51 protein-coding genes and 1 other annotated feature (1 of these 52 only partly in view) are annotated in these 57671 nt (G+C 50.2%); of the genes, 45 read left to right on the top strand and 6 right to left on the bottom strand.

Annotated elements, in window-relative coordinates:
• The 11 genes from DWY84_RS11430 to leuS all read left to right on the top strand — a co-directional run.
• Positions 1-666, top strand: the 3' portion of a protein-coding gene (locus tag DWY84_RS11430; protein ID WP_118533392.1) for an SIS domain-containing protein. 441 nt of this gene lie to the left of the window's left edge; 666 of the gene's 1107 nt are visible here — the last part of the coding sequence; the start codon falls outside the window, past its left edge; it ends in the stop codon at positions 664-666.
• Positions 663-1076, top strand: coding sequence for a PTS sugar transporter subunit IIA (locus DWY84_RS11425; protein ID WP_118533390.1), 414 nt, complete (start codon positions 663-665; stop codon positions 1074-1076). Before DWY84_RS11430 ends, DWY84_RS11425 begins: the two co-directional genes overlap by 4 nt.
• A gap of 36 nt (positions 1077-1112) precedes the next feature.
• Positions 1113-1610: a PTS sugar transporter subunit IIB gene (locus tag DWY84_RS11420; protein ID WP_118533388.1), complete on the top strand. Its 498-nt coding sequence runs from the start codon at positions 1113-1115 to the stop codon at positions 1608-1610.
• Between the two features lie 12 nt (positions 1611-1622).
• Complete coding sequence (locus DWY84_RS11415; RefSeq protein ID WP_118533386.1) at positions 1623-2390, top strand: PTS sugar transporter subunit IIC; 768 nt, start codon at positions 1623-1625, stop codon at positions 2388-2390.
• Positions 2391-2392: 2 nt separating this feature from the next.
• Positions 2393-3211, top strand: coding sequence for a PTS system mannose/fructose/sorbose family transporter subunit IID (locus DWY84_RS11410; protein ID WP_118533384.1), 819 nt, complete (start codon positions 2393-2395; stop codon positions 3209-3211).
• A gap of 34 nt (positions 3212-3245) precedes the next feature.
• Positions 3246-3968 (top strand): putative N-acetylmannosamine-6-phosphate 2-epimerase, encoded by a 723-nt coding sequence (locus tag DWY84_RS11405; RefSeq protein ID WP_118533382.1) that lies wholly within the window; start codon positions 3246-3248, stop codon positions 3966-3968.
• Between the two features lie 34 nt (positions 3969-4002).
• On the top strand, positions 4003-5088 hold the full coding sequence (locus tag DWY84_RS11400; protein ID WP_118533380.1) for an SIS domain-containing protein: 1086 nt from the start codon (positions 4003-4005) through the stop codon (positions 5086-5088).
• A gap of 183 nt (positions 5089-5271) precedes the next feature.
• Positions 5272-6612 (top strand): type I glutamate--ammonia ligase, encoded by a 1341-nt coding sequence (gene glnA, locus DWY84_RS11395; protein WP_118533378.1) that lies wholly within the window; start codon positions 5272-5274, stop codon positions 6610-6612.
• A 50-nt stretch (positions 6613-6662) separates the two neighbouring features.
• A complete protein-coding gene (locus tag DWY84_RS11390; RefSeq protein WP_118533376.1) occupies positions 6663-7205 on the top strand; it encodes an ANTAR domain-containing protein in 543 nt (180 codons plus the stop codon).
• 67 nt (positions 7206-7272) lie between these two features.
• Positions 7273-8094 (top strand): diaminopimelate epimerase, encoded by an 822-nt coding sequence (dapF, locus tag DWY84_RS11385; protein WP_118533374.1) that lies wholly within the window; start codon positions 7273-7275, stop codon positions 8092-8094.
• A 69-nt stretch (positions 8095-8163) separates the two neighbouring features.
• Positions 8164-8404, top strand: a binding site (T-box leader).
• Positions 8405-8468: 64 nt separating this feature from the next.
• Positions 8469-10880 carry a leucine--tRNA ligase gene (gene leuS / locus DWY84_RS11375; RefSeq protein WP_118533371.1) on the top strand — a complete coding sequence of 804 codons (2412 nt, stop codon included), beginning with the start codon at positions 8469-8471 and terminating at the stop codon, positions 10878-10880.
• Positions 10881-10937: 57 nt separating this feature from the next.
• On the opposite strand, the gene DWY84_RS11370 is transcribed toward leuS, so the two are convergent.
• Together DWY84_RS11370 and DWY84_RS11365 are read right to left on the bottom strand one after the other, a co-directional pair.
• Positions 10938-11225 (bottom strand): hypothetical protein, encoded by a 288-nt coding sequence (locus tag DWY84_RS11370; protein ID WP_118533370.1) that lies wholly within the window; start codon positions 11223-11225, stop codon positions 10938-10940.
• Complete coding sequence (locus tag DWY84_RS11365) at positions 11222-11551, bottom strand: hypothetical protein (protein WP_118533369.1); 330 nt, start codon at positions 11549-11551, stop codon at positions 11222-11224. The genes DWY84_RS11370 and DWY84_RS11365 overlap by 4 nt, the downstream gene beginning before the upstream one ends.
• Positions 11552-11703: 152 nt before the next feature.
• Between DWY84_RS11365 and DWY84_RS17430 the strand changes: the two genes are divergently transcribed.
• Positions 11704-11853, top strand: coding sequence for a hypothetical protein (locus DWY84_RS17430; RefSeq protein WP_178716873.1), 150 nt, complete (start codon positions 11704-11706; stop codon positions 11851-11853).
• 64 nt (positions 11854-11917) lie between these two features.
• Here the strand turns inward: DWY84_RS17430 and DWY84_RS11360 are convergent, their stop codons facing one another.
• Together DWY84_RS11360 and DWY84_RS11355 are read right to left on the bottom strand one after the other, a co-directional pair.
• Positions 11918-12148 (bottom strand): hypothetical protein, encoded by a 231-nt coding sequence (locus tag DWY84_RS11360; RefSeq protein ID WP_118533368.1) that lies wholly within the window; start codon positions 12146-12148, stop codon positions 11918-11920.
• A gap of 67 nt (positions 12149-12215) precedes the next feature.
• Positions 12216-12452: a polya polymerase gene (locus DWY84_RS11355; protein WP_118533367.1), complete on the bottom strand. Its 237-nt coding sequence runs from the start codon at positions 12450-12452 to the stop codon at positions 12216-12218.
• Between the two features lie 299 nt (positions 12453-12751).
• Between DWY84_RS11355 and DWY84_RS11350 the strand changes: the two genes are divergently transcribed.
• Entirely contained in the window at positions 12752-14698 is a 1947-nt protein-coding gene (locus DWY84_RS11350; protein ID WP_118533366.1) for a VanW family protein, read from the top strand.
• Positions 14699-15015: 317 nt separating this feature from the next.
• The gene (nifJ, locus tag DWY84_RS11345; protein ID WP_118533364.1) at positions 15016-18555 is read left to right on the top strand and encodes a pyruvate:ferredoxin (flavodoxin) oxidoreductase; all 3540 of its coding nucleotides are present in this window, start codon (positions 15016-15018) and stop codon (positions 18553-18555) included.
• Positions 18556-18783: 228 nt separating this feature from the next.
• Here the strand turns inward: nifJ and DWY84_RS11340 are convergent, their stop codons facing one another.
• The gene (locus tag DWY84_RS11340) at positions 18784-19293 is read right to left on the bottom strand and encodes a small multi-drug export protein (protein ID WP_118533362.1); all 510 of its coding nucleotides are present in this window, start codon (positions 19291-19293) and stop codon (positions 18784-18786) included.
• A 303-nt stretch (positions 19294-19596) separates the two neighbouring features.
• Here DWY84_RS11340 and DWY84_RS11335 point away from each other — a divergent pair, with 303 nt between their 5' ends.
• Positions 19597-21492 (top strand): LTA synthase family protein, encoded by a 1896-nt coding sequence (locus tag DWY84_RS11335; RefSeq protein ID WP_118533360.1) that lies wholly within the window; start codon positions 19597-19599, stop codon positions 21490-21492.
• Between the two features lie 40 nt (positions 21493-21532).
• Entirely contained in the window at positions 21533-23122 is a 1590-nt protein-coding gene (cls, locus tag DWY84_RS11330; protein ID WP_118533358.1) for a cardiolipin synthase, read from the top strand.
• A 3-nt stretch (positions 23123-23125) separates the two neighbouring features.
• Here cls and citC read toward each other — a convergent pair whose 3' ends face one another.
• Entirely contained in the window at positions 23126-24202 is a 1077-nt protein-coding gene (gene citC / locus DWY84_RS11325) for a [citrate (pro-3S)-lyase] ligase (RefSeq protein ID WP_118533356.1), read from the bottom strand.
• Between the two features lie 128 nt (positions 24203-24330).
• Here citC and DWY84_RS11320 point away from each other — a divergent pair, with 128 nt between their 5' ends.
• The 29 genes from DWY84_RS11320 to DWY84_RS11180 all read left to right on the top strand — a co-directional run.
• The gene (locus tag DWY84_RS11320) at positions 24331-24990 is read left to right on the top strand and encodes an ATP-dependent Clp protease proteolytic subunit (RefSeq protein ID WP_118533354.1); all 660 of its coding nucleotides are present in this window, start codon (positions 24331-24333) and stop codon (positions 24988-24990) included.
• Positions 24991-25096: 106 nt separating this feature from the next.
• Positions 25097-28108: a DNA translocase FtsK 4TM domain-containing protein gene (locus DWY84_RS11315; protein ID WP_347560792.1), complete on the top strand. Its 3012-nt coding sequence runs from the start codon at positions 25097-25099 to the stop codon at positions 28106-28108.
• Positions 28109-28142: 34 nt separating this feature from the next.
• Complete coding sequence (locus DWY84_RS11310; RefSeq protein ID WP_118533352.1) at positions 28143-29813, top strand: formate--tetrahydrofolate ligase; 1671 nt, start codon at positions 28143-28145, stop codon at positions 29811-29813.
• 130 nt (positions 29814-29943) lie between these two features.
• On the top strand, positions 29944-31401 hold the full coding sequence (locus DWY84_RS11305; RefSeq protein ID WP_118533350.1) for a UDP-N-acetylmuramoyl-L-alanyl-D-glutamate--2,6-diaminopimelate ligase: 1458 nt from the start codon (positions 29944-29946) through the stop codon (positions 31399-31401).
• Between the two features lie 94 nt (positions 31402-31495).
• The gene (gene murF, locus DWY84_RS11300; RefSeq protein WP_118533348.1) at positions 31496-32872 is read left to right on the top strand and encodes a UDP-N-acetylmuramoyl-tripeptide--D-alanyl-D-alanine ligase; all 1377 of its coding nucleotides are present in this window, start codon (positions 31496-31498) and stop codon (positions 32870-32872) included.
• 24 nt (positions 32873-32896) lie between these two features.
• On the top strand, positions 32897-34993 hold the full coding sequence (gene priA, locus DWY84_RS11295) for a primosomal protein N' (RefSeq protein WP_118533346.1): 2097 nt from the start codon (positions 32897-32899) through the stop codon (positions 34991-34993).
• Positions 34994-35019: 26 nt separating this feature from the next.
• A complete protein-coding gene (gene def, locus DWY84_RS11290) occupies positions 35020-35499 on the top strand; it encodes a peptide deformylase (RefSeq protein ID WP_118533344.1) in 480 nt (159 codons plus the stop codon).
• A 4-nt stretch (positions 35500-35503) separates the two neighbouring features.
• Positions 35504-36445: a methionyl-tRNA formyltransferase gene (gene fmt / locus DWY84_RS11285; RefSeq protein ID WP_118533342.1), complete on the top strand. Its 942-nt coding sequence runs from the start codon at positions 35504-35506 to the stop codon at positions 36443-36445.
• 2 nt (positions 36446-36447) lie between these two features.
• Complete coding sequence (locus DWY84_RS11280; RefSeq protein ID WP_118533340.1) at positions 36448-37170, top strand: zinc metallopeptidase; 723 nt, start codon at positions 36448-36450, stop codon at positions 37168-37170.
• Complete coding sequence (gene rsmB / locus DWY84_RS11275) at positions 37163-38503, top strand: 16S rRNA (cytosine(967)-C(5))-methyltransferase RsmB (RefSeq protein ID WP_118533338.1); 1341 nt, start codon at positions 37163-37165, stop codon at positions 38501-38503. Before DWY84_RS11280 ends, rsmB begins: the two co-directional genes overlap by 8 nt.
• Positions 38504-38514: 11 nt before the next feature.
• Entirely contained in the window at positions 38515-39567 is a 1053-nt protein-coding gene (gene rlmN, locus DWY84_RS11270) for a 23S rRNA (adenine(2503)-C(2))-methyltransferase RlmN (RefSeq protein WP_118533336.1), read from the top strand.
• 2 nt (positions 39568-39569) lie between these two features.
• Positions 39570-40313, top strand: a complete 744-nt coding sequence (locus DWY84_RS11265; RefSeq protein WP_118533334.1) for a Stp1/IreP family PP2C-type Ser/Thr phosphatase — start codon at positions 39570-39572, stop codon at positions 40311-40313.
• The gene (pknB, locus tag DWY84_RS11260) at positions 40310-42520 is read left to right on the top strand and encodes a Stk1 family PASTA domain-containing Ser/Thr kinase (RefSeq protein WP_118533332.1); all 2211 of its coding nucleotides are present in this window, start codon (positions 40310-40312) and stop codon (positions 42518-42520) included. Before DWY84_RS11265 ends, pknB begins: the two co-directional genes overlap by 4 nt.
• A 13-nt stretch (positions 42521-42533) precedes the next feature.
• Positions 42534-43415: a ribosome small subunit-dependent GTPase A gene (gene rsgA / locus DWY84_RS11255; RefSeq protein WP_118533330.1), complete on the top strand. Its 882-nt coding sequence runs from the start codon at positions 42534-42536 to the stop codon at positions 43413-43415.
• Between the two features lie 26 nt (positions 43416-43441).
• Complete coding sequence (gene rpe / locus DWY84_RS11250; RefSeq protein WP_118533328.1) at positions 43442-44107, top strand: ribulose-phosphate 3-epimerase; 666 nt, start codon at positions 43442-43444, stop codon at positions 44105-44107.
• A complete protein-coding gene (locus DWY84_RS11245; protein WP_118533326.1) occupies positions 44104-44760 on the top strand; it encodes a thiamine diphosphokinase in 657 nt (218 codons plus the stop codon). Before rpe ends, DWY84_RS11245 begins: the two co-directional genes overlap by 4 nt.
• Positions 44761-44898: 138 nt before the next feature.
• Complete coding sequence (locus DWY84_RS11240) at positions 44899-45495, top strand: ECF transporter S component (protein WP_118533324.1); 597 nt, start codon at positions 44899-44901, stop codon at positions 45493-45495.
• Between the two features lie 146 nt (positions 45496-45641).
• The gene (locus tag DWY84_RS11235; protein WP_118533322.1) at positions 45642-46742 is read left to right on the top strand and encodes a BMP family ABC transporter substrate-binding protein; all 1101 of its coding nucleotides are present in this window, start codon (positions 45642-45644) and stop codon (positions 46740-46742) included.
• A 229-nt stretch (positions 46743-46971) separates the two neighbouring features.
• Positions 46972-47691 carry a Crp/Fnr family transcriptional regulator gene (locus DWY84_RS11230; protein ID WP_178716867.1) on the top strand — a complete coding sequence of 240 codons (720 nt, stop codon included), beginning with the start codon at positions 46972-46974 and terminating at the stop codon, positions 47689-47691.
• A gap of 3 nt (positions 47692-47694) precedes the next feature.
• The gene (gene udp, locus DWY84_RS11225) at positions 47695-48471 is read left to right on the top strand and encodes a uridine phosphorylase (protein ID WP_118533318.1); all 777 of its coding nucleotides are present in this window, start codon (positions 47695-47697) and stop codon (positions 48469-48471) included.
• A gap of 51 nt (positions 48472-48522) precedes the next feature.
• The gene (locus DWY84_RS11220; protein WP_347560793.1) at positions 48523-50052 is read left to right on the top strand and encodes a YjjI family glycine radical enzyme; all 1530 of its coding nucleotides are present in this window, start codon (positions 48523-48525) and stop codon (positions 50050-50052) included.
• Entirely contained in the window at positions 50053-50895 is an 843-nt protein-coding gene (locus DWY84_RS11215) for a YjjW family glycine radical enzyme activase (RefSeq protein ID WP_118533314.1), read from the top strand.
• 46 nt (positions 50896-50941) lie between these two features.
• Positions 50942-52471: an ABC transporter ATP-binding protein gene (locus tag DWY84_RS11210; protein ID WP_118533312.1), complete on the top strand. Its 1530-nt coding sequence runs from the start codon at positions 50942-50944 to the stop codon at positions 52469-52471.
• Positions 52464-53531, top strand: coding sequence for an ABC transporter permease (locus DWY84_RS11205; protein WP_118533310.1), 1068 nt, complete (start codon positions 52464-52466; stop codon positions 53529-53531). Before DWY84_RS11210 ends, DWY84_RS11205 begins: the two co-directional genes overlap by 8 nt.
• Position 53532: 1 nt before the next feature.
• Entirely contained in the window at positions 53533-54468 is a 936-nt protein-coding gene (locus DWY84_RS11200) for an ABC transporter permease (RefSeq protein WP_118533308.1), read from the top strand.
• A 107-nt stretch (positions 54469-54575) separates the two neighbouring features.
• On the top strand, positions 54576-55286 hold the full coding sequence (gene deoD, locus DWY84_RS11195) for a purine-nucleoside phosphorylase (RefSeq protein WP_118533306.1): 711 nt from the start codon (positions 54576-54578) through the stop codon (positions 55284-55286).
• 35 nt (positions 55287-55321) lie between these two features.
• Positions 55322-55987: a deoxyribose-phosphate aldolase gene (gene deoC, locus DWY84_RS11190; RefSeq protein WP_118533304.1), complete on the top strand. Its 666-nt coding sequence runs from the start codon at positions 55322-55324 to the stop codon at positions 55985-55987.
• A 59-nt stretch (positions 55988-56046) separates the two neighbouring features.
• Positions 56047-56475: a cytidine deaminase gene (locus DWY84_RS11185; protein ID WP_347560791.1), complete on the top strand. Its 429-nt coding sequence runs from the start codon at positions 56047-56049 to the stop codon at positions 56473-56475.
• 10 nt (positions 56476-56485) lie between these two features.
• Positions 56486-57671 (top strand): phosphopentomutase (locus DWY84_RS11180; RefSeq protein WP_118533402.1); only part of this gene is annotated, 1186 nt, incomplete at its 3' end.

Below are 57671 nucleotides of genomic sequence, written 5' to 3'. Positions count from 1 at the left end.
AAGGAAGAAATTCCGGTTGAGACGAGAGGATATAGTGTAACCTTGCTTCAAGGGTATCTGACAGCATTGGAAGTTGCGCATTCCAGAAAAAAACTGGATGATACAGATTTCAAACTGCGGATCACAAGAACAGCAGAATTTCTGGAACATTATCCGGAAATTATGGAGCAGACAGAGAAATGGTATTTGGCAAATCAGAAAGAGCTTCTTAACATGAGAAAGAGCTGTGTTGCCGCCTATGGCCTGAATTACTGTACGGCCATTGAGGCAGAACTGAAGCTGTTTGAGACGTTTAAACATCCAGTACGTGGATATGAAATGGAAGAAATGATCCATGGTCCACAGATGGCATTTGATGAAGATACTTATGTTTTTCTTGTCGCCTCCGAAGAAAAAGAATTGGAGCGGGTACCACGGTTCATTCAATTTTTTGAGGAGAATCACATTACAGAACATGTTTTTGTAATCACTGCGAATGAGATGAAACTGAAAGAAAAAGATTTATGCTTTTATGCACCGATTCCGGCAGAATTAAGCCCACTTGTTTTTACGCTTCCGTTTCAGATTATGGCTGCGAGAAATTGTATTGCAGTGGGTATTGATACAGCAAAACGTCCAAAGAATAGAAAAGCATTTGCGCATATTTATATGGAGGAACAGTCATGAACCAGTTCATTATTGCAACACATGCAACACTGGCAGGAGGATTTGCGGATGTTGTGAGGTTTTTTAAATCAGATTTGGAGAATGTTCAGTTTATTAATGCTTATGTGGAGTCGCAGGAATTTGAAAAAGAGTTTCGGACTGCACTGGAAAAGGTGAAGGGCGAGAATGTAATTGTTCTTAGCGATATCATGGGAGGAAGTGTCAATCAGGTGGCAACAAGGCTGATGCAGGAATTTTCTTATCAGCTGATTACAGGGATAAATCTTCCGCTTCTGATTGAACTGACCTTTATGCCAGATGGAATAACTGCGGAGCAGATTCGGAACAGCATTGCCAATGCAAGAGAACAGATTGTATATGTCAATGATTTTGTCCGGCAGGAAGAAGCAGGCAGTGAAGAGGAATTGTAATGAGACAAATAAGATAAAAAGCAGGAGGGAATGCGTATGATTATTATGGTAAGGGCAGATGATAGGCTGATTCATGGAATGGTGGCAGTGTCCTGGACATCCCATTTGCAGCCTCAGACGATTCTGGTGGCCAACAATGTGGCTGCGAAAGATTCCTTTAAAGCCATGACGATGAAAATGGCAAAGCCGGCGGGGGTGAATCTTGTAATCAAATCTCTGGATGACTCTGTCAAGGCACTGAATAATCCAATCAATGACAAAAAGAAAATTTTTCTTGTAACGGAAACGGTCAAAGATGCGGCTTATATTTATGAACGCACTGCTGGTTTCGGACATCTGAATGTCGGAACGGCAGGAGTAAACAAAAAGGAGGGAGAAACTTACATAGCAACGTTACCCCAGGTGTTTATGACGGAGGAGGAATTCCAGTTTGCCAAAAAGATGGCAGACAGAGGGGTGGAGATTTTTGCACAGATTACTCCGACCAGGGAACGGATGGAATTTAAAGACATTGAGAAAATTTTCGGCAAGTAGGAGGGGCATGTTATGATTCAGGGATTTTTGGTAGCATTGGTAGCAGCACTTGTGTATATGGAATCCAGAATTGGAGGCCAGCATATGCTGGACCGTCCGATCATCATTGGACCACTGGTTGGTGTGATTCTTGGAGATCCGGTGACAGGCCTTATGGTAGGTGGCTCACTGGAACTGGTGTGGATGGGTCTTGTTGGTATTGGAACATCCACACCACCGGATGTAGTAGTTGGTTCCGCATTGGCTACGGCATTGGCCATCAAGACAGGAGCAACTTATGAAACGACACTGGCGCTGGCTATTCCGATTTCTCTTCTGGCTCAGGTCGGAGCAATCGGTGTCTGCATTCTGAATACTGCTTTTGCACATCGTGCAGATGCATGCGCGGAGAAAGGTGATTACCGTGGAGTAGAAATTTCAAACTGGATGGGATCTGCACTGTATTTTATTTTTAAATTTTCCATGGTATTCATCGGGTTTATGATTGGCTCCGATCTGATCACAAAGCTGGTAAGCAATATCCCGGAGATTATTCAGAAAGGTCTTGGGCAGTCGGGCAACCTGCTTCCGGCACTTGGTGTTGCAATGCTGATTCAGATGACATGGGATAAAAAGTTTGGAGCGTTTCTGTTCCTTGGGTTTGCCCTTGCTGCATTCTTAAATGTAAGTACCATTGGTGCTGCAATATTTGGTGTGGTATTCGCAGTCTTATACTTTATGCTGTCTGGCAATATGGGACATACAGCAACTGTAAATTCAGATGAAAGTGAGGAGTTATAGGCATGGGGGAAGAAAAGAAATTAAGTTCAAAAACATTAAAAAAGGTATTTAACCGTCATTATCAGCTTCTTGGATGCTTTAACTATGAACGTCAGATGTCGACTGGATATGCATGGACCATGATGCCAGCTTTGAAAGAACTTTACAAAGATAATCCGGAAGAAATGAAGTCAGCAGTCAAACGCCATTTGGAATTTTACAATTGCGCGACCACTCCAAGCCCGTTCATCATCGGCATTTCCTGCGCAATGGAAGAGCAAAATGCCAGTGCGGAACCGGGGGAATATGATCCGTCATCCATTACATCGGTTAAGGCTGCTTTGATGGGACCGCTGGCTGGTATCGGTGACAGTTTCTTCTGGGGAACGTTTCGCGTGATTGGTGCCGGTATTGCAGCTCCGCTGGCTGTAGCCGGAAACTTTATTGGACCTCTTTTGTATTTTCTGATTAATGTGATACCATCTGAAGTTGTCCGCCGTTTTGGTTTTAAGATTGGCTACGAGGGAGGTAGCACATTCCTGACTCAGATTTCAGAGGATGGAACTCTGCAGAAATTGACGGAATCAGCCAGAATTATGGGACTTGTTGTGATCGGAGCCATGATTCCGGCCATGGTAAAATGTGACATTGCCACTGTGCTGAACATCAATGGGGCTGAGATTGTCCTGCAGGATATGATTGATCAGGTATGTCCGAAACTTCTTCCAATGCTGTTGGTATTTATTTGCTATAAGCTTTTAAAGAAACGTGTATCTGGAACTGTGATTATGATCGGTCTGCTGCTCTTTGGCATCATTGCTGTAGCTCTTGGAATTTTATGATACTATTAAATTTTTGGAAAGACAGGTGTGAAAAATGGAAAAGAAAGAATTGATTGACAGTTTAAAAGATGGACTGATTGTTTCCTGCCAGGCTGTACCGAGTGAACCACATTATATGCCTGGGATCACAACCATGCATGCGGAATGCGCAAAATGGGCTGGTGCAGTTGGTCTTCGTGTGAATTCTCCGGATGATATCCGGGCCATCAAGGCGAAGGTAGACCTGCCAATTATTGGCATCTGGAAAATTGACCGCAATATCAAGGATGTGTATCTGACTCCAAGTCTGGAAGCTGCGCAGGCAGTATGGGATGCAGGTGCTGAGATTATTGCGATTCAGGCAACGAATCATTACCGGGATGATGGAAAATTGGCTTACGAGACCATCAGGGAAGTGAAAGAACATATTCCGGATGCCCTGATCTTTGCAGATGTTGCTACTGCAGAAGATGCTCGGATTGCAGCTTCTTATGGAGCGGATTTTGTTGCTCCTACATTATATGGATATACAAAAGCTGGATGCTTTGACAAACTGGAAATTAAGGACGCGCCGGATTATATCCTGTTAAGGGATATTGTAGATGCGGTGAAAGGAACTGATACAAAGGTAATTATGGAAGGAAAGGTATCAACACCGGAGATTGCAGTTCAATGCCTGTATATGGGAGCTCATGCTGTTGTTGTTGGAAATGCAATTACCAGACCACATATTACAGCAAAGAGATTTGCGCGGGCACTTGCCAGATTTCATGAATAGACAGCAGAGAATAGTAGAATAAGGGGAGTATAAAATGGAATATAGAGAATGGGACATGTATGATTATATTCTGGAGTCAAAAGCAGCAGTGAGAAATATTGTAGAAAATCAGGATACAATTTTTGAACAGGCTTTGAATTACTGTAAAGAAAAAAAATTTGAGCAGATTTATATTCTGGGATCTGGAACCAGTTATCACGCATCTGTAGCTGCAAAGAAAATTGTAGAAGACAAACTCGGCGTAAAAGTAATCAATATGTATCCGATGGAGTTTGTTGATAATGAACAGGTTTTTAATCCGAATACTCTGGTGATTGGTGTGTCTCATGCAGGAAGAAGCAGCAGCACAATACGGGCCCTGGACAAGGCGCGTGAACTTGGCTTTCTGACCATAGCTATGACGGCCGAGAGGGAGCGGCCGATTACGGAGCATGCAGATTGTTGTGTTTATATTGAAATCGGAGATGAATTTGCAGGACCAAAGACAAAGGGATATATTGGTTCTATCGCAACCATCGCAATGCTGGGATTGAAACTTGCAGTACAGAATGAGAAAATTGAGGAGAAAGAAAAGCAGGATCTGGAAAAACGGATGCTGGATACTTCCGATCAGATCCCGGATATCGCAGAGTGTGCATGGGCCTGGTACCGAGAGAATGCAGAGAATTTGAAAAAATGCCGGCGCTTGATTGTGCTTGGATATGAATCCTGCATGAGTGCAATGCTGGAAGGAACCTTAAAGATTCTGGAGGCAGTCCGCTACAGCGTAGTTGGCTATGAAATGGAAGAATTTATGCACGGAGTATATCATTCTATTGACCAGGATACGTATCTTCTGTATCTGGGATGTCCGGGAAAACATTACCAGCGGATGGTCAATATGATGAAGTATTTTGGGGAAAGAGACCACGCTCATAATTATATGGTGACTTCGGAAAAAGAGCAGGAGAGCAAAGAAAATTTTGTTTATCCGTTCCAGAATGATCCGTATTTTGCATCTATGGAGTATGTTGTCCCATTGCAGGTAATTGCACGCAAGCTTTCCCTGGATCTTGGAATTGACTGCAATATTTCCAGTGATCCGAATTTCCATAAAAAAATGGGAAGTTATACCTACTAAGTAAAAATGATATCGTGAAACGTATTTGTCATCAGTTGACAAAAAATGATGAAACTGCTATCATCAGTAACATGATGAAACAAGGGCGTTTCAGGAAAGCTGCGCGAGGAGCTTTCTTGACGCTCTTGTTTTTTTATTATAATATGAATGATATATCTCATTACAGTATGGAAGGAGATTGACATGAGCAGATATACGAAAAAAGATATCATCCGTATGACGGAGGAAGAGGATGTGGAGTTTATCCGTCTTCAGTTTACGGATATTTTTGGAATGCTGAAAAATGTGGCGATCACAGCAGGACAGCTGGAAAAGGCATTAAATAACCGCTGCATGTTTGACGGTTCCGCAATTGAAGGATTTGTGCGCATTGAGGAATCCGATATGTACCTGTATCCGGACCTGGATACTTTTGCAATTTTTCCATGGAGACCGCAGCAGGGCAAGGTGGCACGCCTGATGTGTGACGTATACCATCCAAACGGCGAGCCGTTTGAAGGCGATCCGCGTTATGTGTTAAAGAAGGTTCTGAAAGAGGCTGCGGATATGGGCTATGAGTTCCACGTGGGACCGGAGTGCGAGTTCTTTTTATTCCATACAGATGAGGAAGGCCGTCCGACCACCAATACCCACGAGAATGCCAGCTACTTTGATGTGGGTCCCATCGACCTGGCTGAAAATGTGCGCCGCGATATCGTTCTGAATCTGGAGGATATGGACATTGAGGTGGAGGCATCCCACCACGAATTATCTCCGGCCCAGCATGAAATCGATCTGGAGTACACGGAGGGACTGGCTGCGGCAGACAACATTATGACCTTCAAGATGGCTGTAAAGACCATCGCAAAGCGCCATGGTCTTCACGCAACCTTCATGCCGAAGCCGAAGGCGGGCATGAACGGCTCCGGCATGCACATCAACATGTCTCTGGCTGATGCCCGTGGAAAAAATCTGTTCGTAGATGACAATGACAATCTTGGTCTGAGTAAGGTGGCGTATCAGTTTATGGCAGGGATCCTGGCACATATCCGGGAGATCACCCTGCTCACCAATCCTCTGGTCAACTCCTATAAGCGCCTGGTTCCTGGGTATGATGCGCCGGTCTGTGTGGCATGGTCTGCCCATGCAAACCGCAGCGCACTGATCCGTATCCCGAGTTCCCGCGGGGAAGACAGCACCCGCATCGAACTGCGCTGCCCGGATTCCGCAGTAAACCCGTATCTGGCACTGGCAGCCTGCCTGGCAGCAGGTCTGGACGGCATTAAAAAAGAAATGACACCTCCGGCCAGTGTGGACTGCAATGTATTTGCCATGACAGATGAAGAAATCCGCACTCTGGGGATTGAACAGCTTCCTCAGACCATGGGTGAGGCCCTGGAAGCTTTTGAGGGCAGCACATTCGCAAGAGAGGTGCTCGGAGATCATATTTACACGAAGTATCTGGAAGCAAAGAGTGCAGAGTGGAAGAAGTTTCGCGCGGAAGTAACGGACTGGGAAGTGCAGGAATACCTGTATAAGTTCTAGCGGAGCAGTTTTCAGAAGTTCCCTGATATCAAAACCCGGAGGTGAGCGTTTTGGCAAATATTATTGTGGCATTTTCTAAGCCGGAAGACGCAAAAAGCATAAAAAACATATTGATGAAAAACGGGTTTGAGGTGGTCGCTGTCTGTACATCCGGAGCACAGGTTCTTTCCCAGATGGAAGATTTAAATGGAGGGATCGTAGTGTGTGGCTATCGTCTGACAGATATGCTGTACTCGGAACTGAGGGAATGCATGAGCGCGGAGAATGCCATGCTGATGATCGCGTCTCCAAATAAGTGGTCTGCGGACGCACCACAGGATGTGGTGTGCCTGCCCATGCCATTAAAGGTACATGATCTGGTGGGAACCCTGGAGATGATCGTGCAGGCCCAGGCGAGAAGAAAAAAGAAGCTGCGCCAGCAGCCGAAGCAGAGAAATGAGAAGGAGCGCGCTGTTATTGATCAGGCCAAGGCACTTCTCATGGAGCGCAACAGCATGACGGAGGAGGAAGCACACCGGTACATACAGAAATGCAGCATGGACAGCGGAACCAATATGTATGAGACAGCCCAGATGGTCATCAGTCTGATGTAGGGTGAAGGTATCATGGAATAAATCAGAAATACAGGTAACGAAAACAAATATAGAAATGGAGCGGTTTATGAAATTTACAAAAATGCAGGGAATCGGAAACGATTACGTCTATGTCAATTGTTTTGAGGAACATGTGGAGGATCCGGCGCACGTAGCGCAGCTTGTGAGTGAGCGTCATTTTGGAATCGGGTCAGACGGCCTGATCCTCATCTGCCCGTCCGAGGTGGCAGACTGCCGCATGCGGATGTTCAATGAGGATGGAAGTGAGGGCAGCATGTGCGGCAACGGTATCCGCTGCGTGGGAAAATATGCTTACGATCATGGTATTGTTGACAAGCCGCAGATTTCGGTTGAAACTCTTGGCGGCATCAAATATCTGGATATGAGGATAGCAAACGGAAAAGTGAAAACCGTAAAAGTCGATATGGGCATTCCACAGCTGACCAGTGAGCTGCCGGAGAAAATCCAGGTGGATGGAAAAAAACTTGAGTTTACCGGAATTGATGTTGGAAACCCGCATGCCGTTTATTATGTGGATGATGTAGACAGTCTGGATCTGGAAAAAATCGGTCCGGCTTTCGAGATGCACGAGCGCTTTCCGGACCGCGTCAACAGCGAGTTTATCCGGGTTATTGACCGCAGACACCTGCAGATGCGTGTGTGGGAGCGGGGCAGCGGCGAGACCTGGGCCTGCGGGACCGGTGCAACGGCCAGTGCTGTGGCCAGCATGATGCTGGGCCTGGTGGAAAACACCGTGGAGGTGCAGCTGATCGGAGGAAATCTGGAGATTACCTGGGACCGTGAGAGCGGGCATGTCTATATGACCGGTCCGGCTGTGGAGGTTTTTACCGGTGAGATCGACCTGACACAGTATGAAGAGAAAAATTGAATCTAAAATCCACCCCTTGACACGGATTTCCAATTATGCTAGATTAAAAAGCAGTGGTAATATACAATCTTAAATGCGATGAAAAGAGAAAGTATGCGTGATGAGGTTTTCAGAGAGCTGTCGGATGGTGCGAGGCAGCAACAGCGTGCGCAGAAACTGGTCTTGGAGCAGCCCGCCGAACACATTTTTAAAGCAGTAAGTAGGCCGGGACGGATATCCACCGTTATCGGAATCAAGCGCATGCGAAAGCATGAAGCAGAGTGGTACCGCGTAAGGAGCAAGAAGCGAAAGAATATCCTGCGTCTCTGACAATATCAGGGATGCAGGTTTTTTTATTCCTTTTATTCCTTAAATTGCAATCAGGAGGAAGAATCATGGCAAGTTACAACCACAGCGCCATTGAAAAGAAATGGCGTGAAAACTGGGAGAAAAACCCGATCAATGTCAATGATGGCAAAAAGCCGAAATACTACTGCCTGGATATGTTCCCGTATCCGTCCGGCAGCGGACTTCATGTAGGTCACTGGAGAGGCTACGTTATCTCTGATGTATGGAGCCGTTACCAGATGTTAAAGGGTCATTATGTGATCCACCCGATGGGCTGGGATGCGTTCGGCCTTCCGGCAGAGAACTACGCAATCAAGATGGGTGTTCATCCGGCAAAATCCACCGCCGAGAACATCAAAAACATCAAGCGTCAGATCAACGAGATCGCAGCCATCTATGACTGGGATATGGAAGTAAATACTACCGATCCGGAGTTCTACAAATGGACCCAGTGGATCTTTGTACAGATGTTCAAGAAAGGCCTGGCTTACGAGAAGGAGTTCCCGATCAACTGGTGTCCGTCCTGTAAGACCGGTCTGGCCAACGAGGAAGTTGTAAACGGCTGCTGCGAGCGCTGCGGTTCCCCGGTTACCAAGAAAAACCTGCGTCAGTGGATGTTAAAGATCACCGCCTATGCGGACCGCCTGTTAAACGACCTGGACAAACTGGACTGGCCGGAGAAGGTTAAGAAAATGCAGAGCGAGTGGATCGGAAAATCCTACGGTGCTGAGGTTGATTTCCAGGTTGAGGGAAGAGACGAGAAGATCACCGTTTATACCACCCGTCCGGATACCCTGCACGGCGCAACCTTCATGGTACTGGCTCCGGAGCATGCCCTGGCAAAGAGTCTGGCTACCGATGAGACCAGAGAGGCTGTTGAGAAATACATCTTTGATTCCTCCATGCGTTCCAATGTAGACCGTATGCAGGATAAGGAGAAGACCGGCGTCTTCACCGGAAGCTACGCTATCAACCCGTTAAACGGCGCAAAGGTTCCGATCTGGCTGTCTGATTATGTACTGGCAGATTACGGTACCGGCGCAATCATGTGTGTACCGGCCCACGATGACCGTGACTTTGAGTTCGCAAAGAAATTTAATATCCCGATCATCCAGGTTATCGCAAAGGATGGCAAGGAGATCGAGAACATGACCGAGGCTTATACGGAGGCTTCCGGTACCATGATCAACTCCGGTGAGTGGAATGGCATGGAGTCTTCTGTATTAAAGAAAGAGGCTCCGGCTATGATCGAGAAGATGGGCTTCGGCAAGAAGACCGTCAACTACAAGCTGCGTGACTGGGTATTCTCCAGACAGCGTTACTGGGGCGAGCCGATCCCGATCGTTCACTGCCCGAAGTGCGGCAACGTAGCAGTTCCGGAGGAAGAACTTCCATTAAGACTTCCGGAGGTTGAGAGCTACCAGCCGACCGGTACCGGTGAGTCACCGCTTGCTGCTATTGATGAGTGGGTAAACTGCAAGTGCCCGCAGTGCGGCGGCCCGGCTAAGAGAGAGACCAACACCATGCCGCAGTGGGCAGGTTCTTCCTGGTACTTCCTGCGTTACGTGGACAACCACAACGACAAGGAACTGGTTTCGAGAGAGAAAGCGGACAAGTATCTGCCGGTTGATATGTACATCGGCGGCGTAGAGCATGCAGTCCTGCATCTTCTGTACTCCCGTTTCTACACCAAGTTCCTGCACGACATCGGAGTGGTAGATTTCGATGAGCCGTTCAAGAAGCTGTTCAACCAGGGTATGATCAATGGTAAGAACGGCATCAAGATGAGTAAGTCCAAAGGAAACGTTGTTTCCCCGGATGATCTTGTAAGAGATTACGGCTGTGACGCTCTGAGAATGTACGAGCTGTTCGTAGGACCGCCGGAACTGGACGCAGAGTGGGATGACCGCGGTATCGAGGGCGTTTCCCGTTTCTTAAGCCGTTTCTGGAACCTGGTTCAGGACAGCAAGGACAAAGACATCGCAGAGACCAAAGAGATGGTTCGTCTGCGCCACAAGCTGGTATTCGACATCGAGCAGCGTTTTAACCAGTTCAGCTTAAATACTGTAGTATCCGGCTTCATGGAGTACAACAACAAGCTTATCGAGCTGGCTAAGAAGACCGGCGGCGTCGATAAAGAGACCTTAAAGACCTTTACCATTCTGCTTGCTCCGTTTGCGCCGCATATCGGTGAGGAAATCTGGCAGCAGCTTGGCGGCACCGACAGCGTATTCCACACTCAGTGGCCGGAGTGCGATGAGGAAGCTATGAAGGATGACGAGGTTCAGATCGGCGTTCAGGTCAACGGTAAGGCAAGAGGCGTTGTGACCATTCCGGCTGACGCTTCCAAAGATGTTGCCATTGCGGCAGCAAAAGAAGCTGTAGCAGACAAGATCACCGGAACCATCGTAAAAGAGATTTATGTACCGGGCAAGATCATCAACATTGTCTGCAAATAAGGTTATATATGATCTGCATGAACCGGCATGACCGGCGTACAGATATAAAACTGGCTGTCAGGAAGACCTGACAGCCAGTTTTTTTGCGAGAAAATGCAGCATTTCAATTTTCTTTTTTTCATCGGGCGGCATGCCGGAGGTGATGATGGAAATCAGAAGCGTGGTTTCCTGGTCGGTGAAGGAAATATTGCTTTTCCGGGCATCAGCCTGAAGGGAGAGCAGAGCAGGGAACAGTTCTGCTTTCGACTGGGAGGAAATCTGCGCCGCAATCTTTTCTATGTATTGGAGTTTGACCGGATCCATTGCGGCCAGTCTGGGGTCGTTTTTCCATTCGCCTGGGTTCATAATACCTCCTTGATGATCTGAAAGTTTTCCAGCATCTCAATCATTTCCCGCTCCTTCGGGCCTGCGTAGGGTTTGATGATCTGCAGAAGCTGCATGGGGGAAGCTGGTTTTGGCGTGGAGGGGGAGAGCCCCATGGCGGAGACTTCCTCTCCGTCAAAGAGAGACTGGGCACGCTGCAGTTCCTGGATTTTTACCAGGAGAGAGAACACGCGCTGCTGGGAAACCGGGAGATAGGGAATCGCGGCCTTCAGCATCTGAAGCTTCGGGTCAGCAGTCAGATAATCAAAATCCGTCAGCCTGAACTGATTTTCATTCTTTTCATTCATGGACGGGATCCTTGTTCTTTTTGAAACAGTATATGCGTGGGCAGCTCATATCATGCCGCAGGCAGTCTGCATAGTATAAAGTGTAAGACAAAATACCGTTTGAGCGGCTGATCAGCAGCCGGAAGCCAAAACGGTGACAGGAGCGCAGTAGAATGAAAACAAGACTGGTCATAGATGGAAACGCAGTATATGAGATTGATGAAGAATGCGAGGCGTGCCAGAATGGAGGGCCATATTGCCCGGAGAGAAGAAAACGGATTGAAAAAATGGATAAGAACGAATCGAAGGAAATAGAATCCTGAGAATAGATGGGATAGATAGAAAAACTCCCCCTCGTTCCATGAGGGGGAGTTCCCAAAAATCTGTTTAGCAGAAGCTGCCGCATCCGCCATTGCCGCCGCAGCAGCATAACAGCAGAATGATCCAGATCCAGTTACAGCCGTTATTATGTTCACATCCGCATCCGGAACCGAAACCACATCCGCCGTTACCGCCGCAGCAGCACAGAATGAGAATCAGCCAGATGATGTTACAGCCGTTTCCTCCTGAATTGCAGTCACATCCGCATCCACAGTTTGTAGCAGCCAGATCGCTCATATGAAAAGCCTCCGAAAAGATATTTACAATCCATCATATGAGCGGCGGCCTGTCAGTGTTTCCTTTTTTATTCGCCCTGATACATATATTTGATCAGACGCTCGATATCTTCTTTATCCTGGGCCACGATATCCAGCTCCTTAATGTAACCGTTGGAGAACATGGTTGCCATGGAAAGGTACTGGGACAGCTTGGATTTTAAGTTGATGCGGTCACCTTCCGGAGATACCAGTTCAACCGATCCCTTGCACTGATCGATAATCTTAAAAAATGATTCTACGTCGTTAATGTTCTGAATTTTCATTTAGGGTCCCTCCCTTGTTCGATGTTTGCTTGGTTATCTTTTTGACAAGCAAAAGTATAACAAAAAATTAACAATCATGCAATTGCCAGAACTTCCAAAAATGTACAGAAGAAAATACAAAAACAGTACAGAAATACAAGAGGCAGGATGTCGAAAAAGAAAAAATACCGTCAAAAAATATAATAAAAAAATCCTTGTATTTTCTAAAAATTAGTGGTTCTTTTTTCGAACGGATATGTTATACTGTCTTAGTGCGTTATGAGCGTAGAGATTATTATAGAAGAAACACAGGTGAAATCATGAATCAGTATGAGAATGGCAGAAATTCCGGGACGGGACGCTCCAGGGCCAGGAGCACATCTTATTCCGGCAGTGGAAGAAGTACTTCTGCTGGCAGACAGACGAAAACAGCGGCCGGAAGTGGAAGAAGCAGCGCCTCCTCTTCCAGGAGCACTTCTACAAGAAGTACCTCCGGAAGAACCAGCGCAGGAAGCAGTACAAGGCGTTCTACAGGGAGCAGCGCCAGAACTTCTTCTTCCAGGTCTGGAAGTTATTATTATGAAACAAGACGTCCTTCCTCCGGCAGACATGGTGGAAGACGCGGGGGTCCGGATTTCAGGAAGATCGCGATTGGCGGAGTGATCCTGGTTCTGGCAATTTTCTGTGTTGCTTTTCTTATGAAGAAAGTAACCGGTTCCAAAACAACGAATACGGAGCCGGAAACAGAGATTACCGTTCCTGAGACAGAACTGGAAAAAGAAGTTGCGGTAGACGGCATCAACATCACTGGCATGTCCAGGGAAGAGGCTAAGGCGGCCATCCTCAAGGATTTTCCGTGGGGCATGAAGGTCACCTGGCAGGATCAGAGCTATGACGTGAATGATCTGATGGCAGAAAAGGTGGATTCCCTGCTTCAGGAAATTTACACCGGCGAGCCAAAGGAAAGCTACACCCTGGATACTACCGGCCTGGAAGACGCAGCCGCTAAGGAAGCGGAAACTGTGGCAGGCCTCTGGAACAAGAAGGCAAAGAATGGTTCTATTTCCGAGTACGATGCTTCTTCTGACAAGTTCTTATTCAAGGGAGCAGAAAACGGACTGGCTGTAGATCAGGACCAGTTAAAGGCTGATATTCTCGCAGCCCTGAGCTGCAAGGACTTCACTGCTACGATTGCGGCTACTGTAAATGAAGTAGAGCCGGAGTTCTCCGAGGCAGTCGCAAGAGAAAAATACAAGACCATCGGAACCTTTACTACCAATACCACTTCCAATCAGAAGCGTAATACCAACATCAAGCTGGCTACTCAGGCCATCAATGGCATTGTGCTTCAGCCGGGTGAGGAATTTTCCTTTAACAACCGGGTGGGAGAGCGTACGGAGGCGAAGGGGTATCAGGGCGCTGCAGCGTATAACAACGGTGAAGTCGTGCAGGAGATCGGCGGCGGTGTCTGCCAGGTTTCTTCTACTATGTATAATGCGGTAGTCAAGGCAGGCTTAAAGACCACTATGCGCCGCTCCCATACCTTTGAACCGTCTTATGTAACACCGGGAACCGACGCGACGGTAAGCTGGGGCGGTCCGGACTACAAATTTGTGAACAATTCCAGTGCGGCCATTGGTATCCGCGCAAGCTATTACAATCAGACCTGTACCGTATCCATTTACGGAATTCCGCTTCTGGATGAAGGCGTGACTCATTCCTTAAAATCCACAAAGCTCAGCGAGACGGACCCGCCGGCACCGACCTATGAGGAGGATCCGACTCTGGCACCTGGTACTGAGAAGGTAAAGAGCAACGGAAGCAAGGGCAGCAAGTGGGAAACCCGCCTGATCGTTGCCAAGAATGGTGAGGTGGTAAGCCAGGATGTGGATCACAGCGTTACTTATAAGGGACATACCCCTGTTATCTTAAGAAACAGTACCGGAACCACTGCGGCAGGAACTACCATGGAAGGAGATAGTTCTGTTGCATCCTCCGCAGAACTGACAGGAGAAACTACGGTAGCTGAGAACCACAAGACAAGTGAGTCTGCGACTACGGCAGCTTCTCATGGCGCGGCAGCTGATAAGACCACGGCAGCAGACAAGACCACAGCGGCAGAGACGACTGCAGCGGCAGCTACAACAGCTTCCCAGCAGCCTGTTTCCCATCCGACCGCTGCAGATTCCGGCAACAGCGCAGGCAATGCATCGACTGCTGAAAACAGCGGAAACGCGCCTACCATCGCGCCAAATCCGGGTGTCTGAAATCGAAATCAGGTTTATTGAGAAAATGTAAATTATTTCACAAAACAGGAGTGCTTTTCGCAGGCGCTCCTGTTTCTTTTTCTGACAAAAGCAGCACAAATAAGCGCTTGCTAACTTACATTTTGTGCGGATTGTATGCAAAATAATACGCAGATTTTCTGTTTTCGTGTTTGCAAAACGATAAAAAGTTGCTATAATAAACACAGGTCAGTCTCCTTATGCGGGGAGACTTCACTTTCCGGCGCAATTTTTGCCTGGAAACTTCCTGGCTTTTTGCCAGGTTAAAAGCATATTCACATTTGTAGGAGGATAATCAAATGGCAAGAAAAATGAAAACCATGGATGGTAATCAGGCCGCTGCTCATGCTTCATATGCATTTACTGAAGTTGCTGCTATGTACCCGATTACTCCGTCTTCCGTAATGCCTGAGCATACGGATGAGTGGGCTACTGAAGGCAGAAAGAACATCTTCGGCCGCACAGTACAGATCACTGAGATGCAGTCCGAGGCTGGTGCAGCTGGTGCTGTTCACGGTTCTCTGGTAGCAGGCGCTCTGACCACTACCTATACCGCTTCCCAGGGTCTTCTTCTGATGATCCCGGATCTGTACAAAATCGCTGGTGAGCAGTTACCGGGCGTTATCGATGTATCTGCACGTGCAGTATCTTCTCACGCTCTGAACATCTTCGGTGATCATTCCGACGTTTATGCATGCCGTCAGACCGGCTGCGCTATGCTGTGTGAGTCCAGCGTACAGGAAGTTATGGATTTAACTCCGGTTGCTCATCTGTCTGCAATCAAGGGTAAAGTTCCGTTCATCAACTTCTTCGATGGATTCCGTACCTCTCACGAGATCCAGAAGATCGAGGAGTGGGATTACGATGATCTGGCTGAGATGGCTGACTGGGATGCAATTGCAGAGTATCGTGCAAAAGCATTAAACCCGAACAACCCGTCCCAGAAAGGTTCTGCACAGAACCCGGATATCTTCTTCCAGGCTCGTGAGGCATGTAACTCTTACTACGATGCTCTTCCGAGCGTTGTACAGATGTACATGGACAAAGTTAATGCTAAGATCGGTACCGACTACAAACTGTTTAACTACTACGGTGCTGAGGATGCTGAGCAGGTTATCATTGCTATGGGTTCCGTTAACGATACCATCGAGGAGACCATCGACTACATGAGAAAGACCACCGGCGCTAAAGTTGGTGTTGTAAAAGTTCGTCTGTACAGACCGTTCTGCGCAGAGGCTCTGATCGATACTATCCCGGATACCGTTAAGAAGATCACTGTTCTTGACAGAACCAAAGAGCCGGGTTCCTTAGGCGAGCCGTTATACCTGGATGTTGTTGCAGCATTAAAGGGCAGCAAGTTCGACCAGGCTGAGATCTTCTCCGGCCGTTATGGTCTTGGTTCCAAAGATACCACTCCGTCTCAGATCGTTGCTATCTATGAGAACAGCACCATCAAGAGATTTACCACCGGTATCGTAGATGATGTTACCAACCTGTCCCTGCCGGTAGGTGCTCCGCTTGTTACCACTCCGGAAGGAACCACTAACTGTAAGTTCTGGGGTCTTGGTGCAGATGGTACCGTAGGTGCTAACAAGAACTCCATCAAGATCATCGGCGATAACACCGATATGTACGCTCAGGCTTACTTCGATTATGACTCCAAGAAATCCGGCGGTGTTACCATGTCTCACCTTCGTTTCGGTCATAAGAAGATCAAATCCACCTACCTGATCCATCAGGCAAACTTCGTAGCATGCCACAACCCGGCATACGTTCGTAAGTACAACATGGTTCAGGAGCTGGTTGACGGCGGTACTTTCCTGTTAAACTGCCCGTGGACTCACGAGGAGCTGGACAAGCACCTTCCGGGTCAGATGAAGAAATTCATCGCTGATCACAACATCAACTTCTACACCATCGACGGTGTTAAGATCGGTATCGAGACCGGCATGGGCCCGACCCGTATCAACACCATCTTACAGTCCGCATTCTTCAAACTGACCGGTATCATTCCGGAGGAGAAAGCAATCGACCTGATGAAGGCTGCTGCTCAGAAGACCTACGGCCGTAAGGGTGAGGACGTTGTTAAGAAGAACTGGGCTGCTATCGATGCTGGTGCAACCGGCGTTGTTAAGGTAGAGGTTCCGGAGAGCTGGAAGAACTGCGAGGATGAGGGACTTGATTACAAGACCGTTTCCGGCGACAGAAAAGACGTTGTTGATTTCGTTAACAACATCCAGACCAAAGTCAGCGCTCAGGAAGGTAACAACTTACCGGTATCTGCATTCAAAGAGTATGTAGATGGTAATACCCCGTCCGGTTCTGCAGCATTCGAGAAACGTGGTATCGCTGTAGACGTTCCGGTTTGGAATTCCGAGAACTGTATCCAGTGTAACTTCTGTTCTTATGTCTGCCCGCACGCTGCAATCCGTCCGGTTGCTATGACCGAGGAAGAGGCTGCTAAGGTTGAGGGCGCTACCTTACCGTTAACCGGTATGCCGCAGTACAAGTTCACCATCGCTGTATCTGCACTTGACTGTACCGGTTGTGGTTCTTGTGCAAACGTATGTCCTGGCAAGAAGGGCGAGAAGGCTCTTACCATGGATAAGCTTGACAAGCACCTTGACGAGCAGAAGACCTTTGATTACGCAGTAACCCTGCCGATCAAAGAGGATGTTGTTGCTAAATTCAAAGAGACCACCGTTAAGGGTTCCCAGTTCAAACAGCCGTTACTTGAGTTCTCCGGCGCATGTGCTGGATGTGGTGAGACTCCGTACGCTAAGCTGATCACCCAGCTGTTCGGTGACAGAATGTACATCTCCAACGCAACCGGATGTTCTTCTATCTGGGGTAACTCTTCACCGTCTACTCCTTACACCGTAAACGCTAAAGGCCAGGGTCCGGCATGGGATAACTCTCTGTTCGAGGATGCTGCAGAGTTTGGTTACGGTATGTTACTGGCTCAGAACGCAATCCGTGATGAGTTAAAGGAGAAGGTAGAGCAGGTTGCAGCAAACGAGAACGCTTCTGACGAAGTGAAGGCTGCATGCAAAGAGTACTTAGATACCTTCACCGTAGGTGCTACCAATGGTACTGCTACCGATAAGTTAGTTGCAGCTCTGGAAGGCATTGACTGCCCGACCTGCAAGTACATCGTAGCAAACAAGAACTACCTGGCTAAGAAGTCCCAGTGGGTATTCGGTGGTGACGGATGGGCTTACGATATCGGCTTCGGCGGCGTAGACCATATCCTTGCTTCCGGTAAGGACATCAACGTTATGGTATTCGATACCGAGGTTTACTCCAACACCGGCGGTCAGTCCTCCAAGGCTACCAAGACTGGTGCTGTAGCTCAGTTCGCAGCTGGCGGTAAAGAGACTAAGAAGAAAGATCTTGCAAGCATCGCAATGTCTTACGGCTATGTATACGTAGCTCAGATCTCCATGGGTGCTGATTACGCTCAGACTGTTAAGGCTATCGCTGAGGCAGAGGCATATCCGGGTCCGTCCCTGATCATGGCTTACGCTCCGTGTATCAACCATGGTATCAAGAAGGGCATGAGCAAAGCTCAGACCGAGGAGAAGCTGGCAGTTGAGACCGGTTACTGGAACAACTTCCGTTACAACCCGGCTGCTGAGAAGAAGTTCAGCCTGGACAGCAAGGCTCCGAACATGGAAGGCTATCAGGACTTCCTGAAGGGCGAGGTTCGTTACGCATCTCTGGCTATGAAGAATCCGGAGAGAGCAGCTACCCTGTTCGCTAGAAACGAGGCAGAGGCTAAGGAGCGTTACGAGTACCTGACCAAGCTGGTTAAGCTGTACGGTGACGACAACGAGTAATCGTTCGTGAGAAATTCAATATAAATCGTTCATAGCTGTCCCGGTCCGCCGGGCAGCATGAGCGGGTCAGTTCCGGATGGAATGACTTGTGCTGTAGCGGAAAAAAAGCTCCCGAACCTGCTTTCGCAGGCCGGGAGCTTTTTTGTACAGATGGAATCGGGAAACGCCAGTCGAAAAATACAGGGGACCGGAGCATTTTTCAACTGGCGTTTCCAGCAACTGTATCATTTAGGCGAAAATTGCACCAAGCAGTCCGTAGGATAAAAGAGACATGATCACGGTAGCCATGATAATTCCAATGAGGATGGCGCCGATGGCTTTGCCGAATTTCATGTGAAGCAGGGCGGCCACCAGGGAGCCGGTCCAGGCGCCGGTGCCTGGAAGCGGGATGCCTACAAAAAGAACCAGGCCCCAGAATCCGAATTTTTCAATCTGTCCTTTGTTTTTATCGGCTTTTTGCCGGATCCAGACAGCAAACTTTCCAAGTCCGGGAATGCGTTCCATGACATTCAGGATTTTTTCAATGAGCAGCAGGATGAATGGAATCGGGAGCAGGTTTCCGATCACGCAGATGGGAATGGCCCGCAGGATCGGAACATTTAAGAGGGCGGGGGATGCAGCGAGCAGTCCGCCTCGCAGCTCCAGGATCGGGATCATGGAGATGATAAAGATGATCACTTCGCCGGATACTTTTCCCCCAAGCAGGGAAGCAAGTCCCTGTACAAGAGTATCAGTCATAACATATCCTCACTTTTCTGTATGAAATTGTGTGAATTTGCCGGAAATATCAGGAAATATCCTGCACTAGCGCCGGCCAAAAAGTCACATACGGTTTATTATAGGAGAAAGTACAGAAAAATTCAATTGCTTCCGCAGATTCGTTTATAAAAAATACTATGTTGATTTTCCCCAGAATATGCTAAAATGTAACGAGTGCAAGAGAGCCAGAAGCATGCTTGCATGCTTATGGCGAACGACGAGGCAATCGAGTGACGAAGTCACGAGAACGAGTGCAAGAGAGAAAGGACAGGCAGATAAGCTATGAAGCGGTTGTGGAAGATACTGGGGATTCTGTTGGGAACGGCACTGCTGCTCAATGTGGTAACAGAGATTCTGAATCGAAAATCCTTTGTGGGAACGGTTCGTTTTATGATTCATGCGCCGATGGTATTCTTGCTGGATACGCTGCTGCTTCTGGCCCCGTTTCTGCTGGTATTTTTTACAAGGCACAAAGTATTTTTGGCGGTTGTGTTCTTGGTGATCGGCTTTGCTGCGGCAATTATCAATAGTGTGCTTCTGGTGTTCCGGACAACGCCGTTTACTGCGGCGGATCTTCGTCTGGTGAAATATGCTGCAACACTTCTGACAACCTATCTGACCTGGTGGCAGATTATTCTGATGGCAGCGGCAGCTGTGGCAGCTATCCTTTTTTGCGTGCTGCTCTGGCGAAAGGCACCGGTGGATCTGCAGAAAGTAAACCTTACAGAGTCCGGCTGTGTGGCTGCTGTAACCATGCTGGTAATCTGGGGAATGTTGAATTTTTCAGTTGCCTCCGGCCGTGTGGCACTTCATTTTGGAAACATCGGCCAGGCCTACAAGGATTATGGAGTGGCGTACTGTTTTGCCAACTCTCTGTTGAATACAGGGATTGACAAGCCGGACGGTTATGACACGGAAGCGGTGGATCAGCTTGAGAGCGAGGAGCAGACCCAGGTGGAGGTTCCGAAAACCATAGAAGGACGTTATCCGAATATCATCATGCTTCAGCTGGAATCTTTTTTTGATCCGACACTATGGCGAAATAATCCGGTGCAGGGTGATCCCATTCCGATGTTTCATTTCCTGGAACGAAATTTTCCATCCGGATATTTAAGCGTTCCGTCTGTAGGAGCCGGCACAGCCAATACAGAGTTTGAATGTATCAGTGCCATGAATCTGGATTTTTTCGGTCCGGGTGAATATCCGTACAAGACGATCCTGCAGAAAACGGCCTGCGAGAGTATGGCCTTTGATATGAAAAATCTGGGCTACAAGGCTCATGCGGTGCATAATAATGAGGCAACCTTCTATGACCGCCACAAGGTATTTGCCCAGCTTGGATTTGATACGTTTACCCCCATCGAATACATGTATGACATTGAGCGGAATCCGACTGGCTGGTGTAAGGACAAGGTACTGGTGGGAGAAATTGAAAAAGTACTGGATTCCTCGATCGGAAGTGATTTTGTATACACGATTTCCGTACAGGGGCATGGAAAATATCCGTCTTTTGAGTATTACTGCGAGCAGATCCATGAGATGGATGAATTTGTGGGGCAGCTGATCAATATGCTGAATACCCGTATGGAACCGACCGTTCTGGTGCTGTATGGAGACCACCTGCCGGGTTTTGAGTGGACAGCTCAGGAGATGGAGAATGAAAGCCTCTTCCAGACAAAATATGTTGTGTGGAACAATGTGAATCTCCCGGCGGTGAAACGGAATGTAGAGGCATACCAGCTTGCGGCGCATGTGCTGAATATGCTGGATATCCATGAAGGAACCATGCTGCGTTTTCATCAGCGGCATCTGGATGCCTGGGATACGGATACCCAGAGCTACCTGGATGCGATGAAGCTCCTCCAGTATGATATCCTGTATGGTGATCATGAGGTTTATGGAGGAGAATCTCCGTATCAGGCAACACAGCTGGAGTTTGGGGTTACACCGATCATCCAGGGAACTACAGTGCATAATACGGATCAGGTGATCGTATTCGGAGGACCGTTCAACATCTGGTCTAAGATTTGCGTGAACGGGAAGGCTGCAGATACCCAGTATTATTCAAAGACAAGGCTGATCGCAAAGGGTGTGGAACCAAAAGAAAAAGAAGAAATTACAGTACAGCAGGTGGGACGCGACAAGATCCATCTTGGAACGGCAAGAAAGAAACAATAAATGATACCGGAAGAAGAGTAGCAGACAGGAGACTAGAACTATGAATATTCAGGAAGAATGGGAACTGCATAAGCCGAAAAAGAAGACCTGGGGACGTTTTCTGCGGGTAATATTCGGGCGAACCACATTTGTGATCACGGCACTTCTGATCCAGCTTGTGATCCTCTGTCTGAGCTTTCAGTGGCTGCGGGAACATGTATTTTACCTGTATGGCGGCTTTGTTGGACTGAGTGCGGTTGTTGTGATCTACATTATCAATAAAAATCAGAATCCATCTTATCAGCTTTCCTGGATCATTCCTGTGCTGGTGTTTCCGGTGTTTGGCGCATTGTTTTATCTGTTTGTGGAGACGCAGCCGGGAACCCGGGCCATTGACAGGAGACTGAAAGAAATTATAAAGGAAACGGAATCGATGCTGAGACAGCGGCCGGAGGTTATGGAACGTCTGTACCGTGAAAGCCGGGGAACTGCGCGGCTGGCCTACTATATGAACAGGTATGGAGGATATCCAATCTGGGAAAACACCAGCGCACAGTATTTTCCGCTGGGAGATGACATGTATCCGGTGCTTCTGGAGGAACTGAGGAAAGCAGAACGTTATATTTTCATGGAATATTTTATCGTGGAAAAAGGCGAAATGTGGGACAGTATTCTGGAAATCCTGAAAGAGAAGGCGGCCGCCGGTGTGGAAGTGCGTTTTATGTACGATGGTATGTGCTGTCTTACCCTGATGCCTTACGGATATCCAAAGCAGCTGGAAAAATACGGAATCCACTGCAAGATGTTTTCTCCGGTGCGTCCGGTCCTTTCTTCCTATCAGAATAACCGCGACCACCGTAAGATCACAGTCATTGATGGCCACACTGCCTTTACCGGCGGAGTGAATCTGGCAGACGAGTACATTAACCGCAAGGTGCGGTTTGGACACTGGAAGGATACCGCCATTATGCTGAAGGGTGATGCGGCCACCGGATTTCTGATGATGTTTCTGCAGATGTGGAATATTACAGAACACAGAACGGATGATTATGCCCAGTATCTGTACCGGCCGGCTGCTTCAAACCCGAAAGAGCCGGACGGTACCGGCTTTGTGATGCCATACGGGGACAGTCCGCTGGATAACGAGACAGTAGGACAGCATGTTTATATGGATATTTTAAACGAATCCCGCTATTATGTGCATATCATGACACCGTATCTGATCCTGGACAGTGATATGATCACTTCACTGACGTTTGCGGCAAAGCGCGGTATTGAGACGATCATCATCATGCCGCATATTCCAGACAAGATCTACGCGTACCTGCTGGCCAGGTCTTATTACGCGGAGCTTCTGCAGGCCGGCGTAAAGATTTACGAATATATACCGGGCTTTGTGCACGCGAAAGTATTTACCAGCGACAACACCAAGGCAGTGGTAGGCTCCATCAACATGGACTACCGGAGCCTGCATCTGCATTTTGAGTGCGCCGTGTACTTGTTCAGGAATCCGGCTGTACAGCAGGCCGAAGCCGACTTCCAGGAAACCCTGAAACACTGTCAGGAGATCACACTGGAAGACTGCAGAACCTATCCGATGCCGAAGAAGATCGCGGGTAAGGTGCTGCGGCTGTTTGCGCCGCTGATGTAAAATTTAGTAATGCCGTACCTCTGCGGCTGACCGGATCTTCTGAATGACAGGTTCGGCGGCCTCGGAGGTGAAATACTGGAAGGTGCATGCTGGCACCTTCTTTTTTAGTGCTTCAAAGTTGCCGCCTCTGATCAGGCAGCGTACCTCGGAGGCGCTGATGGCACCGTCCTCATCGGCCTTTCGCGGGATGATGTTGCAGCCAAGGCCTGCGGCTGTCAGTTCCTCTGCCATCACCTGATTGTAGATGCCGGTTACCTGGCTAAAGGGTTCTTCGCCCACGAAGCGGTCGGTCACGGACAGGGCCTTGGCAATGCGCAGAAAGACCTGAATATCCAGCTTGGCGTGGGACCGGATGACAGTGTCGGAGTCTTTTAAAAAGTAGGATGGGAAGGTGGCGTTGGAAATCATGTAGGGACCGGTTTCGTGGCAGATCACATTTGGAAGATCTGCGCAGCCCTCTGCCACCAGCCGTTTGCGGACGGAGAAAGGAACGAGGGAGACATCTTCGGATACCACAAACACATGGAGCAGATCTACGGCTGAGGCTGCCTGCTCTAAGAGGTAGCGGTGACCCAGGGTGAAGGGGTTGGCATTCATGATGACAGCACCGGTTTTCACAGGCGGAGCCGGATTTCCTTCTGTTGCCGTGAAATCTGCGGTTTCTTTCTGCAGCCGCTTCAGATAATCGGCAAAGCCGGTCCTGCGGTTTTCCATGAAAACAACTTTGCCTTCTACCCGGGCAATTTCGTAAAAGCCCAGATCACCAAAGAAACGCGCAGTATTACATTTTGTATACAGAAAGAGACTGGTGTTGCCGCGGCTGTACTGAAACTCGATCAGATGGGAGATGATCTGGTTCATCAGGCCTTCTCCCTGATGCTCGGAAGAAACAGCCATACAGCGCAGTGTGTTGGCAAAACAGGATCCGGTTGCCACAAGATCGTAATTATCATCGAACAGTCCGATGCTGTAATCGAGGTTTTTGTCCCGCTCGATTCCTTCTTTTTCTAATAATGCGTCCATCTGGCGCACAGCGCGCTTATCGGTGGGTAAAATTCTGCTTACGGTATAGTCTGACATCACTCATAATTCCTCCGGATTTCGTATTGCCCCTAGTATAACGCATTCGCGGAGAAAATGCGAATATATCCTGAGTTATGGGGGATATTTGTAAATATCTATAGTATGGAAGAGAAGGAGATCCTTATATGAATAACGAAGAAAATGTGAATCAGAACGATGCCCGGGCTATCCTGGATGGCAGCAACGGCAAACACAAAATCTGTCTGCTTTCCATTATCGGAGAAGTGGAAGGCCATGAAAATCTTTCCGGCAATACGAAAACCACCAAATATGACCAAATCCTGCCAAAGCTGGCGCAGCTGGAAGATGACGACAGCGTGGAAGGCCTTCTGGTATTGCTAAATACTTCTGGAGGTGATGTAGATGCCGGCCTGGCCATTGCGGAGATGATCGCCTCTCTTTCCATGCCGACGGTATCCCTGGTCCTGGGCGGCAGCCATTCCATCGGAGTGCCGCTTGCAGTGTCAACAGATCATTCCTTTATTGTGCCGACTGGGACCATGATGGTGCATCCTGTGCGGATGAGCGGGACCGTGATCGGGGCTTCCCAGACTTATGAGTATTTTGAGATGATCCAGGACCGGATCCTGACTTTTGTGAGTGAGCACGCAAAGATCGCCTACGATCAGGTGAAGAAGCTGATGCTGAACACGGAAATGCTGACGAAAGATCTCGGTACTGTGCTGGTAGGCCAGGATACGGTAAAGGCCGGACTGATCGATGAGGTTGGAGGGATCCGGGAGGCACTTAGGTATTTGTATCAGCAGATTGAAGCAGGAGCGTAAGCTCTGTCGGGACCGTTTGGGAATCCTGTGTCCGGTTTTCCGTGGCTTGCATTTCCTGATATTTTTTTGTATACTAACTACATTGGGAAAGAGGAGGCCGAAGTTTGTGGCAGCGAAGAAACAGCAAAATCGAGTAAATTCAGACAGAACGGGAAAAGCGGCAGGCAGTAGAAAGTCTGTGCGTTCCGGTGCTCAGGGAGCGTCAGAAGGACGCAAACCGGGCAGACCGAGGCGGGTCCAGGAGCCGGAACCGGAGCAGGAGGGACTGGTCCGTGCAGAGGTCATTGTGTTAGGGTCATTTGCTCTGGCTGTGCTTTTATTTTTGAGCAATTTTCATTTGTGCGGATTTGCAGGTGATTTCTTAAGAGGAATCCAGATTGGCCTGTTTGGCCTTCCGGGCTATGTGGCTCCGCTGGTTCTCTTTATCGGAACCTGCTTTTATCAGGCCAACCGCGAAAACCGGATTGTACTGCAAAAGACCGTTGCTACGGCCGCAGCGTTTTTCCTGTTATGTGGTTTTTCACAGATGATGTTCGGGCAGCAGCCGGAAGCAGGGAAAGGCATTTTTGAATATTACCGCCTTTCAGCAGCATCCGGTATGGGCGGAGGCCTGTTTGGAGGCCTGCTGTTTGGCGGAATCCGTGCCTTTATCGGAAGTATCGGAGCATTTCTGGTCATGGCGGTTGGAATGATCATCTGCATGGTGTGCATTACCCAGCGCTCTTTTGTGAAAGCGGTAAAACGTCACAGCGATGTGGCCTATCAGCACGCAAGAGAAGATATGGAGCGGCGCCGTGAGCTTTATGCCGAGCGTCAGGAAGAACGAAGGCGTCTTCGGGAGGAGCAGCGGGTGCGGGGCGTGAATTTGGGTTCCACGAAGCTGTCAGCTTCTGACAATGAAGATGCAGAGGATATGCCGCAAGAAGGCTTCGAAGCTGGCAGGGATGGCAGCAATGAAGAAGATTACGGGAAAAGCAGTGAAGATGGCGGCAGCGCAGACCTGCAGGCCGGCAGTCAGGCTGCGGATGAGGCGTCAGAGGAGGCTCCGGCTCCCGGAACATCGCGCGGGCGGCGCCTGTCTCCGGAGGAAGCCATGGAACCGGATCTGTCGGATATTTTTACAGGCAGTATTACCATGCCGGAAGATGACTATGATCTGGAGGCAGCGGCAAAGCGCCTGACAGAGTCCGGTTTTGGACAGTTTGAGCAGGCGGGGGAGGTTTTTACCGGCGGTGCCAGAAGACTGGATGAAGAATCCGCGGTGAATCCGGCGCATGATCAGACAGTGCTGTCAGGGCATCAGCAGGAACCGGAGCAGATTCAGGATGAGGCTCCGTGGGATGAGCCTGCAAAAGCAGAACATGAGGAGTGTACATATACCCGGCCGCAGGAGCCTGCATGGCAGGAGGCAGCCCCGGAGGAGTATCTTCCAGAGCCGGATGTGGCTTACACCGTTAAGACGGAGCAGAACACCGATTTCGCAATCCCGGAAGGGAACAAGCATGTGGTAACAGCCGGCGGCAAGGTGATCGATACCGATACCGAGGCTCTTCAGAAGAAGCTGGAGTCTGCAAAGAAAGCGGCAGCAGCGAAGAAAGAAGCAGAAACTGCAGACAGTGAAGCGACTGTGGAACAGCAGATTCAGGAAACGGAAGAGGAACCGAAGAAGGAATATGTCTATCCGCCCCTCAGCCTCTTAAAGCGCGGCGGCAGAAATTCCGGCGGCTATTCTGAGCAGGAGTACCGGGAGACAGCTGTGAAGCTGCAGCAGACGCTCCGGAATTTTGGCGTTGGCGTTACCGTGACGAATATCAGCTGCGGCCCTTCTGTTACCCGTTATGAGCTTCATCCGGAGCAGGGGGTCAAGGTCAGCAAGATCGTGGGTCTGGCCGATGACATCAAATTAAGCCTGGCTGCGGAGGATATCCGTATTGAGGCGCCGATCCCGGGCAAGTCTGCCGTGGGTATTGAGGTTCCGAACAAGGAGAAAACATCCGTATTCCTGCGTGACCTGCTGGAGTCTGATACCTTCCAAAAGCACCCGTCAAAGCTGGCTTTTGCGGTTGGTAAAGACATCGGAGGTCAGGTTGTGGTGACGGATATTGCCAAGATGCCGCATCTGCTGATCGCGGGCGCTACCGGATCCGGTAAGTCTGTCTGCATCAATACCATCATCATGAGCATCATCTACAAGGCAGATCCGGAGGATGTCAAGCTTATCATGGTAGACCCGAAGGTCGTAGAGCTCAGTGTATATAATGGTATCCCGCATCTTCTGATCCCGGTCGTGACGGATCCGAAGAAGGCATCCGGCGCGTTAAACTGGGCAGTGGCAGAGATGACGGATCGTTACAAGAAGTTTGCCAAATACGGAGTGCGTGACGTAAAGGGATACAACGCGAAGATTGAAACTATTCAGGATATCGAAGATGAGAACAAACCGAAGAAGCTGCCGCAGATCGTCATCATCGTTGATGAGCTTGCGGATCTGATGATGGTGGCTCCGGGCGAAGTAGAGGATGCCATCTGCCGTCTGGCCCAGCTGGCCCGCGCGGCAGGCATTCATCTGGTCATCGCGACCCAGAGACCGTCTGTCAATGTCATCACCGGTCTCATCAAGGCCAACGTGCCGTCACGAATCGCGTTCTCCGTTTCTTCCGGAGTGGATTCCCGTACCATTATTGACATGAATGGCGCGGAAAAGCTTTTAGGAAAGGGTGATATGCTCTTTTATCCGGCAGGCTTCCCGAAGCCGCAGCGAGTGCAGGGCGCCTTTGTCTCAGATACGGAAGTCCAGCAGGTAGTGGACTTCTTAACCGAGCAGGGGCTTAGCGCCCAGTACAGTCCGGAGGTGGAAAACAGTATGAATTCGGCTCCTTCTGCCCAAGCCTCCGGCCCGTCTAACAGCCGGGACGAGTACTTTGAGCAGGCAGGCCGTTTCATAATAGAAAAAGAAAAGGCATCCATTGGAATGCTGCAGCGCATGTTCAAGATTGGATTCAACCGTGCCGCAAGAATCATGGACCAGCTGGCAGAGGCCGGTGTGGTCGGAGAGGAAGAGGGAACAAAGCCCCGCAAGGTTCTTATGACCATGGAAGAGTTTGATCAGATCATTTAATCCACACTACACATGAAAAGGGAGGAATCTGGCTATGAAAACAGATATCGAAATCGCGCAGGAGGCGGTAAAGCTTCCAATCAAAGAGGTTGCAGAGAGCTATGGAATTGTTGAGGATGATCTGGAACTGTACGGTAAGTATAAGGCAAAGATCACGGATGAACTGTGGCAGCAGGTTAAAGACCGTCCGGACGGAAAACTGGTTCTGGTAACTGCCATCAATCCGACTCCGGCAGGAGAAGGAAAGACTACCACAAGCATTGGCCTGGCAGATGCTCTTACAAGACTTGGAAAAAAGACCATGATCGCGCTGCGTGAGCCATCTCTGGGACCGTGCTTCGGCATTAAGGGCGGAGCAGCAGGCGGCGGATTTGCCCAGGTTGTTCCGATGGAGGATTTAAACCTTCATTTTACCGGTGATTTCCATGCCATCACTTCTGCCAATAACCTTCTGGCAGCACTCCTGGATAACCACATCCAGCAGGGCAACGCTCTTCAGATTGATACCAGACAGATCCTCTGGAAACGCTGCCTGGACATGAACGACCGTGTACTGCGTAATGTGGTGGTTGGCCTTGGCGCAAAGGCCGACGGCGTGGTTCGTGAGGATCATTTTGTCATCACCGTAGCTTCCGAGATCATGGCAATTCTGTGCCTGGCCAATGACATGAATGATTTAAAAGAGCGTCTCGGCAAGGTCATTGTCGCATATAATTATGCCGGAGAGCCGGTTACCGCAGCGCAGTTAAACGCAGTAGGTGCCATGGCGGCCCTGTTAAAGGATGCCATCAAGCCGAACCTGATCCAGACTCTGGAGCATACCGGAGCCCTGGTACACGGCGGACCGTTCGCGAATATTGCCCATGGCTGCAACAGTGTGCGCGCGACCAAGACAGCCTTAAAGCTGGCTGATATCGTGGTAACCGAGGCTGGATTCGGCGCAGATCTGGGCGCTGAGAAATTCCTGGATATCAAGTGCCGCAAGGCAGACTTAAAGCCGAATGCAGTGGTTCTGGTGGCAACCGTCCGCGCGTTAAAGTACAACGGCGGTGTGCCGAAGACCGAGCTTTCCGCAGAGAACCTGGATGCTTTAAAGAAGGGTATTGTGAACCTGGAGAAGCACATTGAAAATCTGCAGAAATTTGGTGTTCCGGTTGTGGTAACCTTAAACTCCTTTGTGACCGATACGGAAGCAGAGTATGCGTTCATCCGCGATTTCTGTGAGGAGCGTGGCTGTGAGTTCGCTCTTTCTGAGGTATGGGCAAAAGGCGGAGAGGGCGGAGAAGCCCTGGCACAGAAGGTTCTTGACACCCTTGCAAATAAGGAGAGCCATTACCATGCCCTGTACCCGGATGAGATGAGCTTAAAGGATAAGGTAAAGACCATTGCCACCGAGATTTACGGCGCGGATGGTGTTTCCTATGCACCGGCTGCATCCAAAGCGCTGGCCCGCATTGAGGAGATGGGCTTTGGCAATCTTCCGGTCTGCATGGCGAAGACTCAGTACTCCCTGTCCGATGACCAGACCAAGCTGGGACGTCCGACCGGATTTACCATCAATGTGCGTGATGCTTATGTATCCGCTGGAGCCGGCTTCGTGGTAGTGCTGACCGGGGCCATCATGACCATGCCGGGACTTCCGAAGAAACCGGCGGCAGATGGCATTGATGTGGATGAAAATGGTGTGATCACCGGATTATTCTAATTTGAAATTGTCGCGAAGGCGTGGGCTGCTCTGGCAGCTGCGCTTTTTGCGTGGAAGTCCGCTATGCCAGAATTTTGCGCAGTGCAAACGAAAGCAGACGGATAGAAATTAAGAAAGGACAGACAAGAGTATGACGATAAAAGACTGGTTAGAGGGACTTTCTTACAAGCTGGTTCAGGGAAGCCTGGACGTGGAGGTAAACGAGGTTGTGTACGACTCCAGAAAGGCTGCTCCTGGCGCGGTGTTTGTCTGCATGAAGGGTACGAAAATCGATTCCCATGATTTTATTCCTCAGGTGACAGAGGCAGGAGTAAAGGTACTTGTGACCGAGCATCCGGTGGAGACACCGGAGGATGTCACTGTGGTGGAGACCGAAAACGGAAGAGAGGCGCTGGCTCTGTTATCGGCAGCACGCTTTGGCTATCCATCCCGGAAGCTTACCATGATCGGGGTAACCGGTACCAAGGGAAAGACCACCACCACCCATATGATCAAGACCATTCTGGAGACTGCCGGTAAAAAGACCGGTATGATTGGTACCAATGGCGTTTACATCGGAGAAGAACATTTTCCAACCGTGAATACCACACCGGAATCCTATGATCTGCACCGCTATTTCGCGAAGATGGTGGAAGCTGGCTGTGAGTGCTGCGTGATGGAGGTTTCCTCCCAGGCCATGAAGATGCACCGGGTGGCAGGTATTCACTTCAACTATGGGCTCTTCACCAACATTTCTCCGGATCACATCGGAAAAGATGAGCACGCGGACTTTGCGGAGTATTTATATTACAAGAAACAGCTGTTCCACCAGTGTGACCGTGCCCTGATCAACGTGGATGATGAACATATTGACGATATTGTAAAAGACATTCCGTGCGCATGGACCGGATTTGGCCTGAAAGAGGGCGCCGGTTTCCAGGCAGAGAACATTCATTATGTCTCTGAGCCGGATTTTGTGGGCGTGGAGTTTGATATCAGGGGCGAGCACCAGATTCCGGTGCGTGTCAGCATCCCTGGCAAATTTAATGTATACAATGCGCTGGCGGCAGCAGCGGTTACTCTGTGGGTTGGTGTTCCGGCAGAAAAGCTGCAGCATGCCCTGGAGCACCTGAAAATCAACGGCCGTATGGAGATTGTATACACCTCTGAGAAGTGCTGCGTCATCGTAGACTACGCCCACAACGCAGTCAGCATGGAGAGCCTTCTGGCAACGCTTAGGGAGTACCATCCGAAGCGTCTGGTAGTAGTCTTTGGCTGCGGTGGAAACCGCTCGAAGGACCGTCGTTACTCTATGGGGGAGATTGGCGGCCGCATGGCGGATCTGTCCATCATCACCGCAGACAACTCCCGGTTTGAAAAGGTGGAGGATATCATTGCGGATATCCGCGGCAGCATTGAGAAGACCGGCGGTAAATTCATTGAGATTCCGGACCGGAAAGAGGCCATTACCTACAGCATCACTCACGCGGAGCCGGGCGATATGATTGCCATCATTGGCAAGGGCCATGAGGACTATCAGGAGATCAACGGTGTGCGTTACCCATTCCTGGACCGTGCGGTGGTGGAAGAGGTTGTGAAGAATTTGTAAGGGAACATGTGTGCGGCAGGCTTTGAAAAGCAGGAATGCGAAAACAGAGCCTGCAGGCACTTGGAAGAAAAGAAACAGGAAAAGAGATCCGGAAATGGAAAATATAACGGTAAAAGAGATTGTGGCTGCCACGGGCGGCCGGCTTCTGTGTGGAAACGAAACACAGAAGATTGCACATTTGAGCATTGATTCGAGAACCATGAAGGGAAATGACCTGTTTGTGCCGCTCATTGGGGAAAAGGTGGATGCGCATCGTTTTATAGAGCAGGCCTTTGGCGCGGGCGCGGTGGCTGTGCTGACTTCCGAGCATGATACGGCAGAGGATGTGGAGCATGCCTGGATCCGTGTGGCTGATACCAAAAAGGCGCTGCAGGACATCGGCCGCTATTACCGCAGCCGGTTAAGCCTGCCGCTTGTGGGCATCACCGGAAGTGTGGGAAAGACCACGACCCGTGAAATGGTGGCAGCAGCACTTTCCGCGAAGTACCAGGTATACAAGACTCCGGGAAATTCCAACAGCCAGGTGGGGGTGCCAATCACGCTGTCTGAGATTACTTCCGCCGATGAGATTGGTGTGCTGGAACTTGGCATGAGCATGCCGGGGGAACTGACCGTCATCGCAAAGATTGCCCAGGTAGATATGGCTGTGATCACCAATGTTGGCATCACCCATATTGAACAGCTGGGAAGTCAGGAAAACATTTATCATGAGAAGCTGACTATTCAGGATGGTTTAAAGGATGGCGGCATTCTGTTCTTAAATGGGAATGACCCGCTGCTAAAAGATACAAAAGCCAAAGCGGGCTGCCGTACCGTATATTACGGAACTAGAGAGAATTCCGAGTACCGGGCCGAGGATATCCGCAGCGAGGATGGCTACCCGGTGTTTACCGCAAACTGCCGTGGAGAAAAGTATATGGTGCGCTTAAGCATCATGGGGCGCCACAATGTGCTGAATGCCATGGTGGCTTTGGCTGTAGCAGATTTAAGCGGAGTTCCGCTTTCCGGCGCAGTGAAGAGCCTGGCTGCCTTTACCGGATTCAAAAACCGCCAGCAGATCGCGGAGAAAAATGGAGTTACCATTATTGATGACACCTACAACGCGAGTCCGGTTTCCATGAAGGCTGGTCTGGAGGTCCTGGAGGCGAAAGCAAAGGGACGCCGTATTGCGGTGCTTGCTGATATGAAGGAGCTGGGACCGGATTCCCCGAAGTTCCATTATGAGGTCGGAAGCTGGATGAAATCCCATCCGGTGGATATTCTGTTTACTTATGGAGAACTGGCAGAACAGATTGCGCGCGGAGCAAAGCGTGCCGGCATGAAAGCAGAGTATCTTCATTTTGATGAGAACCAGCGGGATGCGCTGGCTGAGAGCGTAAAGGCAAAGCTGCAGCCGGGCGACTGTGTGCTCTTAAAGGGCTCCAACAGCATGAAGCTGGGGGAGGTGGCAGCAAGGCTGCTGAAAGATTAAAACAGGCAACAGACAGGAGTATATATGGCAGATCAGTATGCCAGCATCATTATAGATATTTCCCATGAAGACGTAGACCGGGTATTCCAGTACCGGATCCCGCCGGCGCTTTTGCCGCAGATCCGTGTGGGGGTGCAGGTCTGCGTCCCTTTTGGTTCAGGAAACAGAACACGAACCGGCTATGTGGTGGAAATCACAGGCAGGCCGGATTATGATAAAGACAAAATAAAAGAGATCATCGGTGTTACTGAGAAGAGTATTACGGCGGATGCCCGGCTGATTGAGCTGGCCTGGTGGATGAAGGAGCAGTATGGCTCTACCATGAATCAGGCGCTGAAGACGGTGCTCCCGGTGAAGAAGAGGGTGAAGGCACGGAATAAGAAGATTGTGGAGACTGTGGCGGGGATGACGGAGCTGCCGGGCGAAGGTCTGGAACAGGCCAAGGCAAAACCGGCAGGAAGTCTGGAAGCGGCATGGAAAGAAGCGGCAGAGCCAGCGGGAGACGGTTCAGCCATCTTCTTAAATTCCGAGCAGCAGTCCATTACGGATGCCTTCATCACTTCCTATGACTCCGGCGACCGCGCTCCCTGTCTCATCCATGGTGTCACAGGCAGCGGCAAAACCGAAGTTTACATGGCCCTGATCGACCATGTGCTGCAGCAGGGAAAACAGGTCATCGTGCTGATTCCGGAGATTGCCCTGACCTACCAGACGGTGAGCCGTTTTTACAGCCGTTTCGGCCGCCGTATCTGTGTTATGCATTCCAGGCTTTCTGCCGGAGAAAAGTGTGACCAGTTTGAGCGGGCCAGAAATGGAGAGACGGATATTATGATCGGTGCCAGATCGGCGCTTTTTACGCCGTTTCCCAATCTTGGACTCATCATCATCGATGAGGAGCATGAGGGTGCTTATAAGAGTGAGACGTCGCCGCGCTACCATGCAAGAGATGTGGCTGAAAAACTGGCCGCGCTAAGCGGCGCGGCTCTGGTGATGGGCTCCGCCACGCCATCGGTGGAGGCCTACGCAAAAGCGGAAGCCGGAATTTACCGCCTGTTTACGCTGACAAAGCGGGCAAAGGCGGGAAGTGAGATGGCGGCGGTGGAGGTTGTGGATCTGCGAAAGGAGATGGAGACCGGCAACAAATCCATATTCAGTGTGCGTCTGCAGGAGCTGATCAGGGACCGGTTGGAGAAAAAGGAGCAGATCATGCTGTTTATCAACCGGAGGGGCTATTCCAGCTTTGTTTCCTGCAGAAGCTGCGGTGAGGCGGTAAAATGCCCGCACTGCGATGTGTCTCTGACGCTGCATAACCACCAGAGACTAGTGTGTCATTACTGCGGTTATCAGATTCCCATGCCGAAGCTGTGCCCGCACTGCGGGTCTCCGTATCTGGCGGGATTTGGTATCGGCACCCAGAAGATTGAGGAGATGGCAGTTCAGATGTTTCCCCAGGCGAAAATTCTGCGGATGGATTTGGATACTACCTCGAGAAAGGGCGGCCATGAGAAGATTCTGTCGGCATTTGCAAAGGGCAAGGCAGATATTCTCATTGGCACCCAGATGATTGTAAAAGGTCATGATTTTCCGGGAGTGACCCTGGTGGGCGTGCTGGCGGCAGATGTGTCGCTGTATGCGCCGGATTTTGCGGCAGCGGAGCGGACGTTTGAGCTTCTGGTTCAGGCAGCAGGCCGTGCGGGCCGCGGGAGACAGGCAGGGACAGCGCTGATCCAGACCTATATGCCGGAGCATTATAGCATCCAGACAGCGGCGGCCCAGGATTATGGGGCCTTTTACCGTCAGGAGATGGGGTACCGGAGGCTGATGCATTATCCTCCGGCCTGCCATATGCTGTGCATGCAGGTGGCAGGAGAAAATGAGGAGCTTATGAGCCGGATCATGGATGCCATCGCGGGATCCGTGCAGAAACATTTCGGGGAAGCAGCCGAGATCATTGGACCGGTTCCGGCACCGGTATATAAAGTTCACGATATCTACAGAAAAATTTTATATATGAAACATGAAAACTATGATATACTAATAAAAATCCAGAAGTATGTCAAAATGCGCTGGGACGAGACAGAAAGCTGCAAAAAGCTGACGCTCCAGTGTGATTTCATATAAATGCGATACAGAAAGGACGAAGAATAATGGCAATCAGACAGGTAAGAACCATCGGAGATGATATTTTAAGAAAGGAATGCAAACCGGTCAAGGAGATCACCCCGCGTATCGCGGAGCTGATCGAAGACATGTTTGAGACCATGTATGAGGCAAACGGCGTGGGCCTGGCAGCACCGCAGGTGGGCGTATTAAAGCAGATCGTGGTCATGGATGTAGATGACGGCAACCAGTATGTGCTCATCAATCCGGAAATTATTGAGCAGAGCGGAAGCCAGACCGGACAGGAGGGCTGCCTTAGTGTACCGGGAAAGGCCGGCATGGTAACCCGCCCGAATCACGTGGTTGTCCGGGCTTACGATGAAAATATGGAGCAGTTTGAGTTAGAGGGCGAGGAGCTGTTAGCCCGCTGCATCTGTCATGAGTGCGCGCATCTTCACGGCCAGCTCTATGTAGACTTAGTAGAGGGCGAACTGATGGATACCACAGCAGAACCGGAGGAAGAATAAGCCTATGAGAATCATATTTATGGGAACACCGGATTTTTCGGTGCCGACATTAGAAGCCCTGGTGGCTTCGGAGCATGAGGTCGCTGCAGTAGTCACTCAGCCGGATAAGCCTAAGGGACGGGGCAAGGAGATCCATATGTCTCCGGTCAAAGAGTGTGCCTTAAAGCACAATATTCCGGTTTATCAGCCGGTGCGCGCAAGGGATGAAGCCTTTGTGGAGGAGATGCGCACGTTAAAACCAGACGCTATGGTGGTCATTGCCTTTGGCCAGATCCTTCCAAAGAGTCTGTTAGACCTGCCAAAATACGGATGTGTGAACATCCACGCGTCCCTGCTTCCAAAGTACCGCGGCGCAGCCCCGATCCAGTGGGCTGTCATCAACGGTGATGAAGAGACCGGCATTACCACCATGATGATGGATGTGGAGATGGATACAGGCGATATGCTGGAGAAAACTGTGATAAAACTGAATCCGGATGAGACCGGCGGAAGCCTGTTTGACCGGTTAAGCCTTCTGGGTGGAGATCTGATCCTTTCGACCTTAAGCAAGCTGGAAAAGGGAGAAATCACCCCGCAGCCGCAGGATCACGCCCAGGCAACCTATGTAAAGAAAATTTCCAAATCCATGGGTGACATTGACTGGACCATGGACGCGGTTTCCATTGAACGTCTGGTGCGCGGTTTAAACCCGTGGCCCAGCGCATTCACCAGATGGAATGGTAAAATGTTAAAAATCTGGGAGGCAAAGGTGCTTCCGGACCCGGAAACAAAAGCTCCCTGCGGCAGTGTCATCAGCGCCAGCGATGAGGGCTTAAAGATCCAGACCGGAAACGGCGTATTATGCGTCACCAGCCTTCAGTTAGAAGGAAAGAAGCGGATGGATACCGCGGCATTCCTCAGGGGATACCAGGTAGAGTCCGGCTGCATCATGGAAAGGAGTGAGTAGTCATGTACGGTGGCTATGGTTATTACGGGCTTGGTTACAGCCTGTTTGATCCGACAATGATCCTTGTATATATCGGTGCCCTGTTATCTCTGTGGGCATCCTCCAAAGTGAACAGTACATTCCAGCGCTATTCCCGCGTGCGCAGCATGACCGGGATGACCGGCGCGGAAGCGGCAAAACGCCTTTTACAGTCCCAGGGCATTTACGATGTGACTGTCCAGCCTGTGCGGGGACAGCTCACGGACCACTATGACCCGCGGACCAAAACCGTAAACTTATCGGAGTCTGTTTATGGAAGCACTTCCATTGCGGCAGTGGGTGTGGCGGCTCATGAGTGCGGGCATGCCATTCAGGATAATGTAGGCTACGCGCCTCTTCGCCTGCGCTCTGCGTTTGTGCCGATCGCAAACTTTGGAAGCAAAATTTCCCTGCCCCTCATCATCCTGGGCTTTTTTATCGGACTGACTCCGTTCATTGAGATTGGCATCTGGATGTTTGTGCTGGCTGTGTTATTCCAGATCATCACCCTGCCGGTAGAGTTCAATGCTTCCTCCCGTGCGGTGCATCTGGTAGATAGTCTTGGCATTCTTCAGGGAGATGAGGTGGATGGCACCAGAAAGGTGCTGGGGGCAGCAGCCCTGACCTATGTGGCAGCAGCGGCCGCTTCCATTTTACAGCTTGCGCGGCTGATCATCCTGTTTGGAGGACGCAGACGAAATGACTAAGCAGAACGGCCCGACCAAAGAGCGGGAACTGATCCTGGATATCCTTCTGGAAATCCTGGAATATGGCGGTTACAGCCATGTGGTATTAAAAAAAGCACTGGATAAGCATCAGTATCTGGAAAAGCAGAACCGTGCGTTTATTACAAGAGTCGCGGAAGGAACCCTTGAATATCTTCTGACCATCGATGCGGTGATTGACCAGTGTTCTAAAACAAAAGTAAAGAAAATGAAGCCGGTGATCCGTACCATTCTTCGGATGTCTGTATACCAGATCTTAAAGATGGACCGGATCCCGGACAGCGCGGTATGTGATGAGGCTGTGAAGCTTGCGGTAAAACGGAAGTTCCACGGCCTGAAAGGCTTTGTAAACGGAGTGCTTCGCACCATTTCCAGAGAAAAAGAAACCTTTTTGTTCACCGACTGGTCCCGGAAATATTCCATGCCGGACTGGATCATCGAACTCTGGAAACAGCAATATCCGGCAGAGACAGTAGAGCGTATGCTGCAGGCTTTCCTAGAGGAGCGACCTACTTCTGTGCGCTGCAATCTGGACCGGGCTTCCATGGAAGAGATTCTTCACAGTCTGGAACAGGATCATGTCACGGTACAGAAAAATCCGCTGGCCGACCATGCCCTTCTTCTTTCCGGCTATGATTATCTGGATGCCGTTGCGGCATTCCGGAATGGCTGGATCACGGTTCAGGATGTAAGCTCCTCCTTTGTGGGGGAGGCGGCAGATCCGAAGCCGGGAGATGTGGTTCTGGATGTGTGCGGCGCCCCGGGCGGAAAGAGCCTGCACATCGCGGATAAGCTTGCTGGCACCGGACAGGTCGTTGTCCGGGACTTAACAGAAAATAAGATCCTGCTGGTGGAGGATAACATCCGCCGGACCGGATTTACCAATATCCGGGCAGAGGTGTGGGATGCGCTGGAAAAAGATCCGTCCTGGGAAAAACAGGCGGATATCGTCATTGCGGATCTTCCGTGCTCCGGTCTTGGCATCATTGGCAAGAAGCCGGATATCAAGTATCAGGTGACAAAAGAAGATTTAGAAGATCTGGCAGAGCTCCAGAAGGACATTCTGTCTGTGGTCTGGAACTATGTAAAGCCAGGAGGAAAGCTCATTTACAGCACCTGTACCATCGATCATCTGGAAAATGAAGACCAGAGAAACTGGATTCTGGAAACACTTCCATTTGAGCCGGTGAGCATTGAGGGGGCGTTCGGCAGTCAGGTGGCAGAAGAAACCATGAAAGATGGTTATGTCCAGCTTCTGCCGGGCAGATACCCATGTGATGGGTTCTTTATCTCCGCATTCCGGAGAAAGGAGTAGAAGTTACGATTATGGAAAAGCAAGACATCAAATCCCTGACTCTGGAGGAACTGACTGAGGCCATCCGCCAGATGGGAGATAAGCCCTTCCGGGCAAAGCAGATTTACCAGTGGCTTCATCAGAAGCTGGTGGCAGATTTTGATGAGATGAGCAATCTCTCCAAGCCGCTTCGCGAAAAGTTGAAAGAGCAGTTTGTCCTCACGGCGCTGTACCCGGCAGATGTGAAGATATCCCAGATCGACGGCACCCGGAAATATCTGTTCCGCTTGGCAGACGGCAATGTGATCGAGAGTGTGTGGATGCAGTACCATCACGGAAACAGTGTCTGTATTTCCTCGCAGGTGGGCTGCCGCATGGGCTGCCGTTTCTGTGCGTCCACCCTGGACGGACTGGAGCGCAACCTGACACCGGCGGAGATGCTGGACCAGATTTACCGGATCCAGACTTTGACGGGGGAACGGGTATCCAACATTGTCATCATGGGTTCTGGAGAGCCGCTTGACAATTACGACAATGTGATCCGTTTCCTGCGTATGATTACCGATGAGAATGGCCTGAACATCAGTCAGAGAAATATCACGCTGTCTACCTGTGGCATTGTGCCGAACATTTTGAGGCTGGCAGAGGAGAACATCCAGATCACACTGGCGCTGTCTCTCCATGCGCCAAATGATGAGGTTCGAAGGACCCTCATGCCGATCGCGAATCGTTACAGCTTAAAAGAGATTCTGCCGGCCTGCCAGACTTATTTTGAGAAGACCGGACGGCGGCTGACCTTTGAGTACAGCCTGGTGAGCGGCGTGAACGATAATCTGGAAGAGGCAAAGGCACTTACAGCCCTGATCAAAGGCATGCATGGACATGTGAACCTGATCCCGGTCAATCCGATCAAGGAGCGGGATTACCGTCAGTCAGACCGGAGGGCCATTGAGGCGTTTCAGGCTTATCTGGAAAAAAATGGCATCAACGTGACGGTCCGCCGGGAGATGGGCCGCGACATCAACGGTGCCTGCGGACAGCTTAGAAAGAGTTTCCTGGAAGAGGAAGGGAAAGGGGGAATCTGATCATGGAGGCATGCGCACTGACAGACACCGGACAGAAGCGGAGCATGAACCAGGATTTTATTTATGCCAGCAAAAAGCCCATCGGATCCCTGGAAAACCTGTTTATTGTGGCGGACGGCATGGGAGGACACCAGGCGGGGGATTTCGCTTCCCGTTTCGTGGTGGAGAACCTGGTGAGGTTCTTTGAAACTCCGTATCCGGACCGGGATGTTCATGGCATCTTAAAGGAAGGAATCCGAAAAGTGAACCGGGAGCTTTACGAGCAGGCCAGCACGAATCCGGAACTTAATGGAACCGGCAGCACGCTGGTGTTAGCCACTATCCGGGGAAACGTACTTTACGTGGCGAATATCGGGGACAGCCGTCTTTATCTGCTGCGTGGAGCCCTTGAGCAGATTACGAAGGATCATTCTTATGTGGAAGAACTGGTTGCCATGGGTAAGCTAAAGCGGGGCAGCCGGGACTACATGGAAAAGAAAAATATCATTACCAGAGCGGTAGGTGTCAGCGAGGATGTCGATACCGATCTGTTTGCGCTGAAATTAAAGAGCGGAGATCAGATTCTCATGTGTTCGGACGGTTTAAGCAACATGGTAGACGAACTGGAAATGGAATACATCATCCGTTCCGAGGACGGAGTAGAAGCCCGGGCAAAAGCTCTGGTGGATGCAGCAAACCGCAGCGGCGGTCAGGATAACATTTCCGTTGTTCTGGTTGAACCGCAGATAAGTGAGGTGAGCTTATGATACTGAGACCCGGAACATTTTTGCAGGACCGTTATGAAATATTAGAGCAGATCGGCTCCGGCGGCATGTCTGTGGTATATAAAGCAAAATGCCATAAGCTGAACCGCCTGGTGGCCATCAAGGTCCTGAAGGAAGAATTCTGCAATGACAGCAATTTTGTCAGCAAGTTTAAGATGGAGGCTCAGTCTGCAGCCGGACTGTCCCATCCGAATATTGTCAGTGTTTACGACGTTATCGATGAGGGAAAACTCCATTACATAGTCATGGAACTGATCGAGGGCATTACCCTGAAAAGCTATATTCAGAAGAAAGGGCGGCTGGAGGTTAAGGAAACCATCGGCATTGCCATTCAGGTGGCCCAGGGAATTGCGGCGGCGCATGAACAGCATATCATTCACCGCGACATTAAGCCGCAGAACATGATCATTTCCAAAGATGGCAAGGTGAAAGTGGCGGATTTTGGCATTGCGAGGGCAGTATCGGCCCAGACCATGACTTCCTCTGCCATGGGCTCTGTACATTATATCTCGCCGGAGCAGGCCAGAGGCGGCTTTAGCGACGAGCGAAGCGACATTTATTCTCTCGGAGTAACCATGTATGAGATGGTAACCGGGCGTGTGCCTTTTGAGGGGGACAACACCGTTGCCATCGCCCTGGCTCATCTGGAGGATGTGGTGGTGCCGCCGAGCGTTTACAATCCGGAGATTCCGGTGAGCCTGGAGCGGATCATTCTGCGCTGCATGGAGAAAAAGCCGGAGCGCCGTTACCGCAGTGCCCAGGATGTGATCACGGATCTTCGCGCGGCGCTGATCCGTCCATCGGAAGCAGGCAGCAGCTCTGTGGATGTGGAAGAGCGGGCCTTAAATGGAGAAACAGTTCAGATCAGCAGTGAACAGCTCTCCCAGATCAAACAGTTCCACCGGACGGAGCGTCTGGAACCGGAACGAAAAGAAACCTATGATCGGGAGGCCAAAGCGGCCTGGGAAGGGTACCGGGAGGAAACTATTCCGGAAACACCGGAGCTGGAGCGCGGCAGAAGACCGCAAAGACCGTCCGAAATGTCCAAGGCACCGGCAAAGCGCCGCAGCCGGGACGAGGATGAGGACCGGGCCAATCCCCATATTGAGCGGATTCTGGCCGGGGCCGGGATCGTGGCGGCTATCGTAGTTGTAGCCGTGCTGATCGTGGTATTTTCCAAACTTGGCGCTTTTTTTCGGGCCGGAGGCGGAATGCTTGGTAATTCCCAGACAGAGAGCAGCCAGACGGAAACCGGGGAACTGATCTTAAAGGACACGGAGGTGTCTATGCCGTCAGTCTTGGGACTTTCTGAGGATATGGCAGAGAGTACGCTAAAGGACAGCTCTCTGACGATGAAACGTACCTACGAGTATTTTGATGATGTGGAAAAGGGCCATGTCGCAAAACAGGATCCGGCAGCTGGAACCATTGTATTAAAGGGCGGTCAGGTGAATGTTGTTATCAGCAACGGCACAGACAAGCTGGATTTAAGTAAGCTTGGTATTACAGAACTGGATGAAACCACGGCGGTCAGCTTTCTGGAGAGCAAAGGCCTGAAGGTCCAGGTTGTAGAAGAAGAGGATGAAACGATCAAGGCAGGTACGGTGATGCGTTATGAGCCGGAACTGGTGGAAGACGGCGGCACCGTATATCTGTATGTGAGCAGCGGCCCGCATGTGGACAAGGTTCCGGCACCGTATCTGGTGGGAAAAACGGAGGAAGAGGCCATTGCGCTTCTGGCAGAGAATGACCTCATGCCGGGAAATACCTCTACCGAATCCAGTGATACCGTCGAGAAAGGTTCCATCATCAGCCAGTCCGTTTCATCCGGAACCCAGCTGGCAAAGGGCAGCAAGATCGACTATGTAGTCAGCAGCGGCCCGGAGGTGAAGCATCAGCGCTACGTGGCATCCATCAATCAGGTGTATGACTTAAGCAGCCTGATCGGTCCTGGTGCCGGAAGCTCCAGCGTCACCATCCAGATCCGACTGCATCAGGGTACGGCAGATAATCCGCATTATAAGATCCTGACCCAGTCTACTACCATCAAGGGAGATGTGCTCCTTCCGGTGAATTTCACCAGCATCGAGAGCATGGATGGAACGGACCAGGGCACCCTGGAAATCGTGGATGTGAACTCCGGCGCGGTCATCAAGACCTACCAGCTCACATTTTTCCCGATGGATTAAAAGGAATAGAGAGATGACAGGAAAAATCATTAAAGGAATCGCGGGCTTTTATTACATCCATAACGGACAGGATAAGGTATATGCCTGCAAGGCAAAAGGTATTTTTCGAAACCGGGGCATCAAACCGGTAGTCGGAGACAATGTGAAGTTTACCGTGCTGGACGAGGAGGCGCTGGAGGGGAATATCGACGAGATCCTTCCCCGGACAAATGTGCTGGTGCGCCCGGCATCGGCCAATGTGGATCAGGCGCTGGTGGTTTTCGCCATCACGCAGCCGGATCCGAATTTCAATCTTCTGGACCGTTTTCTCATTATGATGCTGGCGCAGGATATTCCGGTGACCATCTGCTTTAACAAGACGGATCTGGAAACGGAGGAAAAGCAGCGGGAGTACCGTAATATATACGAGCAGGCCGGTTATCCGGTCATGTTTGTGAGCACCTATGAGAAATCCGGTGTGGAGGCCGTGCGGGATTACCTGCGCGGAAAAACTACAATCCTGGCAGGACCCTCCGGTGTGGGCAAATCGTCTCTGACCAATCTTTTGCAGCCGGAGGCGGCTATGGAAACCGGAAGCATCAGCGAAAAGATCAAGCGTGGAAAGCATACCACCCGCCATGCGGAGCTGTTCTGTGTGGAGGAGGGCACGTATCTCATGGATACGCCGGGATTTTCTTCTATGTATCTGGAAGAAATTGAGCCACAGGAGTTAAAGGATTATTTCCCAGAGTTTGAAGCCTATGAGCCGGAATGCCGCTTCCAGGCGGACTGTGTTCATATCGGAGAGCCGGTGTGCGGCGTGAAAGCTGCGCTGGCAGCTGGAAAGATCAGCCAGAGCCGGTATGACAACTATGGGCTGTTATATCAGGAACTGAAGAATCGCAGAAAATACTAATCATGGCAATGAAGGAGTAACACATCATGTATATTTTAGCACCATCCATTCTTGCAGCAGACTTTGGAAATTTAAGAAAGGAGATCGAGACCGTATCAGAGGCAGGAGCCCAGTATATTCACATTGATGTGATGGACGGCATGTTCGTGCCAAGCATTTCCTTTGGCATGCCAGTCATCCAGAGCGTCCGTTCCTGTACGGACAAGGTCTTTGACGTTCACATGATGGTGGAAGAGCCGGGACGCTACGCGGCAGATTTAAAGGCAGCCGGCGCGGACCTGCTCTGTGTGCACCAGGAGGCATGCCGCCATCTGGACCGTACCATCAACCAGATCAAAGAGCTTGGTATGAAGGTGGGCGTGGCCTTAAACCCGGCTACCCCGGTGGAGACTCTTTCCTGTGTGCTGGACCAGGTGGACATGATCCTTTTGATGTCCGTAAACCCGGGCTTTGGCGGCCAGAAATTTATTCCCTATACAGTGGACAAGATCAGAAAGCTGCGTGCCATGTTAAATGAGCGCGGTTTACAGACGGATATCCAGGTCGATGGTGGCGTAGGCCTTGGCAATGTAAAGGAACTGATGGAGGCAGGAGCCAATATCTTTGTGGCAGGCAGCGCGGTTTATAAGAATGATGCCGCAGCGAACGTAAAGGCATTCCTGAAAATCTTTGAAGAGGCAGAAAATAGATGAAAAGATGTCTGATCATGACGGGCGGAAAGCTGGATCTGGCTTTCGCCCGCTCCTTTTTGGAAAAAGAAACATTCGATAAGATCATTGCCGTGGATGGCGGCCTGAAAGCCGTGAAAGAACTGGGACTGGTGCCGGATTATATTGTGGGGGATTTTGATTCTGTTTCCAATGAAATCCGGGAAGACTTCCGCCAGTATCCGTATATTGTGTGGGAGCAGCATAAGCCGGAGAAGAACGAGACCGACACAGAGCTTGCCAGGAACCGGGCCCTGACCCTTTCCTGCGATGAAATTGTGTTCCTGGGGGCTACCGGTGGCCGCATCGACCATATGATCGGCAACATCCATGCGCTGAAAACCTGTATGGAGCGGGGAATTACCGCCTATATTGTGGATTCTCAGAATCGTTTAAGCCTGTTGGACGGTGAGCGGATCTTTTCAAAGGAAAACCAGTGGGGCAAATATGTTTCTTTTGCTCCGTATACAGAAGAGGTGACCGGAATTACCCTGACCGGATTTAAGTATACGCTGAAGGATAAGACCATTTACCGGGGGGAGGAAGTGGGACTTTGCATCAGCAATGAGATTGCGGAGGAAACTGCCACGATCACGCTGGAGGATGGCGTTCTGATCTGTATCGAATCCCGTGACTGAGAAACTGGCCTGGTTAAAAATATTAAAACTGGCTATTAATATCATTCCAGCTGCGTGCTATGATAGGCGGCATATAAAGATTGTCCGCAGAATCTGCGGCGGTCGTTCATCTTACAAAAGCAGCGAGGGAGAATGATTATGAAAAACAGAGACAACGACAAAGTATACAAGCTGGTGCTTACGGCCCTGATGGCGGCCTTGTGTTATGTGGCCTTCACCTTCTTAAAGATTCCGATTCCAACCCCGGGCGGAGATACCACAGCTCTTCACATCGGTAACGCGTTCTGCGTGCTGGCGGCCCTTCTTCTTGGCGGCGCTTACGGCGGTGTGGCAGGTTCCCTGGGTATGACCATCGCGGACCTTCTGGATCCGGTGTACATCACCAGTGCTCCGAAGACTTTCATCTTAAAGCTCTGCATCGGCCTGATCGCAGGTTTTGTGGCACACAATATTGCCCACATCACCGAAGAACATGACAGTAAGTACATTGTGAAGTGGTCCCTGATCGCTTCCGTCGCAGGTCTGGGCTTCAACGTGGTTATGGACCCGATCGTCGGATACTTCTATAAGAATTATATTCTTGGCGTAGAGTCTTCCGCAGCAAAGATCATGGCAACCTGGGCAGCAGGCGCAACCCTGGTGAATGCCATTGTCGGAACCATTGTGGTTGTAGTGGTCTATATGGCGGTGCGTCCGGTTCTGAAAAAAGCAGGCCTTTTCATGAAAATTAAATAAGATTTGATATAAGGACAGTTCATAAGTGAAATTTATTAGTGAAATTAGTAAAATTCATGTTAAATTGTCCTTTTCTTTTATCTAAAATGATGTTACTATAATAATAAGGCTTTTTTGCCCGAAAACCCAAAAAGGAGAGAGAACTTATGAAAAAGAAAATGCTGGCTGTATTATTAGCTGGTACCATGGCAGCATCCATGACCGCATGCGGAGGCAGCAGCTCCAGTAACACTGCAGAGACTACTGCGGCAGCACAGAAGTCTGGCGACAGCGCTGAGAAAACCGAGGGAGCAGCACCGAGCAAGGATGCTTCTGAGTTCAAGATCGGCCTGATCACCGATGTAGGCGGCGTAAACGACGGATCCTTCAACCAGTCTTCCTGGGAAGGCCTGGAGAGAGCAGGTGAGGAGCTTGGAGTTACCGTAAACTACTTAGAGTCCGCTACCGATGCAGACTATGCTCCGAATATTGAGACTTTCATAGATGAGGACTATGACCTGATCATCTGTGTCGGCTATATGCTTGCAGACGCAACCAAAGCAGCTGCAGAGGCAAACCCGGATACCAGGTTTGCCATCATTGATGACGCAAGTATCGATCTTCCGAACGTAACCGGTCTGGTATTCCATGCAGAGCAGGCTTCCTACCTGGTAGGTTATGTAGCAGGTCTGACCACCAAGACTAACAACATCGGTTTTGTCGTTGGTATGAGCAATGAGACCATGAACCAGTTTGGTTATGGTTACTGCGCAGGCGCAATCGACGCAAACCCGGACATCACCGTTCAGCAGTTCAACGCAAACTCTTTTGCTGATTCCGCTACCGGTAAGACCATGGCAAACACCGCAATCACCAATGGCGCAGATATCGTCTTCCAGGCAGCAGGCGCAACCGGTCTTGGCGTTATCGAGGCTTGCCAGGAGGCTGGTGTCTATGCCATCGGCGTAGACAGTGACCAGTCAAGCATTGCTCCGAGCACGGTTCTGACCTCCGCTATGAAGCGTGTAGACAACGCTGTTTACAACGCTGTAGAGGAACTGATGGACGGATCTCTTGAGGGCGGCGTACAGTCCTTCGATCTGGCAGCAGGCGGCGTAGACATTGCTCCGACTCAGGATCTGATTGCTCCGGAAGTTATCTCCGCAGTTGACGAAGTAAAAGAGAAAATCGTAAGCGGCGGGATCGAGGTTCCGGCTGATAAGGAGTCCTTCGAGGCAAAATACGGCGACGTATATCAGTTAGACTAATCGCTACAGAAACAAAATATCCAGAATATCTGGCGCGGGGCCCGCATCGATGCGGACCCCGCTTTGCTATGTAAAAAAGAAGGGTTTTCGAAAGCAAAAATAGTAAAACCTGCCAAATGGCAAAAATATCTGGAAAACGAGAACTAAAACTGACATGTGTCCTTTCTTGTTTATGGAAAATGTGATATAAACATGGTAGAATAAAGATAAAACCGGGGAAATGAACAAAATGAGCGAAGTGGATGACGTAATCAGCAGGCTGACTGCAAAGCAGCAAAATTATTTGAACAGCTACTTTACCTATGCGCCGGAAAGCTTAAAGAGCAGCATCCAGGTGGTGCGGATGCCGGCCGGAACAACGTTTATTCAGGAGGGAGCACCGTTAGACAAGGTGTTTATCCTGTTAAAGGGAAGCGTATCCGCGGTAGATTACCGTGTGCGGGAAACGGTGTACGGCTTCTGCCATTTTGAACCCATAGAAATCTTCGGAACCATGGAAATTCTGGGCTATATGAGCCATTACAAGACTACACTGGCTACCACCCAGGACAGCCTGTTTTTAAAGATACCGGGGGATGCCTGCAGAAAATGGATCCTGAACGACGTGTCTGCCCTGCGTCTGGAAACACAGCGGATCATTGGTTATCTGCTGGAGCAGTCCAGAAAAGAGCGGCTTTATGTCATGCTTCCCGGCAATGAACGGGTTTATCTCATTCTTACGAACTTATATGAAACCTATGGAAAACGCGATACCTACAGCGTGTATTTAAGCCGCAAAGATTTTTCCGAGGTTACCGGCGTGTCTGAGCGGACCATCACCAGAGCCCTGAAGGATCTGGAGGAGCAGAAGCTGATATCAAGAGATGGATGGAATATCGTGATGACCTGGGAGCAGTACCGGAAAATCAGAGAACTGGTAAGAGTTCAGATCAACGAAACGGGGGAATGACAAGTGAAGTATTCAGAAAATCCAGATAAACAGTATCATATTCAGGTGGGAGCAGGCGAGGTAGGACGTTATGTGATCCTTCCGGGAGATCCGAAGCGCTGCGCCAAGATTGCAGCTTACTTTGATGACGCAAAGCTGGTGGCAGACAGCCGTGAGTATGTAACGTATACCGGCTGCTTAGACGGCGTAAAAGTCAGCGTGACCTCCACCGGCATTGGCGGTCCGTCTGCCTCCATTGCCATGGAGGAACTGGTGAAGTGCGGCGCGGACACGTTTATCCGTGTAGGTACCTGCGGCGGCATGCAGCTGGACGTCAAGAGCGCGGATGTGGTTGTGGCAAGCGGTGCCATCCGCATGGAAGGAACCAGTAAGGAATATGCGCCGATTGAGTTTCCGGCTGTAGCAGACATTGATATCGTCAATGCGCTGCGGACCTCCGCAAAGGAGCTTGGCCAGACCTGTCATGTGGGTGTGGTGCAGTGTAAAGACGCGTTTTATGGCCAGCATTCTCCGGAGGCCATGCCGGTCAGTTATGAACTTTTAAACAAATGGGAGGCGTGGAAGCGTCTGGGATGCTTGGCGTCCGAAATGGAATCTGCTGCGCTGTTTATTGTGGCCAGCACCCTGCATGTACGCTGCGGCTCTGTATTTTTAGTCATGGCAAACCAGGAGCGGGAGAAACAGGGCTTGTCCAATCCGGTGGCACACGACACTAATATGGCCATCCGGGTAGCAGTGGAAGCCATCCGGAAGCTGATCAAAGAAGATTCAGATAAATAAATATTCACATACATCATTTAGGAGGAAGTTATTATCATGCGTGACATTTCTATGGAAAGAGTCAACGAAACAAGAAAAAACATTCTGGAAATCATTGAGAGCGCGACTCTGACCCATGAGCAGAAGCTGACCTGTCTTGCAAACCAGGCAGATTCTCTTATGGAAGTTCTGGATCTTCCGGAAGGTCTGGATGAACTGTTAAACGTGCCGATCGACCGCAAGTGCATCTGCGATCTGTCTGAGGGTCATGCGCCGATGCGTCCGCGCTATATCATCCCGGACTACGCAAAGTTTTTAAAAGAAGGAAGCAAATTCCTCCAGCTGGATCCGCCAACCGATCTGTATGAGGCATTAAACAGCCTGATGATCTTCTATAAGCATGTACCGAGTGTTACCAACTATCCGGTATATGTGGGGCAGTTAGATGAGCTGTTAGAGCCGTACATTGACACGGTAGATGAGGCACAGGCAAAGAAGCTGCTGAAGCTGTTCCTCACCCAGATGGACCGTACCATCCTGGATTCTTTCTCCCACGCAAACATCGGACCGCGTGATACCAAGGCAGGACGCCTGCTTTTAGAGGCTGAGAAAGAACTGGAGAATGCCGTTCCGAACTTAAGCTTCAAGTACGATGAGAACATCACCCCGGATGAATTCGCGCTGAAAGCCATTGACTGCGCAATGCACAGCGCAAAGCCGAGCTTCGCGAACCACAAGATGTTTCAGAGTGAGTTGGGTGAGAATTATGTGATCGCAAGCTGCTATAACGGCCTTTTACTTGGCGGCGGCGCTTATACCCTGTGCCGGCTGGTGCTGGGCAACATCGCGAAGCGCGCAAAAAATATCCAGGACTTTAAGGAGCGAGAGCTTCCGTACGTTCTCGATATCATGGCACGCTACATGGATGCCAGAATCAAATTTGAGGTGGAAGAGAGCGGATTCTTCGAGAATAACTTCCTGGCCAAAGAGGGCTTCATTCACAGAGACCGCTTTTCCGGTATGTACGGCCTGGTAGGTCTTGCGGACTGTGTTAATATCCTCTTTGAGAAAGAGGGAATCAAGGGACGCTTTGGTCACGATGAGAACGCCAACAGCCTGGGCGTTGAGATCATGGAAATCATCAAGGCATTTAACTTAAACCACAAGAACAAATACTGCGAAGGAACCGGCGGACACTTCCTGCTTCACGCGCAGGTTGGCCTGGCTGAGGATGAGAATGTAACCCCGGGTACCAGAATCCCGATCGGCGAGGAGCCGGACGAGCTCATCGACCAGTTAAATGTATTAAAGAAGTTCCACAAATACTTCACCTCCGGCACCGGCGATATCTTCCCGATCGATATGACTGTACACAGAAATCCGGAGTATGTACTGGATATCATCAAGGGTTCCTTCAAGATGGATCTGCGTTACCTGTCCTTCTACTCCAGCGACAGCGACGTGATCCGCGTGACCGGTTATCTGGTAAAACGTTCTGAGTTAGAAAAGCTGGCAGGCGGAGAGGCCGTGCTTCAGGATACGACCGCACTGGGACTTGGCGCTGCAAGAAACGGCCACATCCTGGAAAGAAAGGTGCGCTAAGTGAAAGCAGTAGTAAACCGGATCATCCCATTCAGTAGTGTGGATGGTCCGGGAAACCGGACAGCCATTTTTTTGCAGGGCTGTAACATTGACTGCAAATATTGTCACAACCCGGAAACCAGAAAGCTGTGCGTGCAGTGCGGCACCTGTGTAAAACAGTGTCCGGCCGGCGCTTTGTCTGTGGGAGCAGATGGAAAAGTGACTTTTGATCCGGAAAAATGTGTGCAGTGTGACACCTGCATCCATGTCTGCCCACATGACAGTTCTCCGCGTACCTGCGAGATGACGCCGGAGGAAGTGTATGCCCGCGTAAAAAAGCAGATTCCCTTCATCCGGGGCATCAGCGTTTCCGGCGGAGAGTGTATGCTGTGGCCGGAGTTTCTGACAGAATTGTTCCGTCTGGCAAAGCAGGATGGTCTTGGCACACTGATCGACAGCAATGGCATGATTCCCTTCGAGGATTACCCGGAGCTGATGGAGGTTTCAGACGGTGTCATGCTGGATATTAAGGCATTCGAGGCGGCAGAGCATGAAAAGGTAACCGGTTTTACCAATGAAATGGTACTGCACAATGCGGATTATCTGGCAAGAACCGGAAAGCTTTATGAGGTGCGGGCGGTCATCGTACCGGATCTTTATGATACCGAGAAGAGCATCCGGGAAATGGGCGATTTTCTGGCACCTTATCTGGAATACGGAGATATCCGGATCAAGATCATTGCCTACCGGCCTATGGGCGTGCGGGAGCAATATTCCCATTTCCAGGTGCCGGACCAGAAATACCTGTCTTATCTGGCAGATATCTTAAAAGCAAAAGGATTTCAGAATATCATTCTGATATAAATAAAGAAAATACAGGAGGGACCAAGCCGTGGCAAGAATAAGCCATATGGATGAGAGTAAAGTCGTAATTCAGATGAAAGACATCGTCAAGAAATTTGGCGACTTTACGGCGAATGACCATATCAACCTGACGGTGCACAAAGGAGAGGTGCACGCAATTTTAGGTGAGAACGGAGCCGGAAAGAGCACCATGATGAATGTGCTCTGCGGACTGTACAAACCGACCAGTGGACAGATCTTTATCAATGAAAAAGAGGTTCATTTCAACAGCCCGAAGGATGCCATTGACATCGGAATCGGTATGGTACACCAGCACTTCATGCTGATCCAGCCGTTTACTGTAACCGAGAATATCATTCTGGGCATGGAACCGGTCAAGGGGCTGACCGTAGACAAGGAAACCGCAAAGAAAAAGGTGCTGGAGCTGTCTGAGCGCTACGGCATGAAGGTAGATCCGGACGCAAAGGTAGAAGATATCTCTGTCGGCATGCAGCAGCGTGTGGAGATCCTGAAGGTACTGTACCGCGGCGCGGAGACCCTGATTCTGGATGAGCCGACCGCATCCCTGACTCCGCAGGAGATCGAGGGCCTGATGGAGATCATTTCCAATCTGACCGCAGACGGAAAGAGTGTTATCCTTATCACCCATAAGTTAAAAGAAATCACTGCATCCTCTGATAACTGTACCATCATCCGTCAGGGTAAATATATCCAGACCGTCAAAGTGGCTGATGTGGATGAAAACGCGCTGGCAGCCATGATGGTAGGCCGTGATGTCAATTTCAAGGTGGATAAGAAAGATCAGGAGGCTGGCGAGGTGGTTCTGCATGTGGAGAATCTGCACGCAAAGGATTACCGTGGGGTTGAAATTTTAAAGGGCTTCCACCTGGATGTGCGCAAGGGCGAGATTGTAGGTCTGGCCGGTGTCGACGGAAACGGACAGACGGAACTGGTTGAGATTCTGACCGGTCTTCGAAAAGCAGAATCCGGCACCATCACCATGCTGGGCAAGAATGTCTTCAACAAGACTCCGAAGGAGACCTTTGACAACGGAATCTCCAGTATCCCGGCTGACCGCCAGAAGCACGGACTGGTTCTGGAATTCTCCAATGAGGATAACCTGATCCTGCAGCATTTTGAGGAAGCACCGTATTCGAAACATGGCATTCTGGACCGGAAGGCCATCAAGGAGCATGCGCTGGATCTGATCGAGAAATTCGATGTCCGTCCGCGGGGCTGCGCAGAGGCTCCGTCCGGAACTCTGTCCGGCGGTAACCAGCAGAAGGTCATCATTGCCCGCGAGGTAACCAATGATAAAGACCTGCTGATCGCGGTAAACCCGACCCGTGGACTGGATGTAGGCGCAATCGAGTTCGTACACAAGTACCTGGTAGAGCAGAGAAACAAAAACCGCGCGGTTTTACTGGTTTCCTTTGAGCTGGACGAGATCATGAGCCTTTCCGACCGCATCGAGGTTATCTTCGACGGCCAGATTACGGGAAGTGTACCGGGTAAGGACGCAGATGAGAAGGAACTCGGATTTATGATGGCAGGAGGAAAGAAGACAAATGAATAAGAAGAAAAGTATTCTCGAAAGCAATGTACTCTACACCATCATTGCGATCGTCATTGGTTTTTTGGTAGGAGCCATCTTCTTAACCATTGCGGGCATCAGTCCGGCTGTGGCTTACGGAAAGCTCTTCAGCAGTATTTTCAGCAAACCGAAATATCTGGTATGGACTCTGGTTTACGCAGCTCCGCTGATCTTCACCGGCCTTAGCGTGGCATTCTCCTTCCGTACCGGTGTGTTCAACATTGGTGCTGAGGGCCAGTTTGTGATCGGCGGCCTGGTAGCATGTATCCTGGGCATTACATTAAAGCTTCCGGCAGGGATTCACGCCCTGGTATGTCTGGTGGCAGCAGCGGCAGCAGGCTGCATCTGGTCCCTGATCGTAGGCGTCCTGAAAGTAAAACGCGGCATTCACGAGGTGCTGTCCTTCATTATGTTTAACTGGATCGCTTTCTATTTATCCAACTATACTGTGAACCTGCCGTTTATTCATCGTGATAAGACCGAGGCAACCCAGGATATCGCAGCTTCCGCAAGACTGCTTCTTCCGGAGAGCATGCGCAGCGTACTTGGATGCAGCAGCGCACACTGGGGCTTTGTCCTGGCTGTGATCGCGGCCATCGTGATCTGGATCATCATTGAGAAGACTACCCTCGGCTACAAATTAAAAGCCGTAGGTTTCAACAGCAGTGCCGCAGAGTACGGCGGCATTGATGCTAACAAATCCATCCTGACCGCACTGGGCATTTCCGGCCTGTTGTCCGGACTTGGCGGCGCAGTACAGGTTCTTGGCATGTCCGGACGTTTAAGCCAGTTTGCCGGACAGGAAGGCTTTGGTTTCGAGGGTATTACGGTGGCCCTGATCGGTTCTTCGAACCCGATCGGCTGTATTTTCTCCGGTCTGTTCTACGGTGCCATGAAATACGGCGGCTCTAAACTAAGTATCGTAAAAGCACCGTCTGAGGTAGTAGATATTATCATGGGCTGCGTCGTTTTACTGATTGCGATTGCGCATGTATTTAAGTATTTTGTCCTGAAGACAGCAAAGAAGAAGGAGGCAAAATAAGATGAATGAATTAATAAAAGACCTTGGTCTTCTGATCAATGCGACCCTGATCGCAACTCCGCCGCTTCTTCTTGCGGCTCTTGGCTCCTGCTTCTCTGAGCGAAGCGGAGTTGTCAACATCGGTATTGAGGGCATGATGACCATTGGTGCCTTCACCGGAGCCGTGATGGGTCTGACCACTGGAAACGGCTGGATCGCATTCCTTTGTGCCGGTTTGGCAGGAGCCCTGTTTGGACTGATTCATGCTTACGCATGTATTTCCTGCCACGCAGACCAGACCATTGCCGGTACGGCTATCAACTTCTTAGGTCCTGGTCTGGCACTGTTCCTCTGCAAGGCGATGTACAACAACTCGTCCGATACTCCGGCTATGGATCCGAGCTGCAAGCTGCCTAAGCTGTTTGAGGGCGTGTTCCCGACCGGTTCTTTCTGGAATAACGTGCTGAATGTGTATGCTGTGGCATATCTTGTATTTATTCTGGCATTTGTATGCTGGTTTGTCTTCTACAAAACTAAATTCGGCGCTCACTTAAGAGCAGTCGGAGAACACCCGGAGGCATGTGAGTCTCTTGGTATTGATGTTTACAAAGTGCGCTATACCTGTGTAATCCTTTCTGGATTCCTGGCAGGCCTGGGCGGTGCCTTCGTAACTCTGGCGACCATCAACCAGTTTCGTCCGAGCGTTATCGTAGGACAGGGCTTCATTGCCATCGCAGCGGTTATCTTCGGTAAGTTCTCACCGGAGGGCGCAACCAAGGCGTGTCTGCTCTTTGGTCTGTGCAGCGGTATCAAGTCCCTGGCTTCCCAGAGCAATGTGGTATCCCCGAACCTGATCTCCATGATCCCGTACGTGGTAACCATCGTGGCACTGGTTCTGTTTGTCGGCAAGGCTCATACACCGGCTGCAAACGGAAAGATCTTTGTAAAATCGAAATAATAAAATGTTCTTTTCAAATTTATTCAGGTCTGCATCTGCGTCGTGTCTGCTGGTGCAGGCCTGAAAAAAACTAAATCTTTATGGGGAAGAAAAGGAGAAGGAAAATTATGACGAATACACCAACTGCGCATAACAGCGCCAAAACCGGCGATTTCGCCAAAACTGTACTGATGCCGGGAGATCCGCTGCGCGCGAAGTACATTGCGGAGACCTATCTGGAAAACCCGCGGCAGGTGACCGCGGTCCGCAACATGTTTGGATACACCGGAACCTACAAAGGAAAAGAGATTTCCGTGATGGGAGGCGGAATGGGAATGCCGTCCATCGGAATCTATTCCTATGAGCTTTTTAACTTCTACGATGTAGACCAGATCATCCGCATTGGTTCTGCCGGGGCTCTGCAGGATCATATGAAGCTGATGGATGTGGTCATTGGCATGGGAGCCTGCACGGATTCTAATTACGCATACCAGTATGGACTTCCAGGAACCTTTGCTCCGATTGCGGATTACGAATTGTTAAACCAGGCTGTTGAGACCGCAAAGCGTCAGGGAACCAACGTGGTCGTAGGCAATGTGCTTTCCTCCGATGTCTTCTATAATGCGATGGGCAATGTCAACGATTTGTGGCGCGGCATGGGCGTTCTGGCTGTGGAGATGGAAGCGGCAGCGCTTTACATGAACGCGGCCAAGGCCGGAAAGAAGGCACTTTGCATGCTGACTATTTCGGATCATCTCTATACCGGCGAGCATTTGAGCGCAGAGGACCGACAGCTTGGATTTAAAAAGATGATGGAGATCGCGCTGGAACTGGCGTAAATCCAATATGATAAAACAGAAGGGAAATTCATACAATGAATGAGAAAGAAATTTTAAAACATGTGGACCATACACTTCTCACCCAGACCGCAACCTGGGCTGAGATCCGGCAGATCTGTGATGATGCGGTTGTTTATGGAACTGCCTCTGTCTGCATTCCGCCGTCCTATGTAAAGCAGGCAAAAGAATATGTGCAGGATAAGATGGCAGTCTGCACCGTTATCGGCTTTCCGAACGGCTACATGACCACCGCAGCCAAAGAGTTTGAGACCAGGGACGCACTGGCCAACGGCGCGGATGAGATAGATATGGTCATCAATATTGGCTGGGTGAAGGACGGAAAGTTTGACTGCGTTGAGGAAGAAATCCGCACCCTGAAAAAAGCATGCGGCTCCAAAATCCTAAAAGTCATCATTGAGACCTGTCTCCTGACGGAGGAAGAGAAGATCCGCATGTGCGAAGTAGTTACCAAAGCAGGAGCGGATTACATCAAGACCTCTACCGGCTTTTCCAAAGCAGGAGCAACCTTTGATGATATCAGGCTGTTTTCCGAGCACATCGGACCGAACGTAAAGATGAAAGCGGCAGGCGGCATTTCTTCCCTGGAGGATGCAGAAAAATTCCTGTCCCTGGGTGCTGACCGTCTTGGCACCAGCCGTATCATCAAGCTGGTAAAGCAGGAAGAGGCAACCGGATATTAATTGTGAATCTGCTGCGGAAGAGATGCTGATTCGCAGGGGAATAAAGGAGTTTAGGATTGATGAAGAAACTGGAAAAAGATCAGATTGAAGCGCTGATTGATAAGGCCATCAGCATGATGGATTATTCCTATGTGCCGTATTCCCACTTTCATGTGGGAGCGGCGCTGCTTGCCAAAAATGGCAATGTATACGGCGGCTGCAACATTGAAAATGCAGGCTATACCCCAAGCAACTGTGCGGAGCGCACCGCGTTTTTCAAGGCAGTCAGCGAGGGTGTGCTGGAATTTGATGCCATCTGCGTGGTGGGCGGCATGAACAAGGAGTTAAAGGAATACGCAGCTCCCTGCGGCGTGTGCCGTCAGGTGATGATGGAGTTCTGTGATCCGGAGAAGTTCCAGATCATTCTGGCAACCTCAAAGGAGCAGTATGAGATCTTTACGCTCAAAGAACTGCTGCCGCTGGGATTCGGGCCGAATAATTTAAAATAAGGAGCAAAACATGGAGAAATTCAAACGTGTATTTGTAGTAGTCATGGACTCCCTTGGAGTGGGAGCCATGCCGGATTCTGCCAATTTTGGTGATATCGGTGTGAATACACTGGGACATATTTCAGAGTCCGTAGATACTTTTACCATTCCGAATCTCCAGAAGCTTGGAATGGCAAACCTGACCCCGCTCAAACAGGTAGCTCCAGTGGAAAAGGCCATGGGGTATTATGGAAAGCTGAGAGAGAAGAGTCTCGGTAAGGATACCATGACCGGACACTGGGAGATGATGGGCCTGGAGGTGAAAAAGCCATTTCAGACCTTCACCGAGCATGGATTTCCGCCGGAACTGATCAAAGAGCTGGAGAAGCGCACCGGCCATAAGGTCATTGGAAACAAGAGTGCCAGCGGTACCGAGATTCTGGATGAACTGGCTGAGGAGGAGATTGCCACCGGTCATATGATCGTTTATACCTCCGCTGATTCCGTTCTGCAGATCTGCGGCAATGAGGAGACCTTTGGCCTGGACGAACTGTACCGCTGCTGTGAGATCGCCAGAGAGCTGACCATGAAGGATGAATGGAAGGTAGGCCGTGTCATTGCCAGACCGTACGTGGGGAAAAAGAAAGGCGAATTCAAACGCACCAGCAATCGTCACGACTATGCATTAAAACCGTTCGGTCCGACCGCGCTGAATGCGTTAAAGGATGCGGGCTATGATGTCATTTCCATTGGAAAGATCAATGATATTTTCGTGGGAGAGGGCATTACCGAGGCTTATAAGTCCAAGAGTTCCGTTCACGGCATGGAGCAGACCATTGATGTGGCGAAGAAAGACTTCCATGGTCTCTGCTTTGTAAACCTGGTAGATTTCGATGCTCTGTGGGGCCACCGGAGAAATCCGTCCGGCTACGCGCAGGAGATTGAGAAATTTGATGTGAATCTGGGTGTACTGCTGGATACTCTGCGGGAGGATGACCTTCTCATCATCACCGCCGACCACGGAAATGATCCGACCTACACCGGAACCGACCACACCCGCGAGCGCGTCCCGTTCCTGGCTTATTCCAAAGCATTCAAAGAAAGCGGAGACCTGCCGGAGACCGACACCTTCGCCATCATCGGAGCAACCATCGCCGATGATTTCGGCGTGAAGATGCCAGAGGGAACCATCGGATACTCCATCCTGGATCGGCTGA

The sequence above is a fragment of the Clostridium sp. AF27-2AA genome (assembly GCF_003478505.1).
In the GTDB taxonomy this organism is placed as follows: domain Bacteria; phylum Bacillota; class Clostridia; order Lachnospirales; family Lachnospiraceae; genus Brotaphodocola.
Note: the sequence above shows the minus strand (reverse complement) of the source record. Positions and strands in the feature narration are given on the sequence as shown.

Bases quoted from the DNA above. Each gene is read 5' to 3' on its own strand.
- DWY84_RS11310 (WP_118533352.1), top strand. From the start codon at position 28,143: ATGAAAACAGATATCGAAATCGCGCAGGAGGCGGTAAAGCTTCCAATC.
- DWY84_RS11420 (WP_118533388.1), top strand. From the start codon at position 1,113: ATGATTATTATGGTAAGGGCAGATGATAGGCTGATTCATGGAATGGTG.
- cls (WP_118533358.1), top strand. From the start codon at position 21,533: ATGAATATTCAGGAAGAATGGGAACTGCATAAGCCGAAAAAGAAGACC.
- deoD (WP_118533306.1), top strand. From the start codon at position 54,576: ATGACGAATACACCAACTGCGCATAACAGCGCCAAAACCGGCGATTTC.
- rsgA (WP_118533330.1), top strand. From the start codon at position 42,534: ATGACAGGAAAAATCATTAAAGGAATCGCGGGCTTTTATTACATCCAT.
- DWY84_RS11400 (WP_118533380.1), top strand. From the start codon at position 4,003: ATGGAATATAGAGAATGGGACATGTATGATTATATTCTGGAGTCAAAA.
- DWY84_RS11200 (WP_118533308.1), top strand. From the start codon at position 53,533: ATGAATGAATTAATAAAAGACCTTGGTCTTCTGATCAATGCGACCCTG.
- DWY84_RS17430 (WP_178716873.1), top strand. From the start codon at position 11,704: ATGAAAACAAGACTGGTCATAGATGGAAACGCAGTATATGAGATTGAT.
- DWY84_RS11280 (WP_118533340.1), top strand. From the start codon at position 36,448: ATGTACGGTGGCTATGGTTATTACGGGCTTGGTTACAGCCTGTTTGAT.
- DWY84_RS11340 (WP_118533362.1), bottom strand. From the start codon at position 19,293: ATGACTGATACTCTTGTACAGGGACTTGCTTCCCTGCTTGGGGGAAAA.
- glnA (WP_118533378.1), top strand. From the start codon at position 5,272: ATGAGCAGATATACGAAAAAAGATATCATCCGTATGACGGAGGAAGAG.
- deoC (WP_118533304.1), top strand. From the start codon at position 55,322: ATGAATGAGAAAGAAATTTTAAAACATGTGGACCATACACTTCTCACC.
- DWY84_RS11185 (WP_347560791.1), top strand. From the start codon at position 56,047: ATGAAGAAACTGGAAAAAGATCAGATTGAAGCGCTGATTGATAAGGCC.
- DWY84_RS11355 (WP_118533367.1), bottom strand. From the start codon at position 12,452: ATGAAAATTCAGAACATTAACGACGTAGAATCATTTTTTAAGATTATC.
- DWY84_RS11425 (WP_118533390.1), top strand. From the start codon at position 663: ATGAACCAGTTCATTATTGCAACACATGCAACACTGGCAGGAGGATTT.
- DWY84_RS11410 (WP_118533384.1), top strand. From the start codon at position 2,393: ATGGGGGAAGAAAAGAAATTAAGTTCAAAAACATTAAAAAAGGTATTT.
- priA (WP_118533346.1), top strand. From the start codon at position 32,897: ATGGCAGATCAGTATGCCAGCATCATTATAGATATTTCCCATGAAGAC.
- DWY84_RS11320 (WP_118533354.1), top strand. From the start codon at position 24,331: ATGAATAACGAAGAAAATGTGAATCAGAACGATGCCCGGGCTATCCTG.
- DWY84_RS11240 (WP_118533324.1), top strand. From the start codon at position 44,899: ATGAAAAACAGAGACAACGACAAAGTATACAAGCTGGTGCTTACGGCC.
- DWY84_RS11350 (WP_118533366.1), top strand. From the start codon at position 12,752: ATGAATCAGTATGAGAATGGCAGAAATTCCGGGACGGGACGCTCCAGG.
- rpe (WP_118533328.1), top strand. From the start codon at position 43,442: ATGTATATTTTAGCACCATCCATTCTTGCAGCAGACTTTGGAAATTTA.
- rlmN (WP_118533336.1), top strand. From the start codon at position 38,515: ATGGAAAAGCAAGACATCAAATCCCTGACTCTGGAGGAACTGACTGAG.
- DWY84_RS11370 (WP_118533370.1), bottom strand. From the start codon at position 11,225: ATGAACCCAGGCGAATGGAAAAACGACCCCAGACTGGCCGCAATGGAT.
- fmt (WP_118533342.1), top strand. From the start codon at position 35,504: ATGAGAATCATATTTATGGGAACACCGGATTTTTCGGTGCCGACATTA.
- DWY84_RS11305 (WP_118533350.1), top strand. From the start codon at position 29,944: ATGACGATAAAAGACTGGTTAGAGGGACTTTCTTACAAGCTGGTTCAG.
- DWY84_RS11235 (WP_118533322.1), top strand. From the start codon at position 45,642: ATGAAAAAGAAAATGCTGGCTGTATTATTAGCTGGTACCATGGCAGCA.
- DWY84_RS11245 (WP_118533326.1), top strand. From the start codon at position 44,104: ATGAAAAGATGTCTGATCATGACGGGCGGAAAGCTGGATCTGGCTTTC.
- def (WP_118533344.1), top strand. From the start codon at position 35,020: ATGGCAATCAGACAGGTAAGAACCATCGGAGATGATATTTTAAGAAAG.
- DWY84_RS11230 (WP_178716867.1), top strand. From the start codon at position 46,972: ATGAGCGAAGTGGATGACGTAATCAGCAGGCTGACTGCAAAGCAGCAA.
- murF (WP_118533348.1), top strand. From the start codon at position 31,496: ATGGAAAATATAACGGTAAAAGAGATTGTGGCTGCCACGGGCGGCCGG.
- DWY84_RS11205 (WP_118533310.1), top strand. From the start codon at position 52,464: ATGAATAAGAAGAAAAGTATTCTCGAAAGCAATGTACTCTACACCATC.
- DWY84_RS11210 (WP_118533312.1), top strand. From the start codon at position 50,942: ATGGATGAGAGTAAAGTCGTAATTCAGATGAAAGACATCGTCAAGAAA.
- DWY84_RS11335 (WP_118533360.1), top strand. From the start codon at position 19,597: ATGAAGCGGTTGTGGAAGATACTGGGGATTCTGTTGGGAACGGCACTG.
- DWY84_RS11360 (WP_118533368.1), bottom strand. From the start codon at position 12,148: ATGAGCGATCTGGCTGCTACAAACTGTGGATGCGGATGTGACTGCAAT.
- nifJ (WP_118533364.1), top strand. From the start codon at position 15,016: ATGGCAAGAAAAATGAAAACCATGGATGGTAATCAGGCCGCTGCTCAT.
- DWY84_RS11220 (WP_347560793.1), top strand. From the start codon at position 48,523: ATGGAAAGAGTCAACGAAACAAGAAAAAACATTCTGGAAATCATTGAG.
- DWY84_RS11265 (WP_118533334.1), top strand. From the start codon at position 39,570: ATGGAGGCATGCGCACTGACAGACACCGGACAGAAGCGGAGCATGAAC.
- pknB (WP_118533332.1), top strand. From the start codon at position 40,310: ATGATACTGAGACCCGGAACATTTTTGCAGGACCGTTATGAAATATTA.
- dapF (WP_118533374.1), top strand. From the start codon at position 7,273: ATGAAATTTACAAAAATGCAGGGAATCGGAAACGATTACGTCTATGTC.
- DWY84_RS11415 (WP_118533386.1), top strand. From the start codon at position 1,623: ATGATTCAGGGATTTTTGGTAGCATTGGTAGCAGCACTTGTGTATATG.
- citC (WP_118533356.1), bottom strand. From the start codon at position 24,202: ATGTCAGACTATACCGTAAGCAGAATTTTACCCACCGATAAGCGCGCT.
- DWY84_RS11365 (WP_118533369.1), bottom strand. From the start codon at position 11,551: ATGAATGAAAAGAATGAAAATCAGTTCAGGCTGACGGATTTTGATTAT.
- DWY84_RS11405 (WP_118533382.1), top strand. From the start codon at position 3,246: ATGGAAAAGAAAGAATTGATTGACAGTTTAAAAGATGGACTGATTGTT.
- rsmB (WP_118533338.1), top strand. From the start codon at position 37,163: ATGACTAAGCAGAACGGCCCGACCAAAGAGCGGGAACTGATCCTGGAT.
- leuS (WP_118533371.1), top strand. From the start codon at position 8,469: ATGGCAAGTTACAACCACAGCGCCATTGAAAAGAAATGGCGTGAAAAC.